At 71.5% G+C, this 57,671-nt stretch carries 44 protein-coding genes and 1 pseudogene; 24 read left to right on the top strand and 21 right to left on the bottom strand.

Annotated elements, in window-relative coordinates:
- From AB0B96_RS20780 to AB0B96_RS20830, 11 genes are all read right to left on the bottom strand, one after another.
- The coding region (locus AB0B96_RS20780) for a beta-ketoacyl synthase N-terminal-like domain-containing protein (RefSeq protein WP_362900852.1) at nt 1-3,526 on the bottom strand (3,526 nt) is incomplete at its 3' end.
- Between the two features lie 133 nt (nt 3,527-3,659).
- Nucleotides 3,660-4,424, bottom strand: coding sequence for an alpha/beta fold hydrolase (locus AB0B96_RS20785; protein WP_362900854.1), 765 nt, complete (start codon nt 4,422-4,424; stop codon nt 3,660-3,662).
- Nucleotides 4,421-5,503: an alpha/beta hydrolase gene (locus tag AB0B96_RS20790; protein WP_350946118.1), complete on the bottom strand. Its 1,083-nt coding sequence runs from the start codon at nt 5,501-5,503 to the stop codon at nt 4,421-4,423. The genes AB0B96_RS20785 and AB0B96_RS20790 overlap by 4 nt, the downstream gene beginning before the upstream one ends.
- Nucleotides 5,500-6,255: a 2-oxo acid dehydrogenase subunit E2 gene (locus AB0B96_RS20795; RefSeq protein ID WP_350946119.1), complete on the bottom strand. Its 756-nt coding sequence runs from the start codon at nt 6,253-6,255 to the stop codon at nt 5,500-5,502. The genes AB0B96_RS20790 and AB0B96_RS20795 overlap by 4 nt, the downstream gene beginning before the upstream one ends.
- Nucleotides 6,252-6,485 (bottom strand): acyl carrier protein, encoded by a 234-nt coding sequence (locus AB0B96_RS20800; RefSeq protein ID WP_350946120.1) that lies wholly within the window; start codon nt 6,483-6,485, stop codon nt 6,252-6,254. Before AB0B96_RS20800 ends, AB0B96_RS20795 begins: the two co-directional genes overlap by 4 nt.
- Nucleotides 6,482-7,516: a 3-oxoacyl-ACP synthase III family protein gene (locus AB0B96_RS20805; protein WP_362900857.1), complete on the bottom strand. Its 1,035-nt coding sequence runs from the start codon at nt 7,514-7,516 to the stop codon at nt 6,482-6,484. The genes AB0B96_RS20800 and AB0B96_RS20805 overlap by 4 nt, the downstream gene beginning before the upstream one ends.
- A 205-nt stretch (nt 7,517-7,721) precedes the next feature.
- Nucleotides 7,722-10,010 carry a heavy metal translocating P-type ATPase gene (locus AB0B96_RS20810; protein WP_362900859.1) on the bottom strand — a complete coding sequence of 763 codons (2,289 nt, stop codon included), beginning with the start codon at nt 10,008-10,010 and terminating at the stop codon, nt 7,722-7,724.
- A gap of 111 nt (nt 10,011-10,121) precedes the next feature.
- A complete protein-coding gene (locus tag AB0B96_RS20815) occupies nt 10,122-10,604 on the bottom strand; it encodes a CBS domain-containing protein (RefSeq protein WP_362900861.1) in 483 nt (160 codons plus the stop codon).
- Nucleotides 10,604-11,470, bottom strand: coding sequence for a universal stress protein (locus AB0B96_RS20820; RefSeq protein ID WP_362900863.1), 867 nt, complete (start codon nt 11,468-11,470; stop codon nt 10,604-10,606). Before AB0B96_RS20820 ends, AB0B96_RS20815 begins: the two co-directional genes overlap by 1 nt.
- 130 nt (nt 11,471-11,600) lie before the next feature.
- Nucleotides 11,601-12,401 (bottom strand): universal stress protein, encoded by an 801-nt coding sequence (locus AB0B96_RS20825; protein ID WP_362901189.1) that lies wholly within the window; start codon nt 12,399-12,401, stop codon nt 11,601-11,603.
- A gap of 34 nt (nt 12,402-12,435) precedes the next feature.
- Nucleotides 12,436-14,535, bottom strand: coding sequence for a glycosyl hydrolase family 65 protein (locus tag AB0B96_RS20830; RefSeq protein WP_362900865.1), 2,100 nt, complete (start codon nt 14,533-14,535; stop codon nt 12,436-12,438).
- A 382-nt stretch (nt 14,536-14,917) separates the two neighbouring features.
- On the opposite strand from AB0B96_RS20830, the gene AB0B96_RS20835 reads away from it, so the two are divergent.
- From AB0B96_RS20835 to AB0B96_RS20860, 6 genes are all read left to right on the top strand, one after another.
- Entirely contained in the window at nt 14,918-15,604 is a 687-nt protein-coding gene (locus AB0B96_RS20835; RefSeq protein WP_362900867.1) for a CBS domain-containing protein, read from the top strand.
- 136 nt (nt 15,605-15,740) lie between these two features.
- The gene (locus AB0B96_RS20840) at nt 15,741-16,802 is read left to right on the top strand and encodes a 4Fe-4S dicluster domain-containing protein (protein WP_362900869.1); all 1,062 of its coding nucleotides are present in this window, start codon (nt 15,741-15,743) and stop codon (nt 16,800-16,802) included.
- Nucleotides 16,790-17,608, top strand: coding sequence for an FAD/NAD(P)-binding protein (locus tag AB0B96_RS20845; RefSeq protein WP_362900871.1), 819 nt, complete (start codon nt 16,790-16,792; stop codon nt 17,606-17,608). Before AB0B96_RS20840 ends, AB0B96_RS20845 begins: the two co-directional genes overlap by 13 nt.
- Nucleotides 17,608-18,399, top strand: a complete 792-nt coding sequence (locus tag AB0B96_RS20850; RefSeq protein ID WP_362900873.1) for an oxidoreductase — start codon at nt 17,608-17,610, stop codon at nt 18,397-18,399. The genes AB0B96_RS20845 and AB0B96_RS20850 overlap by 1 nt, the downstream gene beginning before the upstream one ends.
- Nucleotides 18,389-19,675 carry a Ni/Fe hydrogenase subunit alpha gene (locus AB0B96_RS20855; protein WP_362900875.1) on the top strand — a complete coding sequence of 429 codons (1,287 nt, stop codon included), beginning with the start codon at nt 18,389-18,391 and terminating at the stop codon, nt 19,673-19,675. The genes AB0B96_RS20850 and AB0B96_RS20855 overlap by 11 nt, the downstream gene beginning before the upstream one ends.
- 25 nt (nt 19,676-19,700) lie before the next feature.
- The gene (locus tag AB0B96_RS20860; protein WP_362900877.1) at nt 19,701-20,228 is read left to right on the top strand and encodes a hydrogenase maturation protease; all 528 of its coding nucleotides are present in this window, start codon (nt 19,701-19,703) and stop codon (nt 20,226-20,228) included.
- A 6-nt stretch (nt 20,229-20,234) separates the two neighbouring features.
- Here AB0B96_RS20860 and mgtA read toward each other — a convergent pair whose 3' ends face one another.
- From mgtA to AB0B96_RS20875, 3 genes are all read right to left on the bottom strand, one after another.
- The gene (gene mgtA / locus AB0B96_RS20865) at nt 20,235-22,913 is read right to left on the bottom strand and encodes a magnesium-translocating P-type ATPase (RefSeq protein ID WP_362900879.1); all 2,679 of its coding nucleotides are present in this window, start codon (nt 22,911-22,913) and stop codon (nt 20,235-20,237) included.
- Nucleotides 22,914-23,709: 796 nt separating this feature from the next.
- On the bottom strand, nt 23,710-24,906 hold the full coding sequence (locus AB0B96_RS20870; RefSeq protein WP_362900881.1) for a hypothetical protein: 1,197 nt from the start codon (nt 24,904-24,906) through the stop codon (nt 23,710-23,712).
- 248 nt (nt 24,907-25,154) lie between these two features.
- On the bottom strand, nt 25,155-26,450 hold the full coding sequence (locus AB0B96_RS20875) for a hypothetical protein (protein WP_362900883.1): 1,296 nt from the start codon (nt 26,448-26,450) through the stop codon (nt 25,155-25,157).
- A 135-nt stretch (nt 26,451-26,585) separates the two neighbouring features.
- Here AB0B96_RS20875 and AB0B96_RS20880 point away from each other — a divergent pair, with 135 nt between their 5' ends.
- The 12 genes from AB0B96_RS20880 to AB0B96_RS20935 all read left to right on the top strand — a co-directional run bounded on the left by AB0B96_RS20880 (nt 26,586) and on the right by AB0B96_RS20935 (nt 40,102).
- The gene (locus AB0B96_RS20880; RefSeq protein ID WP_362900885.1) at nt 26,586-27,584 is read left to right on the top strand and encodes an ABC transporter substrate-binding protein; all 999 of its coding nucleotides are present in this window, start codon (nt 26,586-26,588) and stop codon (nt 27,582-27,584) included.
- Entirely contained in the window at nt 27,581-28,576 is a 996-nt protein-coding gene (locus AB0B96_RS20885; RefSeq protein WP_362900887.1) for an iron ABC transporter permease, read from the top strand. The genes AB0B96_RS20880 and AB0B96_RS20885 overlap by 4 nt, the downstream gene beginning before the upstream one ends.
- A complete protein-coding gene (locus AB0B96_RS20890; protein ID WP_362900889.1) occupies nt 28,573-29,658 on the top strand; it encodes an iron ABC transporter permease in 1,086 nt (361 codons plus the stop codon). Before AB0B96_RS20885 ends, AB0B96_RS20890 begins: the two co-directional genes overlap by 4 nt.
- A 42-nt stretch (nt 29,659-29,700) precedes the next feature.
- The gene (locus AB0B96_RS20895) at nt 29,701-30,588 is read left to right on the top strand and encodes an ABC transporter ATP-binding protein (protein ID WP_362900891.1); all 888 of its coding nucleotides are present in this window, start codon (nt 29,701-29,703) and stop codon (nt 30,586-30,588) included.
- Between the two features lie 43 nt (nt 30,589-30,631).
- The gene (amiA, locus tag AB0B96_RS20900) at nt 30,632-30,742 is read left to right on the top strand and encodes a streptamidine family RiPP (RefSeq protein WP_362900893.1); all 111 of its coding nucleotides are present in this window, start codon (nt 30,632-30,634) and stop codon (nt 30,740-30,742) included.
- Nucleotides 30,743-30,825: 83 nt separating this feature from the next.
- Nucleotides 30,826-31,674, top strand: coding sequence for a hypothetical protein (locus tag AB0B96_RS20905; RefSeq protein ID WP_362900895.1), 849 nt, complete (start codon nt 30,826-30,828; stop codon nt 31,672-31,674).
- Between the two features lie 14 nt (nt 31,675-31,688).
- Complete coding sequence (locus tag AB0B96_RS20910) at nt 31,689-33,245, top strand: CocE/NonD family hydrolase (protein ID WP_362900897.1); 1,557 nt, start codon at nt 31,689-31,691, stop codon at nt 33,243-33,245.
- A complete protein-coding gene (locus tag AB0B96_RS20915; protein ID WP_362900899.1) occupies nt 33,242-34,669 on the top strand; it encodes a YcaO-like family protein in 1,428 nt (475 codons plus the stop codon). Before AB0B96_RS20910 ends, AB0B96_RS20915 begins: the two co-directional genes overlap by 4 nt.
- Nucleotides 34,670-34,682: 13 nt before the next feature.
- Nucleotides 34,683-36,092, top strand: a complete 1,410-nt coding sequence (locus AB0B96_RS20920; protein ID WP_362900901.1) for a hypothetical protein — start codon at nt 34,683-34,685, stop codon at nt 36,090-36,092.
- The gene (locus AB0B96_RS20925) at nt 36,089-37,810 is read left to right on the top strand and encodes an ATP-binding cassette domain-containing protein (RefSeq protein ID WP_362900903.1); all 1,722 of its coding nucleotides are present in this window, start codon (nt 36,089-36,091) and stop codon (nt 37,808-37,810) included. The genes AB0B96_RS20920 and AB0B96_RS20925 overlap by 4 nt, the downstream gene beginning before the upstream one ends.
- Before the next feature lie 16 nt (nt 37,811-37,826).
- On the top strand, nt 37,827-39,554 hold the full coding sequence (locus AB0B96_RS20930; protein ID WP_362900905.1) for an ABC transporter ATP-binding protein: 1,728 nt from the start codon (nt 37,827-37,829) through the stop codon (nt 39,552-39,554).
- A 419-nt stretch (nt 39,555-39,973) separates the two neighbouring features.
- The gene (locus tag AB0B96_RS20935) at nt 39,974-40,102 is read left to right on the top strand and encodes a hypothetical protein (RefSeq protein WP_362900907.1); all 129 of its coding nucleotides are present in this window, start codon (nt 39,974-39,976) and stop codon (nt 40,100-40,102) included.
- On the opposite strand, the pseudogene AB0B96_RS20940 reads toward AB0B96_RS20935, so the two are convergent.
- From AB0B96_RS20940 to ftsH, 3 genes and pseudogenes are all read right to left on the bottom strand, one after another.
- Nucleotides 40,101-40,372: pseudogene (locus tag AB0B96_RS20940) on the bottom strand (transposase); the annotation flags it as partial. The gene AB0B96_RS20935 and the pseudogene AB0B96_RS20940 overlap by 2 nt on opposite strands.
- A 167-nt stretch (nt 40,373-40,539) precedes the next feature.
- Complete coding sequence (locus tag AB0B96_RS20945; protein ID WP_362900909.1) at nt 40,540-41,880, bottom strand: phosphoribosyltransferase family protein; 1,341 nt, start codon at nt 41,878-41,880, stop codon at nt 40,540-40,542.
- Between the two features lie 121 nt (nt 41,881-42,001).
- Nucleotides 42,002-43,909 carry an ATP-dependent zinc metalloprotease FtsH gene (ftsH, locus tag AB0B96_RS20950; RefSeq protein WP_362900911.1) on the bottom strand — a complete coding sequence of 636 codons (1,908 nt, stop codon included), beginning with the start codon at nt 43,907-43,909 and terminating at the stop codon, nt 42,002-42,004.
- A 441-nt stretch (nt 43,910-44,350) separates the two neighbouring features.
- Between ftsH and AB0B96_RS20955 the strand changes: the two genes are divergently transcribed.
- The 5 genes from AB0B96_RS20955 (at nt 44,351) to AB0B96_RS20975 (ending at nt 51,320) form a co-directional block, all read left to right on the top strand.
- Nucleotides 44,351-45,844: an AAA family ATPase gene (locus AB0B96_RS20955; protein WP_362900913.1), complete on the top strand. Its 1,494-nt coding sequence runs from the start codon at nt 44,351-44,353 to the stop codon at nt 45,842-45,844.
- A 188-nt stretch (nt 45,845-46,032) separates the two neighbouring features.
- Nucleotides 46,033-48,681, top strand: a complete 2,649-nt coding sequence (locus tag AB0B96_RS20960; RefSeq protein ID WP_362900915.1) for a GNAT family N-acetyltransferase — start codon at nt 46,033-46,035, stop codon at nt 48,679-48,681.
- Between the two features lie 257 nt (nt 48,682-48,938).
- The gene (locus AB0B96_RS20965; RefSeq protein ID WP_362900917.1) at nt 48,939-49,613 is read left to right on the top strand and encodes a pyridoxamine 5'-phosphate oxidase family protein; all 675 of its coding nucleotides are present in this window, start codon (nt 48,939-48,941) and stop codon (nt 49,611-49,613) included.
- Nucleotides 49,614-49,749: 136 nt separating this feature from the next.
- Complete coding sequence (locus AB0B96_RS20970) at nt 49,750-50,532, top strand: HAD-IA family hydrolase (RefSeq protein WP_362900919.1); 783 nt, start codon at nt 49,750-49,752, stop codon at nt 50,530-50,532.
- A gap of 119 nt (nt 50,533-50,651) precedes the next feature.
- Nucleotides 50,652-51,320: a CBS domain-containing protein gene (locus AB0B96_RS20975; protein WP_362900921.1), complete on the top strand. Its 669-nt coding sequence runs from the start codon at nt 50,652-50,654 to the stop codon at nt 51,318-51,320.
- Between the two features lie 26 nt (nt 51,321-51,346).
- Here the strand turns inward: AB0B96_RS20975 and AB0B96_RS20980 are convergent, their stop codons facing one another.
- The 3 genes from AB0B96_RS20980 to AB0B96_RS20990 all read right to left on the bottom strand — a co-directional run bounded on the left by AB0B96_RS20980 (nt 51,347) and on the right by AB0B96_RS20990 (nt 55,343).
- The gene (locus AB0B96_RS20980; protein WP_362900923.1) at nt 51,347-53,047 is read right to left on the bottom strand and encodes a GAF domain-containing protein; all 1,701 of its coding nucleotides are present in this window, start codon (nt 53,045-53,047) and stop codon (nt 51,347-51,349) included.
- 81 nt (nt 53,048-53,128) lie between these two features.
- Entirely contained in the window at nt 53,129-54,775 is a 1,647-nt protein-coding gene (locus AB0B96_RS20985; protein ID WP_362900925.1) for an IS200/IS605 family accessory protein TnpB-related protein, read from the bottom strand.
- On the bottom strand, nt 54,768-55,343 hold the full coding sequence (locus AB0B96_RS20990) for an IS607 family transposase (RefSeq protein WP_362900927.1): 576 nt from the start codon (nt 55,341-55,343) through the stop codon (nt 54,768-54,770). Before AB0B96_RS20990 ends, AB0B96_RS20985 begins: the two co-directional genes overlap by 8 nt.
- 305 nt (nt 55,344-55,648) lie before the next feature.
- On the opposite strand from AB0B96_RS20990, the gene AB0B96_RS20995 reads away from it, so the two are divergent.
- Nucleotides 55,649-56,356: a CBS domain-containing protein gene (locus tag AB0B96_RS20995; protein WP_362900929.1), complete on the top strand. Its 708-nt coding sequence runs from the start codon at nt 55,649-55,651 to the stop codon at nt 56,354-56,356.
- 106 nt (nt 56,357-56,462) lie between these two features.
- Here AB0B96_RS20995 and AB0B96_RS21000 read toward each other — a convergent pair whose 3' ends face one another.
- Nucleotides 56,463-57,350 (bottom strand): universal stress protein, encoded by an 888-nt coding sequence (locus tag AB0B96_RS21000; RefSeq protein WP_362900931.1) that lies wholly within the window; start codon nt 57,348-57,350, stop codon nt 56,463-56,465.
- Between the last annotated feature and the right edge of the window lie 321 nt (nt 57,351-57,671).

Here is a 57,671-nt window from a genome sequence, read left to right on the forward strand (position 1 = left end):
CCAACGCCACCAACGACGACGAACACGCCGTATCCACCGTCAACGCCGGCCCCCGCAACCCCAACACATACGCGATCCGACCCGACGCCACACTGATGCTGCCTCCGGTGAGGAGGTAGCCGTCGGACGCGCCGCCGCCCTCGTGGAGGCGGGGGGTGTAGTCCGACGCGGTCGCGCCGATGAACACGCCCGTGTCGCTCTCCTTCAACGACAGCGGATCGATGCCCGCCCGCTCCAACGCCTCCCACGCCACCTGCAACAACAGACGCTGCTGCGGATCGGTCGCCAACGCCTCCCTCGGACTCATCCCGAAAAACCCGGCGTCGAACTCACCGGCACCGCTCAGGAAACCGCCCTGCCGGGTATAGGAGGTGCCGGGACGCTCGGGGTCGGGGTCGTAGAGGGCCTCCAGATCCCAGCCGCGATCGGCGGGAAACTCCCCGATCGCGTCCGTCCCCGACGCCACCAGCTCCCACAAATCCTCTGGCGAGGCCACCCCACCGGGAAACCGGCACCCCATCCCCACGATCACCACCGGGTCGTCGTGGTGACCGGCGATGGGGGCCGGCGCGTCCGGGGCCGTATCGGCGGTCAGGTGCCTGACCAGGGCGGCGGTGGTGGGATAGCCGAACAGGGTGGCCGCGGGCAGGTCGACCTCGAGGGCGGCACCGACCCTGTCGCGCAGCTCGACCATGCCCAGCGAGTCCAGGCCCAGGTCCTTGAAGGTGGCCTCCTGGTCGACGCGGGCCGGATCCGAGAAGCCCAGCACCGCCGCCACCTCACCGAGGACGCGGCGCCCCACGTCGGCCTTCCCGGCGGAGAGAGCGGGAGCGGCGGGGGCGGGTCCCCTGCCGGAAACCGGGACCTCGGCGACAGCCGGTTCCCCGCCGGGAACGGCGTCCAGCCAGTGGTGCTCGCGCTGGAACGGATAGGTGGGCAGGGCGAGACGGGGGCCGCCGGGCGGGAAGACCGCGTCCCAGTCCATCGGTACACCGGCGGTGAACAGCCCGCCGACGGCGACCTCCACCTCGTCGTGCCTGCCGAGGACCGGCACGAATGCCGCTCTCCTGCCCTCCGCCTCCCGGCCGAGCCCGCTCAGGGTCGCCCCGGGTCCCGCCTCCACGAAGATCCCGGCACCCAGCTCGCGGAGCCGGGTGAGCCCGTCGGCGAACCGCACCGGTCGGCGGGCGTGCTCCACCCAGTACTCCGGATCGGTGCCCTCGACGAGCTCACCGGTCACGGTGGACACGAACGGGATGCGGGATCCGCCGAACGAGATCCCGGCGAGCACCTCCCGGAAGTCGTCGAGCACCGGGTCCATCAGCGGGGAGTGGAACGCGTGGCTCACCGGGAGCCTACGCGTGCGGTACCCCCGAGCGGTACCGAGCGCGGCGACCTCCTCCAGCGTGCGCGTCCCGCCCGCGACGACCACGGACTCCGGGCCGTTGACGGCGGCGATCACCGCGGTTCCGCCGACCAGGGCGAGCAGCTCCGCGGCGTCCGCCTCCCCCGCGCTCACGGCGAGCATGCCGCCGCCCGCGGGCAGCGACTCCATGAGCCGGCCTCTGGCGACGATCAGTTCCGCGGCGGAGGGCAGGTCGAGGATGCCCGAGACGTGTGCGGCGGCCACCTCCCCGATGGAGTGACCGGCCACGAAGGACGGCTCGACCCCCAGGGAGGCGAGCAGGCGGAAGGTCGCCACCTCGACCGCGAAGATCACGGGCTGGGTGAAGGCGGTCCGGTCGAGCAGCCGGGCCTCGGCACTGCCGGGCTCTGCCCAGACGACGTCCTTGATCGGGCGTGACAGCCGATCGTCCAGAGCGGCGGCCACCTCGTCGAACGCCGACCGCCAGACGCGAAAGTCCCGGTGTGCCCGGCGTCCCATGCCGAGCCGCTGGCTGCCCTGCCCGGGGAACAGCACCGCGACCGGCGCGCTCCCTGCCCGTCCCGTCACGACCCCGGCCGCGGGACGGCCGTCGGCCAGCGCCTCCAGCCCGGCCGGCGCGTCACCGGTGACGGCGGCGCGCCACTCGAACGCGGTCCGTGTGGTGGCGAGGCTCCGCGGCAGCCCCGGAGAGATCTCACCGTGTTCGGCGACGAGGTCTCGCAACCGCGCCGCCTGCTCCCTCAGCGCGGGCTCGGTCCTGGCGCTGAGCACCAGGGGAGTCCGCGGCGCGCGGACGTCCGGCTCCCGAGAAGGTCCCGGCACCGTGGAATGTCCGTGCGGCGTGGAATGTCCGTGCGGCTCGGGCGCCTCGGCCACCACGATGTGGCAGTTGGTCCCGCCCATGCCGAACGAGCTGACACCGGCGACGAGCCTCTCGTCCTCTCGGGGCCAGACGCCGCCCTGGTCGCGTACCGTCAGGCGCCAGGCGTCCAGATCGATGTCCGGGTTCGGCTCGGAGTAGTTGAGGCTCGCGGGCAGCCGGCGCTCGCTGACGCTGAGAACGGTCTTCAGCAGGCCGGCGATCCCGGCCGCGCCCTCCAGATGGCCGATGTTGGTCTTGACGGAGCCGACGTGCAGCACGGGGCCGCCGTCCCGGGCGAGGCCGAGGGCTCTGGCCTCCACCGGGTCCCCGACCCGCGTGCCGGTGCCGTGCAACTCGACGTACTGCACGTCGGACGGTGACACCCCGGCCGCCGCCCACGCCTTCCCGATCACCTCGGCCTGCGCCCGCGCGCTCGGCACGGTGAGCCCGTCGGTCGTGCCGTCGTTGTTGACGGCGCTCCCGAGCAGCACCGCGTAGACGCGGTCGCCGTCCTCGACCGCCGCGTCCAGCGGCTTGAGCAGCACCAGCCCGGCGCCCTCACCGCGAACGTAGCCGTTGGCCCGGCGGTCGAAGGTGTGGCAGCGCCCGTCAGGGGACAGCCCGCCGAAGCGCGCGACCGCGGCGGTGCCGGCGGGGTCCACGATGAGATTCACGCCACCGGCGAGCGCGAGCCGGCTCTCGCCGCGCCGCAGGCTCTCGACGGCCAGATGCACGGCGACCAGCGACGACGACTGGGCGGTGTCCACCGCGATGCTCGGCCCCCGCAGGCCGAGGGCGTAGGACACCCGGTTGGCGATGATGCCCCGGGTCGTTCCCGTGAGCGTGTGACGCCCGATCGCCGAGGCGCGTGACAGCGCGGCGTACTCGTCGGCGATGGAGCCGACGAACACGCCGGTCGCGCTGTGGCGGAGCGTGGCGGGGACCAGCCCGGCGTCCTCCAGCACCTCCCAGGCCAGCTCCAGTACGAGCCGTTGCTGCGGGTCCATCGCGGTGGCCTCGCGCGGTGAGACCCCGAAGAACTCGGGATCGAACCCGGCGATGTCGTCGAGGTAGCCGCCGTAGCGGAGGCCCGGATTGTCCTGGGCGAGCTCGGCCGGGACGGCGGAGAGGCCCCGATGAGCGGGGATCTCCCGAACGGCACCGCGCCCCTCGTCGAGCAACCGCCAGAAAGCGCGCGGGTCCGATGCCCCGGGGAGACGGCACGCTGCTCCGATCACCGCGATCGGCCGGGACACCCGCTGGTCGTTGCTGCTCAACTGCTGCCTCACTCTCGCTCGTGACGGCATGACGGCAGGGCCGTGCGAGGCCGTGGGTGCGGTGTCGTGCCGGTGTCGCACCGGTGTCGTGGCGGTGTCGTGGGTTTGATGTCGTGGTGGGAGGTACGCGAGCTCAGTCCCGGCCGGTGAGCGCCAGCCACACCGTCTCCGCCACGTCCCGCGACCGCGGGGTCAGGTAGAAGTGGTCCCCGGGAAAGGCCCTGAGCCGGAACCCGCCGGAGGTGTTCTCGCGCCACCGCTCCACCTCGACGACGGCCGCGAGCGGGTCACGGTCCCCGGTCAGCGCCACGATCGGGCAGCCGACCCGCGCGCCCGGTGCCGGAACGTACGCCCGCAGGGCGCGGTAGTCGCTGCGCAGCGCGGGAAGGACGAGGTCGCGCAGGGTCTCGTCCTCCAGCACCCGCCGGGAGGTCCCGCCGAGGCGCACGACCTCCTCAATCAGGGAGCGGTCGTCTCGCAGGATCCGCGGGTCGACACGGGTCAGGGCCGGGGCGCGCCCGCCGGAGACGAAGAGCAGGTCGGGTACGGCACCGAAGCCCTTTTCGCCGAGTAGCGCGGCCTCGAAGGCCACCAGGGCGCCCATGCTGTGCCCGAAGAAGGCGAGGGGCGCGGCCGGCCGCTCCTCGGCGATCACCGCGGCGATCCTGCGGGCGAGTTCCCGCAGGTCCTCGACGGCCGGTTCGCCGCGCCGGTCCAGGCGGCCCGGGTACTGGACGACGAGCACGCGCACCGCCGGTGAGAGCTCCTGGGCCAACTGGGTGAAGAAGGCGGCCGACCCACCGGCGTGGGGGAACACCACCACGCAGGGGGCGTCGGCGTCGGCCGGGGCGAACTGCCGCAGCCAGTCGCTCCTCGCCGCCGTTCCCGTCGCGGTCATCGGCCCGTCCCCGCGCGGGCCGCCTCAAGGGCGGCGCCGAGCGCCGCCGTGACCCGGGGGTCGGCGTCGGGCCGCATCTCCTGTATCGCGAGCAGGCTCCACGCCCGGGTCTCCGCCAGGTGCGACGGGGCGCCGTGCACGTCGGAGTGCTCGATCAGCCTCAGGTCGCGCACGGAGCGTTTGAGCCGCTCGGTGTCGCCAGGCGGGATTATCTCGTCCCTGGTCGCGGTCACGGTGGCGAACGGGACCTCCAGGTCGCGCAGGCTCTCGTCGTCGAGCGCCCAGTCCCGGATGCGCGCGAACACCGCCTGGGGCGGCACACCCACCAGATGCGCCAGGGTGTCCCTGGTGATCGTCGGCACCCGCGCCTGCCAGGCGGTGTCGGTGAAGAAGTCGTGGATCGGCGTCCCGTTGCCGACCAGGCCGCGGATCCGCCGATCGCGCAGCGCGGCGGTGAGCGCCAGATGACCGCCGAAGCTCAGCGCGAGCAGATATGTCTCGGACACCTTCGCCCGCCCGGCCAGGGCGTCCAGTATCGCGGTGAACAGCCGCCAGCCGTCCGGACCGTAGCGCAGGGGGTTCTCGCCGACGCCGGGGAGTTCGGCCACGACCCCGGCCATCCCGAAGGCCGCGATCTGCGGCAGCACCGGGGCCCACTGCTCCTTGGGGCTCACGATGCCGCCGGTCATCACCAGCAGCGGGCGCGGCTCCTCGGCGGACAGGCCCGTGGCCCACACCTTGACGGGCAGCCCATCGACCTCGACGGTGACCGCTTCGATCCCCGGCCACTCCCGCCGCCAGCGTTCGAACGCCTCGACGCAGCGCGCGAGCGCCCGCTTGCGGCCTGGGCCGTCGACGAACGGGAACCGTCCCAGGTTGTAGTACTGGCAGGCCGCCAGCGTCTCACCCGCGGCCTCCGCCTCCTCCCCCGCTCGGATCCACTCATACGGCCACGAGCCCGGCTCGTCACCGCTGTCGGAGCTGATCCGCTCCAGGGGGCTCGCGTAGTGGCCGGTGGGCAGGTTCTGGGAGATCGCGTGCGCCACCACGAACCGTTTGAGCTCGGCCAGGTCGTTCATTCGGCGTATCCCTCCAGCGCGTCCTTGATCTCGGTGAGTACGTCGGCGCCCTCCGCTCCGTCGATCACGCGGTGGTCGAACGCCATGGAGAGCCGCATGACCGGGGCGATCACGATCTCGCCGTCCCTGACGACCGGGCGGTCGGCGATCCGGCCGACCCCCAGGGTGATCGTGGTGCCGCCGACGGAGTGGAAACCGTCGACCGCCCGGTGGCCGAGCGAGGTGACGCTGAACGTCCCGGTGACGGCGGGGCGCCGCTCCAGCAGTCCCGCGGCCTCCCGGAACCGGTCGAGCGCCACCTGCCAGGGAAGCAGCCGCAGGGCCCGGATACCGGCGAACTCCTCTGCGGTGTCGGGATCGGCCTCGATCGCCCGGTCCAGGTGCGCCTGGACGTCGGCGAGGCTCGCGTTCTCCAGGCGGGGGATCACCGTCGCCAGCACGACCCTGCGGCCGTCCAGCGTCTTGTCGAGGGTGACTTTGGCGGCGACGGTGTCGTACGTGGCGACGACCGGGTCCAGGCGGCCCTGGATCGCCGTGTTCGCCTCGGGGTGCTTGCGCAGCACGCCCGCGGCCGCGTGCACGACGTAGGAGACCACCGAGCGGCGCTCCCCCGCTCGCCGCGCCCGCTCGCGTCCCGCGACGATCGCCGTCGCGTCGATCTCGGTGTCGAGGAAGACCGGCGAGAAGTCACGGATCTGGTCGAGGAAGAACAGGGTGTGGCGGCGCTGGTCGGCGAAAGGCTGCTCGGTCAACGGTTCACCACCTCGTAGATCGATTCGAGGTTCGCCGCCTCCAGGAAGTCCGGGAGCGACAACGGCTTTCCCAGGTGCTTCTCCAGCAGGACGAGCATCGCCAGGAGCCGTACCGAATCCCAGCCGGGAAGATCGTCGAAGGCCCGCCCCAGGTTCTCCGCACCGACGTCGAGCCCGATCTCGTCCTGGAGCAGGTCCACGAACTCCGCCCGCGAGATCCCGGCCGTCATCGGTCACGCTCCAGCGCGAGGCCCGCTCTGATCCACTTGCTCGACTCGATCGCCACCGCGACCGCGCGCGACGGTGTCGCCATCTCCGGCAGCAGGCGGTCGAGCTGGAAGAACAGCAGGGCGTTGCCGTTGTTGCCGGTCTCGCCGACGCAGGAGATCTCCTTGGCCGACGAGAAGTCAAGCCGCTTGGCGATCTTGTCGGTCATGGTGACGGACAGCTGGGGAGGCAGCAGATAGTCGACCTGGTCCCGCTCCCAGCCGAGGTCGTCCAGGAGTTCTTCGGCGACCTCCTCGGCCAGGACGGGCACGAGCTTCTCGATGGCCTTGTAGTCCTCACTCGCCGGCGCCTCGGCGGTGTCGCGGTCCGCCAGGCCGTACCACCGCAGGGTCTGGCCGGGGGCGCGGTCCAGGCCCGACAGCCTGGTGAGCACAGAGCGGACCACCGGCGCCCGGGGGTGGTCCTCGGTGCTGAGCACCGCGGCTCCGGCTCCGTCACCGAACAGCAGGTAGTTGACGACCTCGTCGGGCGGCAACGCGGCCAGGTCGGCCTTGAGGTCGTAGTGCTTGGCGATGACGTCCCCGCCGATCACCAGCGCGGTCCGGTACCGGCCGCTGCCCAGCAGCGCGGCCGCCACGTCGAAGGTCTGCACGGCCCCCGAGCAGCCCGACTGGAGCTGGAAGGTCGGCACGCCGTCGATACGCAGCCGGTCGGCGATCACGTTCACGGTGGTCGGCATCAGCGTGTCCGGGGTGGCGGTACCGAGCACCACCACGTCGATCTCCGCGGCGGAGATCCCCGCTCGGTCGAGGGCCTGAACCGCCGCGCGCTCGCCGAGATCGGCCAGGTCGTGGTGGCGCTCGCCCGATTTCAGGTCGATCGCGAGGTGCCGGGTCCGTGTGCCGATGAAGGTGTCGACCCACTGCCGCCAGAGGTCGTCCATCCCGAAGCGCTCGGCCAGTGCGGCGGTGTCGACGGGGGGCCCGGGAAGGGCCGTCCCCACGGACAGAACTCGTATCGGGCTTTCCCCCATGCTGCTCCTCCATCGAGCCGTGTCCGCGTCACGCGTGTCGTCGCCAGGCGGTCCGGTACTCCCGAGGTGGCGTCGCGGATCCCACGTCGGCCTTCCTCGTCGAAACGCTAATGACGCCTGCTAAAGCAGCACTAAGCGAGTGATGAACCGCCCCGCCGGACGGAGACGCCGGACGATGGACGCCTGCGCTCGGTCGCGATCGGCGTCACAGGGAGGCCAGGGAGAAGTAGGCCTCCTCCTCCTGGTCGAAGTGCAGCAGGAGGACCGCGTGCAGGCCGTACAGGCAGGCGCACAGGTCGTCGAGTTGCTCGGGGCGCACCCCGCCGTCCTCGGCGATGGCGAGGTGACGCCCCAGCCGGCGCACGAGCCGTTCGATCTCCGCGTGTGCCCTGCTCATGGTCATCGTGGCCTCGGGTCCGCCGAGAACGCGTCCCATCGCCGGGTAGAGCCGTCGTTCCTCGGCCCGTTCGTGTGGGAGCAGGCGTTCGGTGAGGAAGGTGTGGACCTCCCGCAGCCGGCCGAGGGCCTCCATCGGGGAGGTGCCGGCCAGCTCGTCGGCGGTCTCCCGGATCAGTTCCAGAGGCGGCCGCAGCGAGGAGTGCTCCATCTTGAAGCGGCGCAGCAGGGACTCGGTGCCTGCGTCGACCACCGTGCGGGTTCCCCGGGCGGGACGCAGTGCCCGCAGCGCGTTGAGGATCACCGCCACGTCGATGACCTCCTGGAGCAGGGCACCGGAGGCGGGTGGCAGCGCTCCGGCCGCCGCCACGGCCATGGCCAGCAACGAGAGGGCCATCCCCGCGCTCGCGCTCTGCACGGCGATGCGGCGGGAGCGACGGGCGACGTCCATGGCGTCGGCGAGCCGGTCCAGGCGGTCGGCGGTGAGCACCACGTCGGCCGCCTGGGTGGAGGCGGCCGAGCCGCGGGCGCCCATCGCGACCCCGATGTCGGCGGCGGCCAGGGCGGGGGCGTCGTTGACGCCGTCGCCCACCATCACGCTCACCGCCCTGGCCGTCTCCTGCCGTACGGCCCGCACCTTGGCCTCGGGGCTCTGCTCGGCCAGTACCCGGTCGACGCCGAGCACCGTGCCCACGCTCTCGGCGACCTCGGCCCGGTCCCCGGTGAGCATGATCACCCGCTCGATGCCGGCGGTGCGCAGCCGCCGCAGGGTCCGTGCCGCGTCCGCCCGTACGGCGTCGCGGAGCAGGATCACGCCCGCCGTCTCGCCGTCCACGGTCACCCAGACCGTGATGGCCCCGTCCAGTGCGGCCCGCGCCCGCTGGGCCCGCTCCCACCCCGGGGAGTCCGCGGCAGGGGATGCCGTCGCCTTGCCGACCGCTGTCCGGCGGCCCTCCACCACTCCTTCGGTACCGATTCCGGGCCGCTCCAGAACCTCGGTCGGCCTCGGAAGCTCGGCCCGGTGGGTGCGGGCGGCCTCGACGATCGCGGCGGCCAGGACGTGGGAGGACATCTGATCCACCGCCGCCGCCCAGCGCAGCACGTCGTCGGCGCGGACGCCGGGCGCGGCCACGACGTCGACGACCTGGGGGCGTCCCGCGGTGAGCGTTCCGGTCTTGTCCACGATGAGGGTGCGGGCCTGTCCCAGCCTTTCCAGCGCAGCCCCGCCCTTCACCACCACGCCGTGCCGCGCCGTACGCGACAGTCCTGAGGCGATGGCCGCCGGTGCGGCGAGCAGCAGCGGGCAGGGGGTGGCCACGACCAGTACGGCCACAGCCCGTACCGGCTGGCCGGACAGCAGCCAGGCGGCTCCCGCCAGCAGGAGCGTGAGGGGCAGGAACCAGGCGGCGAACCGGTCGGCGAGCCGTACGACGGGGGCGCTGTCGGCCTGCGCCTGCCGGGCCAGCCGCACCACCCCCGCGTAGGTGCTCTCGGCCGCGCTGCGGCTTGCCCACAGGTCGAAGGCGGGGCCGGCGTTCACGACGCCGCTGCGCGCGCTCTCCCCCGTGGCGCGCCTCACCGGGACCGACTCTCCCGTCAGAGCCGACTCGTCCAGCAGTGCCGCGTCCTTCGCGATCACGCCGTCGACGGGGACCGTCTCACCGTGCGGGATCAGCAGCAGGTCGCCGGGCCGCACCTGATCGACCTCCACGAGGGCGGCCACCCCGTCCCGGTAGCGCCGGGCCGATTGGGGCGCTCGTTCGTACAGCGCGGTCAGGTCCCGGCGGGCCCGGCGTGAGGCGTAGTCCTCCAGTGCCCTGCCGGTGGCGAGCATCACGCCGATCAGGGCTCCGGCGAGATACTCCCGCACGGCGAGCGCTCCGGCCAGGGCGAGTACGGCGATGGCGTCCACGCCCAGTCGGCCGCCACGCAGCGCCGCCACCACCCATCCCGCCGCGGGCACCAGGGCGACGCAGGTGACCGCCGCCCACAGCAGATCACCGGCGGCGCCCGCGCCGGCGAGGTGAAGTACGGCTCCGGCCAGGAGCCCGCACGCGGTCACCGCGAGGAAGACGACCATGCCAAGGCGTCTCGTCATCCGCGCCTCCCGCGGGTAGCCGTCCCGGCCCGGGGACGGAGGTCTGCTTCGGTCAGGGCTCCGGGACCGCGGACGGACGTCGGCGACGGGAGCCGATGCGCGGCGTCCAGCTCATCCCGCGGGGACCTGGGACGGCAGCACCGGGACCAGGCGGAACATCCCCGTCATCAGCTCCGGCGGCTCCGGTTGCTCGGTGACGCGGCCGGCCACGGCTCGCAGCACGTCGGTGGCGGTCATCATCCCCACCAGCCGGTGGTTTCTCCCCATGACCCCGATCGCGTCGACGCCGGCGTCGATCATCGCGGCGGCGGCGTCGGTCAGAGGCGTGTCGGGTGTGGTGTGCGGCCGGCGTCGGTCGGCCAGCAACGCGTGAACCGGCACGCGTGACTGTTCGATCGGGCCGCCGGACCAGTGGGCGGTGAGGTCCTCCCGGGTCAGGATCCCGCGCAGGCGGCCGTGCCCGTCGACGACCGGCAGGTGGTGGACCCCCGCTCGCTGCATGATCTCCCAGGCCATGAGCGGGGACTCCCCGAGGTCGACGGCGACCAGCGTCCGGCTCATCACCTGCGCCACCGTGAGGTTACCGGTGTCCATCACGCCTCCCCTCGGGCCTGGACGACGGCGACGGGGCAGCGGGCGTGGTGCAGGACTCCGTGACTGACCGAGCCCAGCAGGGCCGAACCGGCCCTGCCCAGTCCCCGGGAACCGACGACGACCAGGTCGGCGGTGGCCGAGGCCTCGCAGATGACGCCGACCGGATGCCCGCAGACGAGTGTCTGTTCGACCTCGACCCGAGGGTACTTCTCCCGCCAGGCGGTGAGCGTGTCCGTGCAGAGGTTCTGTTGGGCGGCGAGGATGTCCTCGACCAGCGGGGTGTAGACGAGGGCGCCCGGTCCCACCACGGGCATCTGCCAGGTGTGGATCGCCCGCAGCCCGGCGCCGCGGCGGGCGGCCTCCTCGAAGGCGTACTCCAGCGCCACCGCCGAGTGGTCGGAGCCGTCGAAGCCCACGACGATGCGGCCGTAGGTCCGCTCGGGGACGTCCCTGACGACCACGACGGGGGCGGCGGCATGCCCGGCCAGGGCCAGCGAGACCGATCCGAGCAGCAGCCCGGTGAATCCGCCCAGCCCTCGGCTGCCCAGCACGACCTGCTCGGCGTCCTCGGCCTCCCGCCGCAGGACCTCGATCACCGGGCCCGTCCCCAGCAGGGTGTCCACCTCCAGGTGCGGGGCGCGCTCCCGGGCGAGTGCGGCCGCGCGTTCCAGCGTCTGGAGGCCGTACTCGGCGACGGAGTCACGAAAACCCGGAGGGGTCTGCAGCGGGATGTCGCCGGGCCACGCCTCGCACGCATAAACGATCTTCAAGGCGCATCCGCGCCGGACCGCGTCGTCGGCGGCCCATTCGACCGCGACGTCCGAGGGAGATGAGCCGTCCACGCCCACCACTGTGTGCGCTGCCATGTCGACCTCCTTGGGTTCTGCTTCCATTCGACCGGCCGGCGGCGTTTTGCGCAGTGGGCCAAAGGCCCGTCCGTCAGGGACTTCCGACCCGCCGCGCGAAACGTCGCCGGCCCGTCGCTCGCGGGTCCGATCATCGGGCCGGCCGCTCTCGCGGCCCGCTTTCGCCGGACGAGGTCTCCTCGTGCCGGGCCACCGGGATCAGCATCACCGGGACGCGGGCGCCGGCCAGGGTTTCGCGTACGGTCCGCGCCCTTCCCTCGTCGAGGTGCTGTGACCATCCCAGCGCGATGAGATCCACGTGTTCGGCCGCCGCCACGCTCACCACCTGCTCTCCGGCGACTCCGCTGCGAAGCTCCAGGCGCACCCCGGGACACGCGCAGTGACGGGCCAGGAACTCCTGCTCCCACGCCTGCCTGGCGTGTGCGGCCTGATCCCAGAAGCGGGGAACGGTCACCTCGTCGAAGACGTGCAGGACCACCAGATCGACGCCGGTGCGGGTGAACAGCCGCGCGGTCTCGATGACGGCCGCCGCGGCCTCGAAGGATCCGTCCAGCGGCAGGAGCACCCGGGAGATGACGTGGTGAGGTGTCAGCGGCGTCCCTCGCGCCACCGGTGTCACCGGAGTCGTCGGAGGCACCACAGGCGCCGGTGAGGGAGGCAGCAGGACGACCGGCTTGGTGCAGCGGCGTACGACCCACCAGGACATGACCCCGGGCGGGGCGCCGTCGGCGAGGACGCCGAGAAGCGTGCTCGTCCGCTCCAGTTCGCGGAGCACCGTCGTCGCGGTCTCCCGTGCCCCGGAGCCGGGGGCGAGGTGGATCTCTCGAATGCCCGTGCGGAGAATTTCCGCCACCGCCCGGGCGACGCCGGTCACGGCCGCGGCCTCATCCTCGTCGCCGCCGTCGTCGACCACGGCCAGCACGTCCGCCATGTTCACTTTGTCCACTCCTCTCCCTTTTCCGGTGTCATCGGCCCAGCGGCAGGCGGGCGGAGCCGATCACCTCCCGTGGGTCGCCCGCGCCCAGCCGCACCCGCAGCGCCCCGTCGGTCCGCATGTCGACCGCCTCCGGGGTGATGTCCAGCCGCACCCGGCGGCCCAGGCACCGAAATCGCACGCCCAGGCTTCCCCACGACGCGGGAAGCCGGGGATCCAGGCACAGGATCCCTCCGCGTACCCTCGCTCCCGCGAAGCCGGTGAGCAGCGCCTGCCACACGCCCCCGAACGTGGCCATGTGCAGGCCGGTGGCCGTGGTCCCGGTGAGGTCGTCCAGATCCAGGACCAGCGCGGTGCGCAGCAGGCCGAGCGCCTCCTCCGGGCGGCCCGCTCTGGCCAGCAGGCAGGCGGTGATCGCCGGTGAGAGCGACGAGCCATGGGCGGTACGGGGACCGTAGAAGTCGAGGTTCGCCTCCAGCGAGCCCGCCTCGGCCTCCTCGGGCACCAGGTGGTGGAGCATGAGGACATCGGGCTGTTTGATGATCTGGGTGGCGGCGAGCCGTTCGTGACCGAGCAGCAGGTCGGCGGCGACCGGCGGGACGGCGATTCCCTCCATCGTGAGCGGCTCCAGCCGGAAATATCCAGCGAACTGCTCATATCTTCCCGAGGTGGGATCGTAGCCGTCCACCAGGCGGTCGGCGAGCGCGCGCCACCGGCGGCCCTCCTCGCAGCCCGGGGCGACGAGATCGGCCGCCTGCCGCAGGTTCCACCGGGCCATCACGTTGGTGAACGCGTTGTCCGTCACCGCCTCGTGGTACTCGTCCGGCCCGATCACCTCCCCGATGTGGGCCTGCCCCTCCCCGTCCACCCGGCAGCGCGACGCCCAGTAGCGGGCGGTCTCGATCACGAGAGGGCGCGCGGGTCCGGTCAGGAAAGCGCCGTCACCGCTCCAGCGCGAGTAGTGGGCGGCGGCCCAGGCGACGTCGGCGGTGATGTGCTCCTCCATCCGCCCGGTGAGGATGGCGAAGGGCTCGCCGCCCAGACACCCTCGGGCGGGGGTCACCTCCTCTCCGGTGGCGGCGGACTCCCAGGGAAAGCGCGCGCCGGAAAGGCCCAGGGCCGCGGCGCGGGCCCGCGCCGCGGCCAGGCGGCGGATCCGGTAGACGACCATCGCCCTGGCCGCGGCCGGATGAATGCTCACCAGGGCGGGCAGGACGAACACGTCGGCGTCCCAGAAGACATGACCGGCGTAGCCGCCACCGGACAGCCCTCGCGCGCCGACGGCCAGTTCCTCACCGCGCCCGGCGACGCTCCACAGGTGGAACAGCGCGAACCGGACAGCGAGCTGCGCCTGGGGATCATCGGGGATGCGGACGTCCACGGCCTCCCAGCGTGCCGCCCACGCCGCCCGCTGCTCGGCGAGCAGCCGGTCGAAGCCGAGCTCTCTGGCCGCCTCCAGCGCCGCGACGGCGTCGCGCGGCACCGGCCGGCGAGCGGGGTCGGCCGTGTAGGCGACGATCCGCTCCAGGGTGCGTACCTCGCCGTCGCGGCCCGTACGCTGCGTCGCCACGGCGGCCATACCCGCGTGGTCGGCGGTGACGCGCGACCAGGTGTGGCCGTCGAGCCGGCCCTCGGTGACCTGGCCCTCCGAGGGCGATCGCAGGGCGGGCCCCGCCCGCAGCCGCCCGGCGCCCGCCTCGGCGCGCATCGCCACCACCCCCGGCCGGCTCACGCACGCGAACCGCAGCGTCCGTACCGGACAGGTGTGGCCGATCTCCTCCCGGACCAGCACGCCGGCGCGCAGGTCGAGCACGCGCAGGTCCTCCTCGGGAGGCGGGCGCAGGACGAGCCCGGTCCACTGAGGACCCGGCAGCAGGTGCTGCCCCGATCCGGTCCCGGTGTAGATCCCCTCGGCGAGCACCAGCGGAACCGATCCGGGAGCGGACTCCTCCACCGATCCCCGGGTGGCGAAACCTCCGGCGCCGAGGGTGAAGAGCGTCTCGGTCACCCGGTGCCGCGACGGATCGGTGCCCGTCTCGCGGATCGTCCACGCAGGATCGTCGTCCACCCGGGGAACCCGCCCGTCGCGAGCCCCGTGCGGCATCTCGGTGGCGCACCGGTCGAACGCCACCGCCTCGAAGGTACGATCACGCCGTCGGCGGTCCGGGTCGTCCATCGGCCCCCATATCGCCTCGCGCCGGCGCCGGGAGCGGCGACGGCGGCCCCCACAGGCTCTCGCGCTCCCCTCCGTCGCGGCAGAGCCTTCCGCCCCGGCCGGAAAGGACTTTCGTCCCGGCAAGACTCGCCGTCGGCGGGTGTCCGATCCTCTCCCCGGGCTTCCTGGGGAGAGACCTCAGGTCTCAGGCCCCTGGCCAGGCGTCCCGCCGGTGACTCGGGCCGTCCGGCCACGCCGTGAAGGACTTTCGGCTCTGCTCACGAGCCCCAGGCACTCCATAACGTGGAAATTTAGAAATATGCGGGGGTTTGTCATGAAAATGACTGTTCAGGATGTCATGAGCACCGGAGTCATCACGGTGCGGGAGAACACCGCGTTCCGCGAGGTCGCCGAGATCCTCATCGCCACCGACGTCGGCGGGGTACCGGTGGTGGACGAGGACGACCGCGTACTCGGCGTCGTCTCCGAGGCCGACCTGCTGCGCAAGGAGGAGTTCAAACAGCGTTACCACTGCGAGCACTACCGGCCGCCGCTTCGCGCGTGGCTGCGTCACCGCATGAGCGGCGAGAGCGGCCTGCGGAGGAAGGCCGCGGGTGAGACCGCCGGCGAGCTGATGAGCCGCCCCGCCGTCGTCATCACCGCCGACTCCCCCGTGCTGCTCGCCGCTCGCGTGATGGACCTGCACGGGGTGAGACGACTGCCGGTCGTACGCGCCGACGGCAGGCTGGCCGGCATCGTCAGCCGCCGGGACCTGATCAAGGTCTTCGTCCGCAGCGACGACGAGATCGGGCGCCGCATCCGCGAGGACCTCGTCGTCCACGAGCTGGGCATGGATCCCACGGGCGTCGGGATCGAGGTCCGAGGCGGCCTCGTGCGGCTCTCCGGCCAGGTGGACGAGCACAGCCAGGCCGTCACCCTCGCGCAGAAGGCACGAAACCTCGACGGGGTCGTCAAGGTGACCGACGAGCTCACCTGGCGCCAGGACGACGTCGTACCCCTCTCGATCATCTGGGGCGGGGCCTGAGCCGCCGCGCCATCCGCCGATCGCGAGGTTCGCGAACCGGCGCCTCACCGTACGGCGATTCCCGCCAGGACGTGGAGCCCTCGTACGGCAGCATGACAACAGCGGGGACCGGGGGGAACGGCTCATGAGCACCGTTGTGACAGATTCGTTGGAAGCACTCATCGCCGAGCTGCGCTCGCGCGACTTCACCGTGGTCGGTCCCACGGCACGGGACGGAGCCATCCGGTTCGCCGAACTCTCCTGCGCCGCGCAGCTGCCCGCCGGGCGCGGCGACGAGCAGCGCCCCGGCCACTACCGGCTCACCGAGCGGGACGACGAGCTGGTGTTCGGCTTCGCCGCGAGCCCCGACTCGGCCAAACGCTACACCCAGCCGCCCCGGCAGAGACTGTCTCGGACGTACGGCGAGACGATGGAGGAGATCGAGGAACCGGCGCCCCGGATCGCCCTGCTGGGCGTACGCTCCTGCGACCTGGCCGCGATAGCGGTCCAGGACCGGGTCTTCCTCGGCGGCAGGCACCCCGATCCGGCCTACCGCAGGCGTCGTGAGGCGCTGTTCCTGGTCGCGGTGAACTGCGCGGTGCCCGGCGGCACCTGTTTCTGCGTCTCCATGGGCACCGGACCGAAGGCCACCGGCGGGTTCGACCTGGCGCTCACCGAGCTGAGCGGCCCGCACCGGTTCCTGGTCGAGACGGGAAGCGAGCAGGGCTCGCAGATCGCCGCGGCGCTCCCGCACCGGCCCTGCACCGACGACGACCTCGCCGCGGCGGCGGAGGTCTCACGGCTGGCCGCCACCCGGATGGGCCGTCAGGTGGACACCACGGACATCCAGCAGCGCCTGGCCGCGGCCCACGACTCACCGCGCTGGGCCGAGGTCGCCTCCCGCTGCCTGGCCTGCACCAACTGCACGATGGCCTGCCCCACCTGCTTCTGCACCACGGTCGAGGACTCCACCGACCTCACCGGCACCGTCGCGGAGCGGACGGAACTGTGGGACTCCTGCTTCACCCTGGACTTCTCCGAGGTCGGCGGATCCCCCGTACGCGCCTCGGGACCGGCCCGCTACCGGCAGTGGCTGACGCACAAGTTCTCCACCTGGTACGACCAGTTCGGCATGTCCGGTTGTGTGGGCTGCGGCAGGTGCATCACCTGGTGCCCGACCGGTATCGACGTCACCGAGGAGCTGGGATGCATCCTATGACGCCGGTGCCCTACCGCGTCCGGTCGCGCCGCCCGGACCGGGCCGACACGGTGACCTTGACGCTGAGGCCGGTCCAGGGCGACTGCCTGCCGTTCCTGCCCGGCCAGTTCACCATGCTGTACGCCCCCGGGGTCGGGGAGATACCGATCTCGATCAGCGGCCGCGCCCGCTCCGGCGGATACGTGCAGACGATCCGCGCGGTGGGCGCGGTCAGCGCGGCGCTGTGCCGGATGCGCCCCGGTGACGTCGTGGGGGTCCGCGGCCCGTACGGCACGTCGTGGGACCTGCCGGCGGCGGCCGGGCTGGACGTGGTCGTGGCGGCCGGCGGCCTCGGCCTCGCCCCGCTGAGACCGGTGATCCGCGAGCTGGCCGCCCACGGTTCCCGGTACGGGCGGGTCAGCCTGATCGTCGGCACCCGCACCCCCGCCACCCTGATGTATCCCGGTGAGCTGGCCCGCTGGCGGGACGAGCACGACATCGACGTCAAGATCATCGTGGATCATCCCGACCACGCCTGGAAGGGGCCGGTGGGACTGGTCACCCGGCTGATCGACCGGATCGTCTTCGAGCCTCGCCGCACCTTCGCCTTCGTGTGCGGCCCCGAACTCATGATGCGCGAGACCGCGGATCGGCTGGTACGGCGGGGGGTGCCCGCCGGGCGGGTGGCGTTGTCGGTGGAACGCGACATGAAGTGCGGGGTCGGCCGCTGCGGTCACTGCCAGCTCGGCCCGCTGCTCACCTGCCTGGACGGCCCCGTACTGAGCTACGAGCGGGCGGCCGGGCTGCTCGCGGTGCCGGAGCTGTGATGGCCGGGCCCGCGCCCCGGCGCCCGCGGCTGGCGGTGTGGAAGTTCGCCTCCTGCGACGGCTGCCAGCTCACCTTGCTGGACTGCGAGGACGAGCTGCTCTCGGTCGCCGCCGAGCTGGACATCGCCTATTTCCTGGAGGCCTCGAGCGCGATGGGGCGCGGACCGTACGACCTGTCGCTCGTCGAGGGGTCGATCACCACCCCGGACGATCTTCGCCGGATCCGGCACGTACGCCGCGTCTCCAAGCGCCTGGTGACGATCGGCGCCTGCGCGACGGCGGGAGGCATCCAGGCGCTGCGCGACTTCGCCGACGTCGAGGAGTTCCTCTCCGTCGTCTACGCCCGGCCCGACTACATCGCCACACTGGAGCGTTCCACCGCGATCTCCGCCCACGTGCCGGTGGACTTCGAACTGCGCGGCTGCCCCATCGACAAGCGGCAGCTGCTGGAGGTCATCTCGGCGTTCCTGGCCGAGCGCCGCCCCTTCGTGCCCGGCCACAGCGTCTGCGTCGAGTGCAAGGCCCGGGGCAACGTCTGCGTCCTGGTCGCCCACGGCACCCCCTGCCTGGGCCCGGTCACCCAGGCCGGGTGCGGAGCGCTCTGCCCTGCGTTCAACCGGGGCTGTTACGGCTGCTTCGGCCCGATGGAGAGCCCCAACGCCCGGGCGCTCAACGCGCGGCTGCGAGAGCTCGGTATGAGCACCCCCGAGCTGGTGCGCGTCTACCGGACGTTCAACGCCACCGAGGAACCGTTCCTCCAGGCAGCCGAGGAGGCCGTCGATGACGCATAGGTCGCTCAGGATCAGCGGGCTGGCCCGGGTGGAAGGCGAGGGCTCGCTGCTGGTGCGCGCCCGCGACGGCCGCGTCACCGACGTGGAGCTGAACATCTACGAGCCGCCCCGCTTCTTCGAGGCCCTGCTGCGCGGAAGGGCGCACACCGAACCTCCCGACATCACCGCCCGCATCTGCGGCATCTGCCCGGTGGCCTACCAGATGAGCGCCTGCCAGGCGATCGAGGCGGCCTGCGGGGCGGAGGTGGCCGGGCCGCTGCGGGACCTGCGGCTGCTGATGTACTACGGAGAGTGGATCGAGTCGCACACCCTGCACATCTACCTGCTGCACGCCCCCGACTTCCTCGGCTACGACAGCGGGGTGGCGATGGCGGCCGACCACCGCCACGCCGTGGAGCGAGGGCTCGCGCTGAAGAAGACCGGCAACGAACTGGTCGCCGCCCTCGGGGGCCGGGCCATCCATCCGGTCAACGTGCGGGTGGGCGGCTTCTACCGGGTGCCCGCCCGCGCCGAGCTCGCACCGCTCGCCGAACGGCTGCGCCGGGCCCGCGACGCGGCGCTGGAGACGGTGGGCTGGGTGGCCGGCTTCGACTTTCCCGACGTGGAACACGACTACCGCTTCCTGGCCCTGCGCCATCCGGCCGAGTACGCCATCCTGTCCGGCTCGGTCGCGGTGAGCGACGGCACCGAGTTCGCGGCGGCCGACTGGCCCGCCCACGTCGTGGAGGAGCAGGTGCCGCACTCCACCGCCCTGCACGCGCGGCTCGACGGGGACACCGGCTACCTGGTGGGCGCCCTGGCCCGATACGCCCTCAACGCCCACCTGCTCTCCCCCCTGGCCCGCTCGGCCGCCTCCGACGCCGGGCTCGGCCCCGTCTGCCGCAACCCTTTCCGCAGCATCGTGGTCCGCGCGGTGGAGGTCCTGCACGCCTGCGAGGAGGCACTGCGGATCATCGAGGACTACACCGAACCGGACGCGCCGGCCATCGCGGTCGAGCCACGTCCGGGGGTCGGGAACGGCGTCTCCGAGGCCCCGCGCGGCACGCTCTACCACCGCTACCGGATCGACGGCGCCGGGCTGATCACCGAGGCCGACATCGTGCCTCCGACCTCGCAGAACCAGGCCCGCATCGAGATGGATCTGCGTCATCTCATCGAGCCACGCCTCGGCCTGCCACAGCAGGAGTTGTCGGCGCTGTGTGAGCGCGCGGTACGCAACCACGACCCGTGCATCTCCTGCTCGACCCACTTCCTGCGCCTTCACCTGGACCGGTGAGGCCGGTCCGCACCCGGGAGGACCCATGCGCGACCGCGTCGCCGCCACCGCCGATGTCGTCATCGTCGGGATCGGCAACGAGTTCCGGGGAGACGACGCCGCGGGGCTGTTGACGGCCCGGCTGCTGCGCGGCACGCTCCCGGCGCGGGTCACCGTGCTGGAGAACGCGGGCGACCCCGCCGAACTGATCGAGGCGTGGACCGGCGCCCGGCTCGCGATCGTGATCGACACGGTGGTCTCCGGCGCGCCCCCGGGCACGACCGGCCGCCGTGCCCTCCTCGGCTCCGCGCCCCGCGCCCAAGGCGACCGCTGGACGCCGCCCGCCGTCCGGCACGGCAGTTCACACGCCCTGGGCATCGCCGACGCGCTCGCGCTCGGCCGTGTCCTCGGCCGCCTGCCTCGGGAGCTCGTGCTCCACACCGTCGAGGGCGCCGACTTCGGGCTCGGCGCCCCGGTGACGCCCGCCGTCGGGCTCGCCGTCGAACAGCTCGCCGAGACAGTGGCCAAGACGGTGGGCGAGCTCGTCCGCTCGGAGCCGGCACGGCCCCGTTGAACCGGATCACGGATGTTTCACGGACTCGGCGGACGCGACGGGCTCCGGGGTGCTGAACCGGCTCGCTCGGCGGTGGACGCGGTGACCGGGAGGGCGCGGGCGGGTGGGAGGTGCGGCGGGCACGGTGCGGTAGAACCACTGTTTGCCGAACTCGATGAGAACCAGATAGACGATCACCATGGCGGCCAGCGCGAGGAAGAACAGGGCGGGCAGGGGCTGGAAGCCGAGCGCGCCGGCGAACGGGGTGGACGGCAGCAGGGCACCGACACCGACGACGCCGAGGGCTGCCAGCAGCAGGGGCAGGCTGGGATGGCTGCGCAGGAACGGGACGCGGCGGGTACGGATGGCGAAGATCACCAAGGTCTGGGTGGCGAGGGACTCGACGAACCAGCCGCTGCGAAACAGCGGCGGCCCGGCGTGGAAGACCCCCAGCATGATGACGAAGGTCGCGACGTCGAACAGGGAACTGATCGGGCCGAAGAACAGCATGAAACGGCGGATCAGCCGGACGTTCCAGTGGGAGGGGCGGGCCAGCTGCTCAGGGTCGGCGTTGTCGGTGGGGATCGCGAGCTGGCTGCTGTCGTACAGGAGGTTGTTGAGCAGGATCTGCGAGGGCAGCATCGGCAGGAAGCCCAGCGTCAGCGAGGCGCCGGCGGCGCTGAACATGTTGCCGAAGTTGCTGGAGGTGCCCATCAGGACGTATTTCATGGTGTTGGCGAAGATCCGGCGCCCCTGCACGACGCCGTCGGCCAGGATGGCGAGCTCCTTTTCCAGCAGGATCACGTCGGCGGCGTCCTTGGCGACGTCGGTGGCCGAGTCGACCGAGATGCCCACGTCGGCGGCGTGCAGGGCGACGGCGTCGTTGACGCCGTCGCCGAGGAAGGCCACGTCCAGGCCGCTGCCGCGCTGCAGGCGCACGATGCGGGCCTTGTGTTCCGGGCTGACGCGGGCGAACACGGTGGTCTGGCCGATCAGCTCGGCCAGCCGGGGGTCGTCCGCGGCCTCGACGTCGGCTCCGGTGAGCACCCGCGCCGCGGGCAGGCCGAGGTCGGCGCAGAGTTTCGCGGCCACGGCGGGGTTGTCGCCGGTGAGGACCTTGACGGTGACGCCGAGTTCGGCCAGGCGGCGCAGCGCCTCGCGGGCGCCGTCCTTGGGCGGGTCGAGGAACACCAGCAGGCCGCGGAAGACCAGATCGCGCTCGTCGGCAGCCGTGATCGTGGCGGCGCCGGAGACCTCCGAGGCGGTCACGTCCGAAGTGGTCACGTCTCGGGTGGCGACGGCGACCACCCGGTTACCCGCGGCGAACTCGGCCTCCAGGGCCGCGGACGCCCGGGCGGGGACGTCGGCGCACCGGGCCAGGACGGCCTCCGGCGCGCCCTTGCTGATGATCAGGCGGTGGCCGTCGTCACGTTCGACCAGGACCGAGACCATCCGCCGCTCGTGGTCGAAGGGCAGCAGGGCGAGGCGCCGGTAGCGGCCCAGCCGCCCGTGCAGGGCGGCGGCTGGGGGTGAGTCCCACAGGGCGAGGTCCAGCGCGTTGCCGCCCACCGCCCGCTCCTGCCCGGCGCCCGGATCGACGGTGGCCTCGCCGCACAGCAGGCCGAGCTCCAGCGGTTCCTGCGCGGCCTGCCCGTTCGCGTCCAGGGCTCGTGTGAAGGTGATGCGGCCCTCGGTGAGGGTTCCCGTCTTGTCGGTGAAGAGCACCTCGACGTTGCCCAGGTCCTCGATGCACACCAGGCGCTTGACGAGCACCTTGTGCCGGGCGAGCCGCCGGCTGCCGGCGGCCAGACTGGTCGAGACGACGGCCGGGAGCAGTTGCGGGGAGATGCCCACCGCGATGGCCAGGGAGAACAGCAGCGCGTCGAAGATCGGCCGATGCAGGATCACGTTGACGATGAAGATCGTGGTGGTGAGCACGGCGGCGATGCGTACCAGCAGCAGCGAGAAGCGGCGCAGCCCGGTCTGGAACTCGGTCTCGGGGTGGCGTTCACCGAGTGCGAGCGCGATCCTGCCGAACTCGGCGCGGCCGCCGGTGGCCACCACGACGCCGACGCCCAGGCCCCCGTGCACGACGGTGCCCATCAGCGCGCCACAGGTCAGATCCGCCAGGGCCGTACCCGCGGCGACCGGCTCGGTCGCCTTGGCCACCGGCAGCGACTCCCCCGTCAGCGCCGACTCCTCGCACTCCAGGTCGCTCACCGACAGCAGTCGCAGGTCGGCCGGCACGATCTCGCCCAGCCGCAGTTCGACGACGTCGCCGGGAACCAGGGCGGTCACCGCCACCGTGCCGGGGCGGCCGTCGCGCCAGACCACGCAGCGATGCTCGATCTGGGAGTGCAGGGCCTCGGCGGCCCTCTCCGCGCGGTACTCGTTGACGAAGCCCAGCCCGACCGAGGCCGTGAGGATCACCCCGATGATCAGCGCGTCCTTCGGCTCGCCGAGAAAGGCGGAGGCGAGCGCGGTCACCGCCAGCAGGATCAGCAGCGGTGAGCGCAGCTGGCGGGCCAGCACCGCCGGCCACCGTGCCCGGTGCGAGCGCACGGCGTTGGGTCCCAGCGCCGCCAGCCGATCGCGCGCCCGCTCCGTCGTCAGTCCCTCGCGCCCGCTGCCCAGCCGGGCCAGCACCTCTTCGGCCGGCAGCGCCGCCGCGTCGGCGACGTCCAGCCGGGCCGTCGCAACCATCATCGGCTCCCTCCACCTCGCGCCCTGGTCCTGTTCAGATCCTGGGCGCTCGCGCCGCCGGCGCTACTACAACAACGTTTCGTTGTTGATTAAATGTCGTCGTTGCTACGGCGCACCAGCAGCCGGCGGCCGAACCCGGGCTCGACCTCCCATGGCAACGTGGCCGGCGCCCAGTCATACACCCCAGGTCCCTTGGCGCCGTCGCCAGCCGGAACACGCTTCCATGCTTAGCCGGGGCGTCGGCGACCAGGGTGTCGGCGCGCAGGTCGCCGCCCGGCCCCAGCCCGACGCTCTGGCTGCGCGGCACCGCTACCACGTACCCCATGCCGTGCCACTCGCAGAAGGTACGGAACCTGTAGTCACCGCCGCAGGCCTCATCGGCGATGATCCAGCCAGCAGGCACCCCGGCGACCAGGGCGCGCTCCAGCATGGCACGCGATGGCCGGTTTGATGGCGAAGGTGACCTCGTCCGGGGTGCTCGCGAGCAGGGATGGTGGGAGCAGTCTTGCCGGTCGTGAAGGCCACTCCCAGACTGGCGCCGACGGCGATACCGATGCCCATGGCCAGGTTGCCGAGTGCGACTCCCAGGGCGGCACCGACGGCGATGCCCATGAAGAGTCCTGTGGCGACCTGCTGCGGGATCTCACCACCGTATACCCCGAGCCGGCCACACTGGCTCGCCTTATCCGAGGGCGTCAACACCCGCGCGGTCCCGGACAAGGTGGGTCGCGAGACGGAACAGGCGGCCCCCGCCGAAGGGCTCGACGGCGGGCAGCGGGTTGCCCCGTGGCCTTTCTGATTACCGGCCGATCCTGTCAGGAATGTCCTGGCCAGGAACAACAACGGTGAGCGCGCCGCCACCGTTGAGCGAGGTCGGTGTGGTGATCGTGCCGACGACCCGGCCCAGGTCCGGAGAGATGACGGAGATCTTGCCGGTGCCGCCGCCGGTCACGTAGGCCAGCGCGCCGAACGGGTCGAGCGTGATGCGACGCATCTGGGCCTCCCACGGCGACTGTCCCACCGCTGGGCCACCCGGCAGGGAGGGTAGTCGCACCTGGGTGGTGACCTGGCCGGTCTTCACGTTGGTGAAGTACACCTGGTCGGCTGCGAGCTGGTGGAGGACGTATCCCGCGTACCGGTCGGACAAGGCGTGCCGGAACATGAAGCCGTTTCCGAGCGCCGCGCTCGTGGTCGCACCGGTCTCGGGCATCACACTGAGGGCGTCGTTCCGCCAGTTCTGCCAGTCGTCGCCGGGCCTGTCGGAGGTATAGGTGATCAGCTTCTCACGGGTCACGCGGACGTAGCTGGCGCGGCCCGGCGTCGGCCAGGCGACGGTCCGTACCCGCTGAAGCTCGCCGTCGACGACCCGTGCGGTTTCCAGGCCGGCGTCCGTGGCGCCCAGTACCAGCCCGTTCGCGTGGGAGGCTTCGCCGTGCCCGTTCGCCCCGGTGGGCAGCGTGCTCGTGGGCTCCAGATGTGCTCCGGGATTGGCGATGATGTCGGCGATCGGGTAGGTCTCCAGTTCGCCGTCGCCGCGGTGGACCACCGTGTCGCCGCTGACCATGATGCCGGGGTGCGCGCTGTCGACCTCGATCGTGGACGACCGGTAGTTCTGCAGATCGACGACGGTCAGCAGGCCGTGGGCCTCCTCCTCGTGCTCCTCCTCGCCTTCCTCGTGGTCGTGTTCCCCTGCCGCCGCCACCACGGCGTAGCGGCCGCTCTCGTCCACGGCGAGGTGGGTGGCCTCGCCTTCGGGCAACTCGGCCGTACCAACGATCCTGGGCATGCCGCGGGTCTGTAGTGCGACCAGTTCGTGGTTCGCCTCGTCGACGAACAGCAGCCGTCCGTCTCGCAGCGGTTGCATGCCGGAGTGGTCGGCGAACCTGCGGCCGCTGATGGTGGTCAGCTTCCTGTTCGACGGGATCGCGTAGACATGCACGCTTCCGGCGGCCGCGTCCGCGACTACCAGCCTGGCCTCGATACTCTGCTCGGCCATAACGGGTTGGACCTGCAAGGAAAGTGCCAGTAGGGCCGCGGTCGCGGCGACGACAGTGCGGTGACGCATGAGACCTCCGAAGAAGGAAACACTGCTCATTGAATACGAAAATCATTATCATTAACCCTTTTGTCCATCAAGGGTTAGAGGTGATCGACGGTTCTTCCGATCGGGTACGCCTCCCCGGTGCCCCGCATCCCGACCGGGTCGGTCACGCCGCTTGAGTGGAAGCCGTACGGCAGCAACGCTCAGCGACCGACGGCGTCCCCCGGCGAGCCGTCGTCGGTCGCGATCAGAGCCATGTGGCCGCCTTCGTCGAAGGAGGTGGGCAGGTGGAGCGTGTGCAGTTCCGCACCGGCCGACAGGTCGATCAGGTGGATCTGCCCGTGGCCACCGCGGGTGACCGCAACCAGGGGAGCGGTCGGAGAGGCGGCGACGGCGCGGCGTTGCACGCCGTCCCAGGGCGTGCCACCCTTGCGGGGAGCGCCGTCCATCGGCGGTAGCGGGACGCGGGCGAGGACGGCGGGGTCGTCGGCGCCGACCACGATCAGCTCGTCCCCGTCCGGGTGTATGCGGGTGAAGACGACCCGATCGGCACAGAAGGCCAGCCGGAAGACCAGACCTGGACCGAGGGGCACCCGGCCGGTGGTCTCGTCGTCCAGGCGGTGCCACCACGCGTCGTTGGTCCACAGCGGCCACTCCCCCGGCTCCTCCGGTCCGCCGCGCACATTGCTCCACAGGGTCCGGCGTGCCGGATCCAGCCGCAGGTAATAACCCCGACCGCCGTGATGTCCAGGAACGTCCCAGGGCAATGGAGGCTCGGCGACCAGGCCGGCGTCGCTGAGGCGGGCGCGGTGCACACCACCGCCAGTCGCGGCAAACACCTGTCCGGTCGCCGGATCCGCGGCGTCTCCGTGTCCGTCGTCGGGCAGAGGGAGCCGGATGAGGGGTTCGACCTTGGGGCAGCCCGGAAGCGCGTCGAGGAGGTGGGAGAGCCGGTGGGCGTGTAACGCCCCGGGCATGCGATGCCGCAGCAGGACGAACAGGTCATCGGCAGCGGCAGGCTCTTGCGCGTTCGCCGGGGCGGCGCGGCCGGGGATTACCGTGACGCCCGGTTCACCGATGCGGGTCCGCACCCGTACCGCCCAGGGCCGGACGGCCTCCCCCGGGCCGCCGCCCGTCCGCGGGTCCAGGTCGACGATGGTGAGGAGGTCGCTCCACGGTTCCCAGGAGCGGCCGCAGCCGCTCGTCACCACTACGAAGCGACCACCGGGATCGGCGGCCATGTGTTCGGCGGGAACAGCTACCGGCGCGCTGGCCACCACCGTCGGATCGCCGGTTCCGGCGGCGAAGGGGGCGAGGACGACCAGCTCGCCGGCGAGATCGTCGACGAAGGCGACCCTTGCGTCCGCCAGGTGCAGGAATCCGGCGTGCTCGGCCGGATGGCGTCCGTGGAGCCGGGTCAGGACGCGGCCGGTGCGCGGCTCGATGACGTAGACGGCGCCGGCGACGTGGTCGGCCGCGACGAGTCGCAGGGATGTCACGGAATGCTCCAAGGGGGTCGAGTATGCAGAAGTAATGAAAACCATTATCATGTCGGGACATCGTGTGGAGGGGCACCCCTTGCCCGAACGGCCTCTCGACCGATTCGTCCCGTTCCCCCTCGCGAGAGAGAACCCATGAGCATGCCCCGCACCTACCGTCGCCTGTCACGGCGCGCCGTCGCGCTCGCCACCGCCGCCGTGCTGCTGGTCGGCTGCGGTGGAAACGCGAACAGCGGTCCCGCCTCCGGGGCCGGCACGGGAAGCGCCTTTGGCGACGCCGCGCAGCTTCCACCGGTTCAGCCGGTCGCCGACGCCACGAGCATCACAGATGTGCGGGGGAAGAAGGTCTCCGTGAAGCGCGTCCCGGAACGGGTCGTCTGCCTGTTGGCCCTGTGCGACGACATACTCACCGAGCTCGGCCTGGTACCGGCGGCTACCAACTCCGCGCTCCTCGCCCATCCGCAGTTCCTCGGCAAGGAGAAGGCACAGCAGATCCCCGTCATCCCGGGCGGTTTCATCAGCCCCGAGGTGGAGGCGATCCTGTCCCACAAGCCGGACCTGGTGATCGGCCTGGAGGACACGCACGGAAAACTGGCTCCCGCGCTGCAAGGCGCCACCACGTTCTGGGCCATGCAGCCGACGACGTGGCAGGACAGCGTCGCCTACCTGCGCGACCTGGCCGCGCTCACCCACCGCGGAGACGAGGCGGTCGCCGCCGAGCAACGCCTGCGAGACAAGCTGGCCCGAGCCGAGAAAGCCAAGAGCGACAAGACAGCACTGATCGTCTTCGGCAGCGACGAGAACTTCGGCGTGGCCACGCCGGGCGGAGACGTGGCGGCCGGGATGTTCCCGCGGATCTGTGACTATCCATGGGAAAACCGCGGCATCGAGGGCACCTACAGCCTGGAGGAGATCCTGGCACGCGAGGTCGACGTGCTCTTCGTGGAGACCATCGCGTTCGGCGCGCCAGAAGAGAAGCTGTCGGAGAAGATGGCCGACAACCCCCTGTGGTCGCAGATCCCGGCGGTCAAGAACGGCAAGGTGATCGAGGTCGACCCGGAGGTATGGGCCAAGGGCCGTGGCACCCGATCCCTCGGCGTGGTCTTGGACGAAGCCACGGCCCACCTGCGATGACGCGGACGGCCGTCCTGGCGACCGGGCTGCTGGCCGCCGCCGCGCTGTGCGCGCTCTGCCTCGGCACGCCCACCATCTCGCCGTCCCGGCTGGCCGGCGTGCTGAGCGGTGGGGTGGCGGACGGGTTGGTGGCACTGGTGGTGAGAGAGGTCAGACTGCCCCGGCTGCTGCTGGCGCTGGTCGCCGGCGGCTGCCTGGGGGCGGCCGGCCTCGTGATGCAAGAGGCACTGCGCAACCCGCTGGCCGTTCCCGAGATGCTCGGGGTGTCCTCGGGGGCGGCACTGGGCGTCGCCGCTCCGCTGGTGCTCGCGCTGTCCCTGCCCGGCTGGTCCTATCCGCTACTCGCGCTGGCGGGAGCCGGACTTGGCGGGGTCGCGACGCTGGTCGCCGCCGGCTTCGGCCGGAGCCCTTCGGCGGTGCTGCTGACCGGAGCCGCCGTGGCGGCTGCGCTCCAGTCCGCGCTGCTGGTGCTGATGGTGATGGCCGACCAGCTCGATCTTCAGGTGATCTTCCGCTACCTGCTGGGGAGCCTGTCCGGCCGTACCTGGGAAGCGTGGCACGGAATCTGGCCGTGGCTGCTGCTGGCCATTCCGCTCGTGGTGCTGTGCGCCCCGATGCTGTCGGTGCTGCGGCTCGGCGACGAGGACGCCGGCGCCCTGGGGCTGCGGGTCCGGCATGCCCGACTGGGGGCGCTGGCCGTCTCCGTGTTGCTCATCGCCCCCGTGGTGGCGGTGTGCGGCCCGGTCGCGTGGGTGGGTTTCCTCGCCCCGCATCTGGCGCGGCGGCTGCGTCCGGACGCCGACGTGGTGAGGTGGCTGCCCTGGGCGGTGGTGTGGGGCGCGGTGATCACGGTGTGGGCGGACCAAGCCGCGCGTCTGGTCTTCATGCCGGTGGAGACTCCTGTCGGAGCCTGGACGGCCCTGGTCGGGGTGCCCGCAGGAGTGGCACTGCTGCGCGGCATCCGTACTGAGCAGAGGGCGGGTGCCGGATGACGCTCGTGAAGCGGTCCTCGCGCACCGCCCTCACCACGCCCGGCGCGACACCCTCCTGCCGAGGACGGCGGCGCCGATCCGCGCTGATCCTCGGGGTGCTGCTGCTCGCCGTGCCCCTGGCGGCCATGGCGGATCTGGCGGCGGGACGCGCGCTGACGGTGGTCGAACTGTGGCAGGCGCTGACAGGCGGCACGGTCGACCCGATCGCCGACCACCTGGTCTGGCAGGTCCGGCTGCCCAGGGTGCTGGTCGCGCTCGGAGCCGGGACCAGTCTCGGCCTCGCCGGGCTGATCCTGCAGGCGGCGTTGCGTAACCCGCTGGCGGCGCCGGAGGTCACCGGGGTCACCCCCGGCGCGGTGCTCGGCGCGGTCGCGGCGACGGGACTGGGTCTGGCCGACTGGACGTCACCGGCCGCGGTCATGATCGCCGCGGTCGTCGGTGGCTGCGGCGGCGCGGGCCTGCTGTGGCTGCTGACCGGCCGGGCGCGATCCGATCCCGCCGCCACGGCGGTGCAAGGCGTTCTCGTCTCGGCTGTCTTGGGCGGGCTGACGGCGGTGCTCCTGCTGGTGGTGCCGAGTGAACTGGGCAGCTTCGTGCAGTGGATGGTCGGGACCACGGAAGCCCGGACGTGGCAGCACTGGGTGCTGCTGTGGCCGTGGGCGCTGGGCTGGGGCCTCGTCGCCTGCCTGACCTCGGGCCCGCTGACGCTGCTGCGTTGCGGCGAGCAGGTGGCGGAGGCGGCCGGTCTGGCTCCGGCGCGGGCGCGCGGCTTCGCGCTCCTGTGTGCGGTGGCCCTCACCGCGGGCGCGGTGGCCTCGGTGGGAGCGCTCGGGTTCGTCGGACTGGTCGTGCCGCACGCGGCGCTTGCCCTGCTTGGAGCCGATCTGCGGCTCACGCTGCCGGGCGCGGCACTCACCGGCGCCGTCGCCGTCGCCGGTGCCGACGCGGCCGCCCAGTGGCTGTCCAGGGTGGTCACCGCCTGGGGAGCCGATCACGTCAACGTCCCGGTCGGCGCGGTGACCACCTGCGTGGGCGCGATGGTGCTGCTGTTCGTCGCCCGACGGCATGCCGTCGATCCGTGATCTCACGCCGGGATGTCCCCATGCGAACAAGGAGTGCAGACCGTGTCCGAACTGATCGACGATTCCGGCACCGCGACGACGACCCCGGCAGCAAATACGGAAGCGGATCCGGGCGCCGCCGTGCTGGACATCGATCGGGTGACCTTCGGTTATCCCGGCCGGCGCGTGCTCGACCAGGTCAGCCTGCGGGTCGGAGCCGGCGAGTTCGTCACCCTGGTCGGCCTCAACGGCTGCGGCAAGAGCACCCTGTTGCGACTCGCGGCGGGAGTGCTGCGTCCCGAGTCGGGACGGGTGTGGGTGGACGGCGCCGACATGGCACGGACTCCTCGCCGCGCCGCCGCCCGTAAGGTCGCCCTGCTGCACCAGTCAGCCCCCGCCGTACCGGGACTGACGGTACGGCAGTTAGTCCGGCAGGGCCGGTACGCCGTGCGGGGCCCGCTGGGGATGCTCCGCGTCGGCGACGACGCGGCGACCGTTCGCGCGATGCGGGACGTCGGTGTGCAGGAGTGGGCGGACCGGCCGGTGGAGACGCTGTCCGGCGGTGAGCGGCAGCGAGTACGGTTCGCCCTGGCCCTGGCCCAGGACACGCCCGTCCTCCTGCTGGACGAGCCGACCACCTATCTCGATCTGCGGCACCAGCTTGAAGTACTGCAACTGGTGGCCCGGTTGCGCGAGGAGCGGCGGTTGACCGTGCTGATGGTCCTGCACGACCTGGATCTCGCCGCCCGCTTCGCGGAGCGCTTGGTGGCGCTGCGGGACGGACACGTGGCGGCGGACGGGCCGCCGGACCGGGTGGTCACCTCTGAGCTGCTGCGGGATGTCTTCGGTATCGAAGGCAGGGTGGGCCGTGATCCCGAGCGCGGATGGCCAGTCTGTTATCCCGACCGATCCATCCCTGTTGATATTGATAATGGTTTTCACTATCATTAGTACTGATATCGACAGATATCGCAGTCAACAGTCAGGAGGAACCATGGAGCAGCAGGTCTTCACCCCGATCTCCGAACAGTCCCACCTCCCACACCTGTCCGCGACCCACTCCAACGCCCTCGTCGAGAACCCCTTCGACGACGACCAGGAGTAAACAGCACCGGCGGGCCCGTCCGGAGATGCTTTCGGGCGGGCCCGTCCCTGTCCCCAAGCAGCCCCGGCGCATGAGGAGGAAACGTGTCAAGGCCCCAACTCGCCCCCGGCGTCGAGATCGTCATCACCAGCGGGCAGCCACCTGCGGTCCGGGCTCCCGACGGAGAGTTCCTGCGCCTCAACGCCTCTCCCGAGGCCACGGCGGAGCTGCTGCGACTGCTCGGCCCGGCCACCGCGGCGACCGGCGGCAGCTCGGACCGGCCCGCGAGGCAGGAGGTCGAACGACTGCTGGGCGCCTTCACCGACGCCGGCTATCTCGACGCGCCGCCGTCGTGGCCTGCAGACCGCGCCGACGTCCTCGTACTTGGCGACGAACGGCTGACATCCCCGCTCACCGAGTTCCTGTCGGCAGAGGGGGCTCGGCCCCGTCCCGCTACCCCACGAGACGTCACGGCACTCGCCGGAGCATCGGCATCCGCCACATCCGACGTCGTCGCAGTGGTCTGGTGCCTTGACCGTCCCGCTCCTCCGGGACTGTGGGAGGACGCCGACCGGCTACCCGCGCAGGGCATCGCCTGGGCTCGCTGCCATCGTGAAGGCTGGCAAGCCTGGATCGAACCGATCGCCGCCGCCCCGGGCGACGTGCTCGCCGCCCACGTGGCCGCGCGCCGCCTTGCCGCCACCCCGGCCCATCACGAACTGGCCGCCTACTGGGCAGGCGACTCCGTCGGCGGCCCGCACCCGGTCACCGGAACCGCGGCTGCGGCCACCGTCGCCGCTCTCGTCGCCACCGACCTCGCCAGATGGGCCCGAGGAGAGCGCCTGCCCGATCGACGGCGCCTGCGCAAGGTCGACCTGCGGGATCTGCAGGCCACCGAGCACTGCGTGCTGCCCGTCCCACGCGTCGCCCCGATCGGGCCACGCCGCACATGACTCCCTCTTCCGGCATGGCGGTCGCCACCGGCGACGACGCGACCCTGGCAGCAGACTTCTGCCTGCCGGATGGGCCCGGACCGTTTTCCTGCGTCCTGATCCGCACCCCGTACGACCGGCGCTCGCACGCCGCGGAGCTGCGCTCCTGGGCACGACGGGGTTTCGTCGCGGTGGCCCAGGACGTACGCGGTCGACACGGTTCCGGCGGCGAGTGGCACCCCTACCTCAACGAAGCCGAGGACGGCGCGGCCACCGTGCGGGCACTGCGCCGGCAGCCATGGAGCAACGGCGTGATCGTCGCCTGTGGCGCCTCCTACGCCGCCCACTGCGTACTGGCCATTGCACTGCACGCCGACCCCGCGGTCCGGCCCGACGCCGCGATCGTCGCCGTACCGGCGCTCGGTCTGGCGGAGACCGCGCGCGAGGCGGGCGGTGCCGAACGGCTGCTGGCGAGAGCGGGGTGGTGGGCCGCCCACGGTGACCGTCCGGACAGCGACCCGTCCGAGCTGGACCGGGCCCTGGCCACCGACCCCGCCCTGCTCGACCACCTGCCGGTGCTGGATCTGCCCCGGCGGCTCGGACGCCCGCTCCCCTCCTGGAAACGGCTCTGGGACGCGCGGCGCTCGGGCGACCCCGCCGGAACCGTCGGCAGTGGTACGGGAGCGGGCGACAACGGAGCGCGGGCCGAGTCGGGAACGATGCCACTGCTCGCCGTGGGCGGCGGTCACGACCCGTTCGTCACCGAAACGATGGCGCTGTGGCGGGCTTGGGGCCGCCGAGGCTTGGGGGCCGCCCGGCTGCTCCTCGGTCCCTGGGGTCACACTCTCACCGCTTCCCCCGGCCGGATCTCTGGCCAGGGCCACCGGCTGGCACTGGGACCGCTGTACGTGAGGTTCGCGCAGGCCGCACTGGACGGCACGCTGACCGGGCGCCGCGGCGCCGTCGCCCTGGAGGGCACCGGCCAATGGCTGTCCGCCCAAGAGCTGGACCACACGTCCACCCGCGTGTGCATGGACGGCGGGGGGACGGGTCTGCGAGTACTGCGGGGGACGGAGTTCGTCGCGGATCCGGAACGTCCGGTGCGGTCGGACCGCCTCGACGTCCCCACGTGCGGGCCTCCTGACCGGTTCCTGGCCGCTGGCGAGCCGCTGCCCGGCATGCTCGACCTGGCCGGGGAGGCCGAGGTCCGGATCCTGGCCACGGCGGACACCTTCACCGCCGACTGGGCCGCTCGCCTGGTCCTCATCAGTCCCGAGGGCACCGCCGAGCCACTGGCCACCGGGATCACGCGCAGACAGGCACCGGTCGGGGCCCGGGCCGTGGTCGAGATCCCGCTCGGCCCGCTGTTCCGCCGGCTGCCGGCGGGAGCCCGGCTGCGGCTGGAGGTGGCGGGCCACCACTTCCCCGCCCATGTCCGCAACCCCCACACCGGACGCGACCCGCTGCGCACGACCGTCCTGCAGCCCTCCCGGCGCACCATCGTCCCGGGCGGCAGCCACCTGCTGCTGCCCGTCCTCGCCCAGGCCGCCATCATCCGATCCGTCGACCCAGCCGAGGAGATCACCAGGTGACCGCACCCACCGAGACCACCACCGCTCCCGTGCACCGCACCGGCGCCACGCCCGCGCATCCTCTTCCGGTGGACGCGCTGGTCGACCCGGTCTGCGGGCTGATCCGGTCGGTGGCTCCCGTCGCGTACCCCCCGGAGACCCCGGCCCGCTACGTGGCGATGACCGCCGATGTCAGCGACGCCCGCAGGTTCGGAGCATGGCCGGCCGACCGTGTCGCCCTGGGCACCACCTTCGGCGATCCAGAAGGAGCCCGCATCGCCGCTATCGCCGAGGCGGTGGAGCGATACTGCGGCAACCGGCTCCCGCCCCCCGGCGAACCGGACGCTCCGCTGCGGGCCACCGCGGCCGACCTCTCCGGGCGGAACCATCTCGCCCCGGCCGAACTACCCGCCTACGCCGACTGGCAGTACGACCGGCCAGGCTTTCCGTACCGGCGGTTCACCGAGGCCACCGAGGCGCTGTGGGCGCTGGGCACCGAGCAGTCACCCGACGGCGGCGAACGTGACTGCCTGGCCCCCGTAGCGCTGACCCATCTCAACTGGCGGCAGGGCGAGCTGACAGCCCTGCCTCGCACCCACCACCTGAACTACGCGGGTATCGCGACCGGCGCCGGTCTCGCCGACGCCGTCGAACGCGCGCTGCTGGAAACCGTCGAACGCGACGCCCTGGAACTGTGGTGGCACCTGGACGGCCCCACCCGAGGTATCGACGTGGACAGCATCCCCGGACTACCGGCCGACCTCGCGGGGTCGCCGCTGCGCACCTGGGTGGTGGAGATGCCGAACGAGTTCGCCCCCGCCATGGCCGCCCTGGTGTACGACGCCGATCGCGAGCTGTATGCGGCCGGGTTCGCCTGCCGGTACGACCCGGCCGAGGCCGCCCGGAAGGCCGTCCTGGAGGCGGTGCACACGTGGGTCTTCACTCAGGGCCTCACCCACGCCGGCGGATGGGTGTTCCAGGCCATCGACGCCGGGATGCTCGCGAAGGGCCTGTATCTGGACCACCGGGCGGATCGCCGTTACCTCGACGACGCCGGGGAGAACTTCGCCCGCGTGCGCGACCTGGGCGCCCACGTCCAGGTCTGGCTGGACGACCGACTGGCCCCGCTGGCGCGGCGTTTCACCCACCCTGTACGGACGGTGCCGATCGACCAGGTCGTCGCGGGTTCGCCGGAGCGGCTCCGCGCATGTCTCGCCGCCGGCGGCCACCGCGTCGTCACCTTCGACCTGACCACGCCCGATGTGGCCGAGACGCCGCTGCGCGTGGCCCGTGTCCTGGTCACCGGCCTGGTTCCCAACGCCCCCGCCGCGTTCGCCTACTACGGCTGCCCGCGTTTCTCGCAAGCGGCACTCGCCCGGGAGTGGCGTGCCACCGCTCCGACCGGCCCCGGCGACTTCACCCTCGCCCCGCCCCCACACATGTGAGGGGTGGTCGAACATGAACGCCACCTCCACCGACCGGCTGGTCGCCGAGGCGATCGCCGAGGCTCGTTCCACCCGGCCGGTCGGCCCGCACACCCCCGCGGGCCCCACCAGAGGGCGCTGGACCGGTGAGCCGACCGATGCCGGGGCCGGCGTGGGCGACATTCACCTGGGGCGCCTGCTGATGTACTCCTTGGCAGCCGGACCGGCCGGACTCCGGGCAGAGCCGCTCAAGCCCGGCGGCGACCACGACGGCGTGACCGCGGCGCGGCTGCGACCCGTGGCTTCCGCAGGCGGGCTGCACCCGGTCAACGTCCATCTGCTGGTCGGCAAGGGGTGTTCGTTGCCGCCAGGGCGCTACGCCTACGACCCGCTGAAACATCGGGCTCGCCGGCGCGGCCCCGCCCCGGCGGCACCGCATGGGATCGTCTTCGTGCTCACGGTCACCGTCCAGCGAACCGTCTCCTATTACGGCCACCGAGCTTGGCCGCTGCTGCTCCTGGACACCGGACACGCAGTGGCCGCCCTCGCCATGGCCGCCCTCGCCCACGGGCACCGTGCCCGGTTGACGTTGAACGCCGACATGACCCTGTTGGCTGCGGCCGCCGGGCTGCCCGCGCCCGACCGGTGGCACGCCGCCTGGGTGGACACCACACCGGAACATCCGCTGGCCGCCGTCCACATCGCAGTCCGCGCATCAGACGGTGAGTCCGGCCACGCCGCCCCGTGCCCGCTCACCGCCTGGGCCGCCGAGCCGCCGGGGACGCCGCCGGCAGCCGGCCCCGCACCGAGCCCGGCCGGACATCGGGCCGGAGCCGTGCTGGCCGCCCTGTGCCGCACCACCTCCCCGACCACATGGCGGGCCGCCGAACGCCCCTTTCCCTGCGAGAACCCGTCATTGAGACAGGCCATCGCCGACCGCCGCAGCGCGCCACCGCCCCTGACCGGACAACCGGATTCCGGCGCCCTCGCCGCCGTGCTGTCCACGGCCGGCCGCGCCCGCGCGTACGACCTGTCCTGGTGTGCTGCCGTCGGCACGCCCCCGGGCCTGGTGACCGCCAACGCCTCGGAGCCCGGAGCGCTCCGCCCCATCGCCAGTGGAGAGGCGCGGCCCACGCTGGCCGGGTGGGCTGCCGGGCAAGGCTGGCTCGCGCACGCCGGAGCCGTACTCCTGGCGGTGGGCGCACCGGATTCGGCTTCCACCGAGCAGATACGCGTGGAGCATCTGACCGCGGGTTACGCCACCGCCTGCGCCGAACTCACCGCGACCGCCGCCGGTCTGCGCACCCGGCCGATCGGCTCCTGGCAGGCCGCCGACCTGGGAGCCGCACTCGGCGGCCCGGGCGGGCAGCGACGGGTCGTCCACGGTCTCGCGCTGGCTTCCCCCCGCCCGCCGTCCCCTCACTCCCGGAGCGATCGCCGATGATGCTGCACCCGGAGCTGCTGCGCGCCGCCCGTACCGCGCCGGCGGCGCTGTCGCGAGCCACCGCGTTGCTCGCCGCGGTCACCGCCGCTCACATCACCCAGGCGGCGCTGCTCGCCGCCACCCTCGCCGACATCGCCCGTGGCCGCACCGACCGGCTACCCGTACTGCTCGCCTTGGTAGGCGCCGTGCTGTTGCTGCGCGCGGGCCTGATCAGATGGCAGCGGCTGGCCGCCGCCGACGCCGGCGCGCGGATCCGATTGGAACTGCGTGACGAACTGCTCGTCCAGCTCGGGCGTCTCGGCCCGGCCCACAGCACCGCCGCCCGCGCCGGGGCGCTGCGCGCGACCGTGGTCGACGGCGTCGAAGGGGTCAACACCTACCTGTCGCGCTACCTGCCGCAGTTCGCCGTGGTGTGCCTGGTCACGCCCGCGCTTCTGACCTGGATCGCCACCATCCACGCGTGGGCCGCCGCCGTCCTTGCCGCCGCTGTGGCCGCGGCACTCCTCATCCCCCGGCTGTGGGACCGCGCGCTGGCCAAGCGCGGCAAGGAGCACTGGGACAGCTACGAGGACGTGGCAGCCGACTATCTGGAAGCGCTGCAACAGATGCCCACCCTGCGCGCCACCGGAGCCGTTCACCGTAGGCGTCAGGCATTGGAGGACCGGTCGCGCCGGCTGCACCGGGCCATCGTCGCCAAGCTCCGGGTCTCTCTGGTCGACACCGCCCTGACTGACCTCGCCATCCAGGCGGGCACGCTCGGCGCGGTCCTGCTGGCCTGCTTCGCGGCGGCCACCGGCCGCGCCACCGGCGCCGAGTCCTATCTGCTGCTCATGCTCGCCTCCGAGTGCTTCCGGCCGTTGCGCGACCTGTCCAGGGAATGGCACGCCGGATACGTGGGTCTCTCCGCCGCCGACGGCATCGCCGCACTGCGCACCGCCCGGCCCGCCGTACCCGATACCGGTACGCTCGCGCCGTCGTGGCCCAGCGCGCCGACGCTGGCGTTCGCCGACGTCCGTTTCGCCTATCCGGGCGCCGGCCGTCCCGCCCTCGCCGGGGTGGGGTTCGACTGCCCGGCAGGCCGTACGACCGCACTGGTAGGCCCGTCGGGCGCGGGCAAGTCCACGCTGCTGGCGCTCCTGCAACGCCATCACGACCCCGGTGCGGGGGCGGTGACGCTCGGCGGGATCGACATCCGCGACCTGTCCCTGGCCGCGCTACGCCGTACCGTGGCCGTGGTCTCCCAGGAGACCTATCTCTTCGCCGCCTCCATCGCCGACAATCTGCGCCTGGCGGATCCCGACGCCACCGACGGGCAGCTCATCGCCGCCTGCAGGGACGCGGGCATCCACGACGAGATCACCGCGCTCCCCGACGGGTACGCGACCGTACTGGGAGAACGCGGCGCGACCCTCTCCGGCGGGCAGCGGCAGCGCCTGGCCCTCGCCCGCGCCCTGCTCTGCGACGCCCCCGTCCTGGTACTGGACGAGGCCACCAGCGCGGTGGACGAACACCGCGAACATCAGATCACCCAGGCGTTACGCCGCGCCGCGCACGGCCGGACCTGCCTGATCATCGCCCACCGGCTGGCCGCCGTCCGGGACGCCGACCGGATCGTGGTCCTCGACCATGGTCGGGTCGACGCCGTCGGCGACCACCGGACGCTGGCCGTCGCGGGTGGCACCTACGCCGCCCTGGCGACCGCGGACCTGCACAACTGACCCGCCGAGGAGTGCCATGAATTGCCGACCGCCCACCCGGCGCGTCCTGCGCGGCCTGCTCCCCGCGCTACGGCCGCACCGCCGGATGGTCGCCCGTACCATCATCTCCTGCCTGGTCGACCAGGTCGCCCTCGTCGTCCTGGTCACCTGGCTGGCCCACACCGCCGGACGGGCCGTCATCGAGCACGCCGCGCCTGGTCCCGGCACCGTCTGCGGTCTCGGCGGGCTGGTGCTGCTCCGGGCCGTGGCGACCTGGCGGCAGATGGACCTGTCGCACGACCTGGCCTACCGGGTGCTCGCCGAGCTGCGGGTACGCATCTACGACGGTCTGGCGCGCAGCGCCCCCGCTCGCATCGCCGGTCGCCGTAGCGGCGACCTGGCGGCGACCGCGATGAACGACATCGAGACGCTCGAGTTCTTCTACGCCCACACCATCGCTCAACTGCTCGCCTCCGGAGCGGTCTTCGTCTCCGGTACGGCGGTGCTCGGCCTGGTCGATCCCTGGCTGGCACTCGCCGTCCTGCCCGCAGCCGCCGCGCTGATGGCACATCCCCTGCTCGGCGACCGGGGCCGCACCCTCCGAGGGGAACGCGTCCGCACCGCCACGGCGCGGCTCTCGGCCGATGCCGTCGACACCGTGGACGGCATCCGGGAACTCCTCGCCCACAACGCCCTGGACCGCCGACGCCGGCAACTCGCCGACGCCGGCCGCCGACTGGCGTCGGCACAGCGCGCCGAGGCGCGCCACGACGGCGCCTTCCTCTCCGTTCAGGACATCCTCGTGGTGGCGGCCCTGATCGGTGTGGTCACCGCCCTCGGGACCGCGGGCGGCGGTCCGCATGGGGCGTGGGCTCCCGCCGCGCTGGCTCTGGCCGTCTCGGTCCTGGCACCGGTGGCCGCCGGCGCCGACGCCCTGCGCCAGGCAGGCAGCCTGCGCGCCGCCGCCGCGCGGGTGAGAGCCGCGATCGACGCCCCGCCGACCGCCCCGCCCGCGGCCCGCCCGGCTGCACTTCCCGACGGTCCGGTCGGCGTACGGCTGCGCGACCTCCACTTCTCCTACGGCGACGCCCCCGTGCTGCGCGGGGTGGATCTCACCATTTCCCCGCACCACACCGTCGCCCTGGTCGGAGCGTCCGGAGCGGGGAAGACCACCATCGCCCACCTCCTGGCCCGCTTCTGGGACCCCACGGAAGGCACCGTGGAGCTCACCACCGCCGAGGGCCCCGTCGACCTGCGCGACCTCACCGACGATGACCTGCGCAGCGCGGTCGCGCTGGTCGGCCAGGACGCCTCCCTCTTCCACGGCACCCTCCGGGACAACCTCCTCCTGGCCGCACCCGACGCAGATGGCGCCCTGCTGGACCGCGTCATCGGGCAATGCGGCATCGACCGGATCGCCGCCACCCTGCCCAAGGGCCTGGACAGCGTCGTGGGAGAACGCGGCGCCACGCTTTCCGGCGGTCAACGAGCCCGTGTCGCGCTCGCCCGTGCCCTGCTGACCAATCCCAGAGTGCTGATCCTCGACGAAGCGACCGCCCACGTGGACACTGTCGGCGATGCCGAGCTCGCTCGACTGCTCGCCGGATGTGACATCACCACGATCGTCATCGCACACCGTCCTGCCACCATCCGCCGCGCCCCCCAGATCGCCGTCCTCGACAACGGCCAGGTGGTGGAAGAAGGCACGTGGGACACCCTCACGTCAGACGCCGGCAGCCCCCTGAGCCGACTCCTGAAACCCTGAACTCCGGGCTGAGCGGGAACGACCGAGGTCCTTCCAGCGGCCGGCGACCGTCGTATGTGACGGCCCCTCGAGATCGCGGTCGGCGCCGAGCACCGCCTGATCCACGAGTTGCCCCGCTTGAACGCCGCGACGGTGCGCACCGACCCGTACGGCCCCGTGCTGGCCCACGCGCCCCACCCCCTCCACGTCCGACCTCCACCTCCGGTCGGCGTGCGAGCCTGGCGACCCGAGGAAAGGAAACGGGTGTGCACCCGGAGCCGGACGATCACAACCGGCGTTCAGCGGCTCCGGGTAAGAAGCGGTGGCTCACTCGCTCAACGCTCAAGCAGGCAGCGCCTCACCGTCACCTGTCGACGTCTGAACGTCGACGTGCTTGATGCTCGGCGTGCGACCTGGCCCTGGACACCGCCGACGCGGTTGTGACCCGCGACGACCTGACCACCGTCCCGGCCGTCATCGCCTTGGCCCGCCGGGCCCGCCGCCTCGTCCTGGCCAACCTCTGCATCGCCGCGACGTTCATCGTCGTCCTGGTCGCCTGGGACCTGTGAGGAACCCGGTCTCATCGACGATCACCCCCCCCCGTTGGTGTCACCGAGGTACTCCACCACATACGCTCGCAGGTCGTCGCGGACCGCGTCGGCGTCCCAGGCCGAGGAGTTCAACAGCCGCTGCATTCCCTGCGGGCCGTCATCGCCTGCCGCCTCGGCCAATTGCCAGCCGTTCCTACGTTCAACCGGCGCCAGGAGGCCGAGCAGGCAAGCCCGCGCCCGTTGACGCGGCTCGGCCCGCCCGAAGCGGCCCGCCACCCGCGCGAACATCTCCGCCAAGCCCGCCCTCCACGCCTGAAGGTCCTCAGCGGTCACCGCACTCGGCATACCGCCAAATTAACCAATCGTTGTAGTACTAGAGGTCAAGGTCCCTCAGACATCCGGGCCGGACACGCCGAGCGGCACGGCTCGCCCCGGCGAGCCGGCTGTGACGGCTCTCAGCTCACCGGTGGCCCGAAGTGGCGGGCGAACCACTCCTGCGCGAGAGCCGCGACGCTCTCCAGCGTTCCTGGCTCTTCGAACAGGTGACCGGCGCCGGGGACGATCCGGAGCAGGTTCTCGCAACGCAGCCGTTCCTGTGCCGCCCTGTTGAGGTCGATCACCGCCTTGTCGCGGCCTCCCACGATCAGCAGGGTCGCCGCCCGCACCGCCGGAAGTCGCGGACCGGCCAGATCGGGCCGCCCACCCCGGGAGACGACGGCGGCGACCTCGCAGCCCGGCTCCGCCGCCGCCCACAGCGCGGCCGCGGCTCCGGTGCTCGCCCCGAAATAACCGATCGGGACGCCCGCCACCTCAGGCCGATCCCCCAGCCAGCCGGTGACCCGGACGAGTCTTTCCGCCAGCAACCCGATGTCGAACACGTTGCCCCGGTCGAACTCCTCCTCGGGGGTGAGCAGGTCGAACAGCAGCGTCGCCAGACCCGCCCGGTTGAACGTCGAGGCCACGTACCGGTTGCGCGGGCTGTGGCGGCTGCTGCCGCTGCCGTGCACGAACACGACCACCCCCGCGCAGCTCTCGGGAACGACGAGTCTGCCGGGCAGCCGGACCCGGCCGGCGTCCACCCAGACCTCCTCGGCGGGACCGGGAGGATCGTCTCCCCGCGCGTGCTCCTCACCCCTGCCGCCCCAGGCTTCGGCCCGCCGCAGCAATTCGATCACCTCCTCGTCGCTGCCCTGGGTGAAATCGAGGTACCAGGCACCGATCGCGTAGAAGGCGTGCGGTGTTCGCAGGCAGACCACCTCGTCGGCGACCTCACGCAGGCTCTCGATCGTTCCCGGCGCTCCGACCGGAACAGCCAGCACCACTCGGGAGGCCCCGCGCGCCCGAGCCACCTGGCAGGCGGCACGAGCCGTTCCGCCGGTGGCGACACCGTCGTCCACCACGATCACCGTACGGCCCGTCAGATCCACCGGGGCGCGCTCACCGCGCAGGTGGCGCCCGCGGCGCAGGAGCTCCTCGCGCTCCCGCTCCTCCACCGCGGCCATCTCCTCCTCGGTCAGGTTCGCGCGCCACACGATGTCGCGATCGACGACGCGTACCCCGCCCTCCCCGAGGGCACCGAACCCGACCTCCGGCTGGAACGGCACCCCGAGCTTGCGGACGATGATCACATCCAGTGGAGCGCCGAGGGCTTTGGCCACCTCGAACGCCACCGGCACTCCCCCTCTGGGCAACCCCATGACGACTGTGTTCCCGGCGTTCCCGGCGTTCCCGGCCTCGACGAGCCCGCGCAGTCGCTCGGCCAGCCGCATCCCCGCCTCATGGCGATCGACGAACACCCCGTCCACCTCGCAATCTGCGACACCACGCCCCCGTTCACCGGCGTCGATGGAAAAATCACGTCGGCGGTAGGGCTGAAGGTCCCGATTCACCTCCCCGTATGCGGGAAACGTCCCCCTCTCAGACAGTGACGTCGTCGGCGGCGTTCAGGTCCGGATGCGCCTGCCGCTCGTCGCGCAGCACGCCGCCGACGACGTCACCGTCGACCGTCTCCTTCTCGACCAGGATCGTGGCGAGCCTGTCCAGGGCGCCACGGTGCACTCTCAGCAGGTCGACCGCGCGTTTCTCGGCCTCGCGGATCAGGCGGGCGACCTCCTCGTCGATGACCTGCTGCGTCCGCTCCGAGTACGGCCTGCGCTGGAGCTCCTCACCGTCCTCGCCGAGGAACTGAGGGCCCGCGGGAGAGTAGCCGACCGGACCGAGCGCGGGTGACAGGCCGAAGTCGCGCACCATGCGGGTGGCGATCTGCGTGGCGGCCGCGAGATCGTTGGCGGCGCCGGTGGAGCCCTCACCGAAGACGACCAGTTCCGCGGCCCGGCCGCCCAGCCGCACGGTGAGCAGGTCGGTGAGGTAGGTCTCGCTGTAGAGATGCCGTTCGGCCTCGGGCAGTTGCTCGGTGACGCCGAGTGTCAGGCCGGCGGGCAGGATGGTCACCTTCGCGACCGGGTCGGCCTGCTCGCACAGCGTGGCGAGCAGGGCGTGCCCGGACTCGTGCACGGCCACCGAGTGGCGTTCCTGGGGAAGCAGCGCGTTGGTCGTCTCCCGCCGTCCCAGCAGCACCCGCTCGCGTGCCGCGTCGAGGTCCCTGGCGTTGATGGTCGTGCGGCCGGCCCTGACCGCGTTGATCGCGGCCTCGTTGACGAGGTTGGCCAGGTCGGCGCCGGAGAATCCCGGAGTGGCACGGGCGATCACGCCGAGGTCGACGTCCGGGGCCAGATGCTTGCCGGCCGCGTGAACGGCCAGTATCGCCGCGCGTTCGACCTGGTTGGGCAGCGGGACGGTGACCTGCCGGTCGAAACGGCCGGGACGCAGCAGAGCGGGGTCAAGGGTCTCCGGCCGGTTCGTCGCGGCCAGGACGACGATCCCGCTGCTCTGGTCGAAGCCGTCCATCTCCGCCAGCAGCTGGTTGAGCGTCTGCTCGCGTTCGTCGTTGCCGGCGATCGCCCTGCCACGCCGACCGCCGATGGCGTCGATCTCGTCGATGAAGACGATCGAGGGGGCGCGTTTACGCGCCTCGTCGAAGAGGTCGCGGACTCGTGAGGCGCCCACGCCGACGAACATCTCCACGAACGCCGAGCCGGTGACCGACAGGAACGGCACGGCCGCCTCTCCGGCCACCGCCCGGGCGATGAGCGTCTTGCCCGTTCCCGGAGGACCGACCATGATCACTCCCCGGGGTGGTTTCGCGCCCGCGGCCGCGTACCGATCGGGGGCGCGCAGGAATTCCACCATCTCGCTGATCTCCTGCTTGACGCCGTCGTAGCCGGCGATGTCGCCGAACCGGGTCGCCGGCCGCTGGGCCTCGATGATCTTCGCCTTCGACCGGCCGAAACCTCCCATCCCACCGGCCATGGACTGCTGCGCCTTTCTTCCCATCCAGCCGAACAGGGCGATGAGCAGCACCAGCGGCAGAAAGCCGACCAGGAGCGAGATCAGGGAGTTCTCCGCCCGCGTCGCGGTGATCTGGACGTGATTGGAGCGAAGCTGGTCCTCCAGCCGGGTGGCGTTGAGCGCGGTGGGGATCTGGCTGGTGAAGGTGGCGCCGTTGTTCAGCGTGCCCGACACCGCGCCCTGATCGTCGATCGTCACCGCCTTGACCTGTCCCGTGCTCACCTTGGCGACGAAATCGCTGTAGGGGTACGACGCGCTCGACGGCCCGGTGAACAGCAGGGGCACCAGCAGCCACAGCGCGACGATCAGCATGCCGATCGTCGGCAGCCAGCGCCGCCAGCCGGTGGGTGGCGGAGACGACGAAGGGGGCGTCGGCGGCGGCTCGTTCGGCGGCCCGGGCTTCGCCTTACCGGTCATGTGCCGACTGTGCCGGCCATGCGGCCGGATTCGCGTGATCACCACCTGGCCTCCCAGATATGCCCCTCACCTGCCAGTTTTCAGCCACCCGGCAGGGATCGTGCAGGGTCTAAAGACCCGAAATCAGGACATAAATCCTTTTTGGGTAGGCCGCGAGCAAGGCGAGCGGCAGACACATCCGTCCCGCCCACACCGTGTTTCCCCACGCCCCCTCGCACCTCTGCCCCCTCTGTGCACTTTGGTGCTCTTTGATGGCCTTTGCTGCCTCCCTGTGCCGCCCTGACCGATCGTCGGCGGCCGCGTCACAGGTCGCGACCAGGGGAAGGACTGGGAGATGGGGAGTCCGCCCACCCGCCCGAGATCACCTCAACGGCGGATCCGGCCGTTCAACCGGGGTTTCGGTCATCCGAGGGGTGGAGCTGAGCGTGGAAGGCGTTGCCGATGGGATCGTGGGCGCAGATCAAGGAGACGCACATCGCCGTCGTGCTCCTGCTCGGAGATCGTGTTTTCAAGCTCAAGAAGCCGGTGGACCTCGGCTTCCTGGACTTCACCACCCGTGAGGCCCGGCGGGCCGCCTGCCTGCGGGAGGTGGAACTCAACCGCCGGCTCGCCCCGGACGTCTACGAGGGGGTCGCCGACGTACTGGGCCCGGACGGAGAGGTCTGCGATCATCTCGTCGTGATGCGGCGCATGCCCGAGGAACGCCGTCTCGCCGTCATGGTCCGCCTGGGCCAACCGGTAGAGGAGCCCCTGCGAAGCATCGCGCGGATGATCGCGAGCATGCACGCCCGATCCCCCCACAGCCCGCGCATCGACCGGAGCGGGGAGAGACAGGCACTGCGGTCCCGCTGGAACGCGAGCTTCGACCAGATCCGCGCGCTTCCCGACGCGGTTCTCGACCCCGAGACCGTCACGGAGATCGAACGGCTCACGCTGCGTTTCCTCGACGGCCGCGACCCCCTGCTCACCGCCCGAGTCGAGGAGGGCCGCATCGTGGACGGCCACGGCGACCTGCTCGCGGAAGACATCTTCTGCCTGCACGACGGGCCGAGGATCCTGGACTGCCTGGAGTTCGACGAACGGCTCCGCTTTCTCGACGGCCTTGACGACGTGGCCTTCCTCGCCATGGACCTGGAGCGGCTCGGGGCACCTCGCCTGGCCGAGACCTTCCTGCACCACTACATCGAGTTCACCGCCGATCCCGCCCCGCCCTCGCTCTGGCACCACTACGTCGCCTACCGAGCCTTCGTCCGCGCCAAGGTCGCCTGCCTGCGGCAACGGCAGGAGGACTCCGGCCCGGCGCGAGAGGCCCGGCAACTCGCCGAGCTCACACTTCGCCACCTGCGAGCGGGGGCGATCTCCCTGGTCCTCGTCGGCGGAGGTCCGGGAACCGGCAAGTCGACCCTGGCCGCCGCCCTCGCCGACCGCCTCGGACACACGCTGCTGAACAGCGACCGCGTTCGCAAGGAACTCGCCGGCATCGCGCCGGAACAACCGGCGGCGGCCCCCTTCGGCGAGGGCATCTACGATCGCCGGCGCACCGAGCGCACCTATGACGAGTTGCTGTTTCGAGCCGAGAAGCTGCTCCAGCGGGGCGAGCCGGTCATCCTCGACGCCTCCTGGATCGACGCCGAGCACCGGACGGCGGCCGAGCACCTCGCCCGGCGCACCTTCAGCGACCTCGTGGCGCTACGCTGCACCGCCCCTCCACGGATCACCGCCGAGCGGCTCGCCCGGCGAACCGGCGGGGTGTCCGACGCCGATCAGGCGATCGCCGCGACCATGGCGACGAGGACGGCGCCCTGGCCGGAGGCGACCGAGATCGACACCGGCACGACCGTGGAACAGGCACTTGAACGGGCCCTGACAGCGATCCATCCTCCCTCGGCCGTCGTCGCCCGGCGGTTCCGGCGCCCCCAGATGGAACCCGGCTGAGGACGCCGTAAAAGAGCCGTAGAAGAAGGGACCCGAATGATCGGTACCCGTCACCGGGCACCGTCCCGGAGCCCGGTGACGGTGATTTCGACAGTGATTTCGCCGGTGACTCCGCGGGTGACCTTCGGCCGGGCGATGGGGCCGAAGGACCCCTGACAGGCGGCGGAGCACCGGGAAAGGCTTGCTTCATGTCGATCCTGGACGAATGTGACGCACTCCTTCGAACCGGGGAGATCGCCCACATCAGACCGCTGCGCGACACGGACCGCACGGCCCTGCACGCCCTGGTGGACCACACCTCGGAGAAGTCGGCCTACCTGCGGTTCTTCGCCGGAGGTCGCGCCACGGCCCACCTGTACATGGACCGGCTGACCGGCCCCGGCTACCGCGGGCACGCCCAGGTCGCCCTCCTTTCCGGGCGGCTCGTCGCGGTCGCGGAGTACATCCCCGACGAGAGACGGCACAGCGCCGACGTGGCCGTCCTCATCGACGACCACGTCCACGGCCGTGGTCTGGGTACCCTTCTGCTGGAACGCCTCGCGCTCGACGCCGCGGCCCGGGGGGTGGGCGAACTGGTGGCCGACGTGCTCACCGGAAACGGGACGATGCTGAAGGTTCTCTCCGACCTCGGTCTCACCACGACACGCGAGTTCACCGGCGACGAGATACGCGTCCGGATCGACCTGCGCCCCACGGACGCGCTCACGGCCGCGATCGAGCGGCGCGACCACGAGGCGGAGCGCGCCTCGCTGAGGCGAGTGCTGTCTCCCCGCTCGATCGCCGTCGTGGGAGCGAGCCGCGAGCCGGACCGGGTGGGGCATCGGCTGCTGGGAAACCTGCTCGACGGCGGATTTCCCGGCCCGGTCTACCCGGTGAATCCGAAGGCGACTCACATCCTCGGCCTCCCCGCCCATCCCGACCTGTCCTCGATCGGCGAGCCGGTCGACCTGGTCGTCGTGGCCACGCCCGCGAACGCGGTCCTGGACGTCGCACGCCAGTGCGCCGGCCACGGCGTGGCCGGGCTCGTCGTGGTCAGCGCCGGCTTCGCGGAGACCGGCCCGCAGGGAGCGGAGCGCCAGGCCGAACTGCTGCGCATCTGCCGTACCGGAGGGATGCGGCTGATCGGCCCCAACTGCCTCGGAATCGTGAGCACCGGCGCCGCCCTCAACGCCAGTTTCCTGCCCCATCCTCCGCTGCCGGGCGCCGTCGCGCTGATGTCGCAGTCCGGAGCGGTGGCCGCCGGGCTCGTCGCCCGGGCCACCACGCTCGACATCGGGATCTCCTCCTTCGTCTCGGTCGGCAACAAGGCCGACGTCAGCGGCAACGACCTGCTGGAGTACTGGGAGGACGACCCCCAGACCACGGTCATCGCCCTGTACCTGGAGTCCTTCGGCAACCCGCGGAAGTTCGGCAGGATCGCCCGCCGGGTGGGACGGCACAAGCCGATCGTCGCGATCAAGAGCGGCCGCAGCACCTCGGGGGACCGGGCCGTACGCTCGCACACCGCCGCCGCCGCGACCCCGGACGTCGCCGTCGACGCCCTGTTGCGCGCCGCCGGAGTCATTCGCGTCGACGGCATGCAGGAGTTGCTGGACACCGCACGGCTGCTGGCCACCCAGCCGCTGCCCGCCGGAGACCGGGTGGCGATCGTCGGCAACTCCGGCGGGCCACAGGCGCTCGCCGCCGACGCCTGTGAACGTCACGGCCTTCTCGTCCCGGAACTGTCGCCCGGCACCCAGCGACGGATGCGCTCCGGGTTGCGCCCGGCCGCCGCCGTCGCCAACCCGGTCGACCTGACGGCCGACGGGCAGGCCGAGGAGCTGGAGTTCGCCGCCTTGGCCGCGCTGGAAGACCCGGAGGTCGACACCGTGCTGATCGTCTACACCCCGCCGTTCGGTTCGGGTACCGAACGCACCTGTGAGGCGATCGCACGGGTAGCGAGTTCGGCGAACAAGACCGTCGTCGCCTGCGTGGTCGGCCGTGACGGGACGACCGGCCCGGTGCCCGTGTACGCCTTTCCCGAGCAGGCCGTGCAGGCGGTGAGCCGGGCCGTGGCCTACGCGCGGTGGCGCTCACGTCCGGTCCTGCCCTTCGTCCCTCCTGCGGGGACGGATATCCAGGCGGCACAGGGACTCGTCGAGGAAGACCTGTCGCACCATCCTCAGGGCCGCTGGCTCGACCCGGTGACGGCCGCCCGGCTTCTCGGCTGCTACGGGGTCGCCGTGGCGGAGTTCATCAGGGCGGACTCTCCGCAAGAGGCCGCCCTCGCCGCCGCCCACCTCGGATTCCCCGTCGCGCTGAAGGCGACGGGACCGGTGCACAAGAGCGACGTCGGCGGCGTCCGGCTCGGGCTGCGCACCTCGGCGGAGGTTCGCGGCGCCTACCGGGCGATGAAGGACACGGTCGGCCGGGAGATGACCGGCGCGATCGTCCAGCCGATGGCCCCCGACGGCGTGGAGATCATCGTCGGCGCGGTCCGCCACCCCTCCTTCGGTCCTCTGGTCATGGTCGGCTTGGGAGGCGTGAGCGCCGAACTGCTCACCGACCGCGCCTTCCGCAGTCCCCCGCTGAGCGGCCAGGACGCCGCGGAAATGATCCGGGAGCTGCACTGCGCCCCCCTTCTGTTCGGCTACCGGGGGCGTCCGGTGGCCGACACCGTCACCTTGGAGGATCACATCGTCAGGGTGGCGAAACTCGCAGAAGATCTTCCCCAGATCGCCGAGCTGGACCTGAACCCGATCGTCGTCGGTCCCGCCGACGCCGTCGTGGTGGACGTGCGGATCCGGCTGGCCCCGGCCTCACCCGTCCCCTCCCCTCTGCGCCGCCGGCTCCGCTGAGAACCGGCACGCGATCAGCAGACGACCGGCACACTACCGGCAAGGTCACCTGGCCGTGGCGCACGGGACTTTCGGCCCTGTTACCGCCCCTGCCCGCGCCATAGCGTTCCCAGTGAAGAGATTCCCCGAAGGCCGGCCGCCAGAGCCCGGCGTCGCATCCGACGTGGCCGTCCTACGGGGGGAGGTTCGAAAAACACCGCGACGGCATGAAAAGCCCGTCTCCGCGGACGACACCCACCTTGAAAGGGGAAAACCCCATGGCTGAACGCCTCGCCGCTCCCGGTGACCTCGGCCGCCGGATCACCCGACGACGTGAAAGCCTCGGCCTCGACCGGGAAGAACTGGCGAAGCGCGCCGACATCAACCCCTCCTACCTCGCCTACGTGGAGCAGAGGGCGGCCGCCCCCGCCATCGAGACCATCGAGCGCCTGGCCTCCGCCCTGGACACCAGCACCGCCGAACTCCTGGGAGGGACCGTCGACCAGCCCCCCGGGCAGGGACGAGCCGCACTTCACCCTGAGCTGAAGCGCCTGGACGCGAAGGAGTGCCTGCGGCTCATCTCCCCCGGCGGGGTCGGCCGGCTGGCCTTCGACGACCTCGGCGGCCCGATGATCCTGCCGGTCAACTACGTCCTGCACGAAGGCTGCGTGATCTTCCGTACCGCCTTCGGCGGCCCGCTCGACGAGAGCCTGAGGACCGGCGTGAAGGGGGTCGAGTTCAAAGTCGCCTTCGAGGTCGATCGGATCGACGACGCCAACCGCGAGGGCTGGAGCGTCCTCATCCGAGGCGGTGTCCATCATGTCTCCACCGCCGAGGAGCAGGCGGCCGTGATGACCCTGGGCGTCCACCCCTGGGCCGGCGGCGACCGCGAGCTCTACGTCAAGATCACTCCTTCCGAGATCACCGGCCGCCGTATCCTGCACGGCCCGTGATCCACACCGGTGTGGCCGCCCGGACGGTCGTCCGCGCTTCCGGGGGAAGATCACCGGCCTGCGGAAGCGGCAGGGCCGATCAGTCCTGACGGCGAGATCGGGCAGCCGTCGTGCCCGGCAAGGAAGGAAGCGCTCCATGACGCCTCCCGCAGTGGTGGACCTCGAAGAGATCGCCGCGATGATCTTCGACACCGACGGGGTCGTCACCGACACGGCCACCGTGCACGCCGCCGCGTGGAAACAGGTCTTCGACGCCTTCCTGGGCGAGCACGCCAGACGGTCCGGCGAGCCGTTCCGGCCGTTCGACGCCGACGAGGACTATCTGTCCCACGTCGACGGCAAATCCCGGCTGGACGGGGTGAACGACTTTCTGCACTCCCGAAACATCACCATCGATCCCGACACGGCGGCGGATCTCGCCGCCTCAAAGGACGCCTTCTTCCTGGCCGAACTCGACACCCACGGCGTGGCCCCCTTCCGCTCGACCCTTGCACTCGTTCGCGAACTGCGACGCAGAAAAGTACTCACCGCAGCCGTCTCCGCGAGCCGCAACTGCGCACGGGTGCTCGACGCCGCGCACGCCACCGGCCTGTTCGACGTCCTGGTCGACGGCGTGACCGCCGCCCGGCTCGGACTCGCGAGCAAACCCGATCCTGCACTGTTCCTGTACGCGGCCCGGCGACTGGGGGTGGCCCCGAGCCGGGCAGCCGTCGTGGAGGACTCCCTGGCCGGTGTGCGAGCCGGCAGGCGAGGCCGCTTCAAACTCGTCATCGGCGTCGATCGGCACACCCGAGGACACGCCCTGCGCGCCGCCGGAGCCGACCTGGTCGTCACCGACCTGGCCGAACTACGACTGAAACCGCCCCCTGATCGCTCAAGCGCCCCGCACCCCCTTAGAGCCGACGGTCCCGGCTCATAGAGTCCTTGGACCCTGGAAAACGCCGCGAGTACGGCCGATGCTGCCCGTATGGACGAGTCACGGCCGGTGAGCGCGGAAGTGACCAGGCCGGCCCATGTCACCACCTGTTCGGAGGCGAGATGCACCACCTCACCGTCAAGGACGTGATGACCCGGAAGGTGATCTCGGTCGGTGAGAACACCGGTTTCAAGGACATCGCGCAAACGCTTCTCACCCACACGGTGAGCGCCCTGCCGGTGGTGGACGACGACGGCCGCGTGGTGGGGATCGTCTCCGAAGCCGATCTGCTCCGCAGCAAGGAACCCCAGGACACACTCTCCGGCGAGCCCACTCCGCCCAAACGGCAGACCTACGCGAACCGCACCGGAGGCGAGGTCGCCAGAGAACTGATGCGCGTCCCCGCGATCACGATCTCGAAGGACGCCCCGGTGGCGGACGCCGGCCGGCTCATGAGGGAGAACGACGTCAAACGGCTCCCGGTGATCGACGGACAAGGCCGCCTGGCGGGCATCGTCAGCCGATGCGACCTGCTGAGGGCGTTCATCCGCTCCGACCACGACATCGAACGCGAGGTCCGCCTGGACGTCCTGACACGCTCATTGTGGATGGACACCTCCCTCGTCCGGGTCATCGTCAAGGACGGCGTGGTGACACTGAGCGGACGAATGACCCTGCGCGGGGACACCAGGATCGCCCTGGACATGACCCGCCAGATCGACGGAGTCATCGACGTGATCGACGAACTCACCTGGGACCGGGACAACACCCGCACCGGGGAACGGCTGTGAAACCCGCCCTCACGACCCGCCCGCACCTAACCTAATGGAACGCTCCACACCAGCCGGGTGCCACCCTCCGGCGAGCAGCCGACGACGAAGGACCCGCCCAGCCGCTCGGCCCGCTCCCGCAGATCACGCAGCCCATCGTGCCCGCCGTCCGCGGACACGGCGACCCCGTTGTCGACCACGGTCAGGACGAGCCGCTCCTGACCGGCGTCCACCGATATGTCGACCTTCGAGGCCTCGGCATGACGCACCACATCGGACAACGCCTCACGCAACGCGGCCAGCAGGTCCTCGGCCACCGGCTCCGGCACCGCAACGTCCAGCCTCCCCCCCATCTCCAGGCCCGGCATGAAACCCAGTTGACCGCGCACCCCCTCCACCAGGGCCACGATCCCCGCACGCAACCCGGAAGCGCCCTCCTGAGGGAAGGCACGCAAGGCGAAAATGGTGGAACGGATCTGCCGAATCGTGCCGTCGAGCTCGTCGATGGAGCCGCGCAGCCGCGACGAGATCTCCGGCCGCTCGATCAACGGCACCGTGCTCATCAAGGTCAGGGCCACGGCGAACAACCGCTGGATCACCACATCGTGCAGGTCCTTGGCGATCCGGTCGCGATCCTCCAGCAGACTCAGCCGCTCGGCGTCCATCCGGCTCTCGGCCAGCTTCAGGGCGATCGCGGCCTGCCCCGCGAAAGAGTGCAGGGTGCGCAGCTCATCCCTGCTGAACGGGAGGCGCCCCGAACGCTTACCCAGCGACAACACCCCCCGCACACCTCCCGACGCTCCGATCGGCACCGCGGCCACCGGGCCGAGCGAGATGTATTCGGCGATCACGATCGGGATCTTCACCTCACCCGGATCGGTCACCATGAGCGGCTCACCCGTGACGAAAGCACGACCGGCCAGAGAATCGGCGACCAACGCCTCGGCATGGGCCACCTGCTCACAGGCCTCCCCCTCGGCGATCAACGTACGCAGAACCCGACCACTCTCATCAGGCAGCAGAACGGCCACGACATCGGCCCCCGCCATCTCCCGCGCCCGCCGCGCGATCAGTCCGAGCACCTCGCGCGGCTCCGCCCCCGACAGCAGACTGGTGGTCACCTCCGCCGACGCCTGCAACCACATCTCCCGGCGCCGCGTCTCCTCATACAGACGAGCGTTCTCGATCGCCACCCCCGCGGCGGTCGCCAACGCCGTCACGATCGCCTCGTCCTCCTCGTCGAACTCCCCCCCACCACGCTTCTCGGTCAGATAAAGATTGCCGAACACCTCCTCACGGACCCGCACCGGCACCCCCAGAAACGACCCCATCGGCGGATGACCGGGCGGAAACCCACAGGAGGCGGGGTGGTCGGAGATGTGGGCCAGCCGCAGGATCTGCGGCTCCTTGATCAGCAACCCGAGCAGGCCCAGCCCGTGCGGCCAGTGCTCGATCCGCGCGATCTCCTCCTCACTCAACCCCACCGGAACGAACTGGACGAGCGTGCTGTGCTCACCGGCCACCCCCAACGCCCCATAGGTGGCGTCCACCAGCGCGGTGGCGGCCTCCACGATCCTGCGCAGCACCGTCTCCAGATCCAGATCGCCACCCACCGCGACCACCGCCTCGAGCAGCGCGTGCACCCGGTCACGGGTCGCCAGCACCGCCTCCAGCCGCACCCGCAACTCCGACAGCAGCTCGTCCAGCCGCATGTGCGTGATCAACGCACCCGGCTCGATCTTCGCCATACCCCAAGTTTCGCACCCGGGCACCCGGACACCCCCCGCCAAGGAGGCCGTATCCACTCTTCCGGCCATCGTTTACCGTTCCTAAACAGTGTCCAGGAGTGAGCTTTGTACCCACGTCCCGGAACTGCGCGCATCCCGAACGGTTTTGGGTGCGCTGGTCCCCCGCGTTCGCTGAGTGCCCGTCCGGCCACGCGCATCGTGTGCACGCTCCGTGACGGGTGGGCGGGTTCCCTCACGCCCCCGTGCGCCTGGTCCGGCCTGGACGGTCCGATGCCCACGACGATCGCTCTGGTCGTCATGGGGCGGTGCCGTCCGTCGCCGGATCGGGTGCCCGAGGGCGCGTCGCCCGATCGCGATGCTCGCGGCATCATGACGGGTCATTGTGCGGATCTTGCTGGTGAGGGGCTTGCGCCAGTGCTCGTCGCCCCACATCGAGGTGTATGCCGGGTCTACGGCGACGATGGCGAGGCCGTGCTCCGCAGCCATCGACACCAGCCGGGCGCGGAGTTTGCCGGTGGGCATGCCGGAGATCAACTGCCGAAACCGCTTCCTGCGGCCGTGCTTCTCGCGGGTCTTGTCCTGCGCGAAGTCCAGGTTCTCGATGCCGATTGCGGCCACGCCGACCCGCTTGGCCCAGTGCACCAGGCCGGTGATGGCGTGCCGGACCTGCGCGTCACGATGATCGGCGGTGCCGGACAGGTCGTAGAAGAACCGCTTGGGTTCGCCCACCGGGTTGCCGCAGGCATCAAGCCGGTAGGCGGCGAAGTGGTCGGCGTTGGTGTCCACGCCGACCATGCCACGGGCGCGTGCCGCCTCCAGCGGCACGGTCTTGACCACCGGGCGACTCCAGGAGGCTGTCAGGTACCAGCGTCCGCGTGCCACGTCGAGGTGCATGCGGTACGCCACAGCCCGGTTCGCCTCGATGCGGTCGCGCCACTCGGCGCCGCGATGCCGGAAGGCCACCGTGGAGGCGAGGGCGTAGCGGCCGTGCTTGCTGTTGGCCAGGTGAGCGAGCGGAGCAGGCAGCTTGATGGACACCTCGCCGTCGGAGGTGACGCGGATGGTCTCGTTGCCCAGCCGCTTGCCCGACTCGCCGTCAGCGGCGAGGAACCAGCGCTCGGCTTCCCACCGGTCACGCCACTGCTGTTCGGTGAGCTGTGCGGCTGGAAGGTTGTGCCGGTTGTTGAGGAGCTTGCGGCCGCCGCGCACGACGTGCACGACACCGTCCTCACGCTCGGCGCGAGCGACCTTGAGACGATGCTCCAGGGTTGCCAGGCGCCGGGACTTGTGGAACCACTCGCCCTTGGAGCGGTAGCCGCCCGGCGCCCGCTTGGTGCCCTTCTCGCCGATCGGCTGCGACAGCCGGTGCATCAGCGTCCGCACATTGGCCTCAAGGTTGTGGATGTGCACGGCTTGGCAGCGCCGCGAGAGTGCCCACTGATCGTGGGTGGCCTTCGTGATCGACCCGGCCCAGCGAGAAGACGACCGTGCGGTCAGAGCCTGCTTACGGGCCGCCCACGTGTCGTTGTTGTGTTCCAGGCCATCGCGACAGCGCGCCTTGAGGTCCTGCGATGCCAGCCGTCCCAGGTGCTCGCCGATCAGGCGCAACACCGTGTCGTCCTGCGCGGTGAGACCTTTGAGACGGTCGCGTATCGCGACGCCGGACGGGCCCAGGGCAACGAACGGGTCGTCGATCGGCCGGAGTTGCTTCTTGCTCGTCTCAGCCACGCTCGGCCGCTTCAAGGGCCTTGCGGGCGCGGTTCTTCGCCGACCGGCGCCCATACAGGCGGGCGCAGAACGAGGTCAGTACCTCCACCATGTCGCGCACCAGGTCGTCGTCGACCTCGGCGTCATCCAGCGCCACCAGGCGGCGCCCGGTGGCCGACAGTGCGGCCTCGACCAGTTCGACGTTCATCCGGCCGAGTCGGTCCTTGTGTTCCACGACCACCGTGGTCACAGCGGGGTCGGCCAGCAGTCGACGGGCCTTGGTTCGCCCGCCGTTCATCCCGGAGGCGATCTCCGACTCGATCCGCACCACGCGGTGCCCGCACTTCGCGGCCCACTGCGACAGTCGTGCGGTCTGCCGCTCCAGGTCGGCTTTCTGATCGTGTGAGGAGACCCGGGCATACAGGCCCACGCCACCGGTCGCGGAGGGTGAGGTGTTCGCGTCGATGTTGACCAGGATCGTGCGTGGCCCCACCCGTTCCGCAGGGACCGGCAACGTACCCTCACGGAACCAGCGGTACGCAGTACGCGGGGCGATCCCCTGCGCCCGCGCCCATTCCGTCAGGTTCATGCGTGAGATCATACATCACTCGTAATACCTAAAGGACACTCATGGACACTCATTCGAGAGCAGCTCTCACCCCCCCCCCGATGACGAACACCTGACCGACGAGACACGACCTCGCCGACCGGCTCGGGGAGCCCTGCCACCCGGTGGCCGAAAGACCTCCACATCGAGGACCTGTGGCCTCTGCCGGGACGCCCCCGCCGGCAGTGAGATGGAGATCCGGGAACCCGGCGGGCAGCGGCGAGCCACCCTCGATCCGTGCGGGGCCGCCACACCACGAAGGACCCGCGTCCAGAAGGAGGTCGCCGATGTACGCCACGGTCAAAGACGTCATGACCACGAAGGTGACGTCGGTCAGGGGCGACGCCCCGTTCAAGGACGTCGCCGAGGCGCTCATCACCCACACGGTGAGCGCGCTCCCCGTCGTCGACGACGAAGGACACGTCATCGGCATCGTCTCCGAAGAGGACCTCCTCCACAAGGAAGGCTTCAAAGAGCGCTACTACCGCGAGGACTACCATCCACCGCTACGCATCCGGCTACTGCACCGCCTGGGCCAGAAGGGCGGTGACGGCCGCGTCAAAGCCCGTGGCGACACCGCCGCCGACCTGATGACCGCCCCCGCGATCACGGTCCAGCAGCACGCCTCCGTCGTGTCCGCCATACGCCTCATGATCGAACACGGCGTCAAAAGACTGCCGGTGGTGGATGCCGACGGATCGCTCCAGGGCATCGTCAGCCGCCACGACCTGCTCAAGATCTTCGTCCGCGGTGACGCCGACATCGCCCGCGAGGTGGAGGAGAACATTCTCGGACACTCCCTGTGGGCCGCCCCCAACACCGCCACCGCCACCGTCGCACACGGCGTCGTCACCCTGAGCGGCCACATGCACCGGCGCGAGGACGCCCGGCTCGCGGTACGGATAACCCAGCGGGTGAACGGAGTCGTCGACGTGATCGACAACCTGAAGTGGGACGTCGACGACGTCCCAGCCCGGACAAGACACCGAAGGTAAAGAATTCACCTCCCCCGGGTTCTTCAGCCCCTCGACCGTGATCCAGGCGGCTTCGAAGACCCGAGGCCCTTCACCCCATCGGCCCCGCCGAATGCCCGAAGAGACCTCAGAGGTCACCGGAGGTGTCGAAGCCCGCCCGAGCGGGCTCACTCCGCGGCGGACTCTCCCAGCCCGCGGGAACGACCGCCACGGGGCAGAAGCCGTGCTGAAGAACCGACCTGGAGGTCGAGCCGAGCCTGCCGTGATCACGTGCCCCGCCGACCACCACCAGACTCGCCTCCCTGGACACGTCCTCCAGCAGGTCCTTCGCGGACGTCGCGGCGAAACAGGCACGGACCGACACCCCGGGGTAGGCGATCCGCCATGGCCCCAGCCGCTCCAGCATGCCGTCCTCCGCCGCGTGCATCGCGACCCGCGTGTCGTGCACCAACGGCTGCAGGCGCCCGGCATGCACCGCCGTCAGCTTCAACCGCCTGAGGGCGGCCTCACGAAAAGCGAACTCGATCACCCCGTCAGGGGTGTCGCCGCTCATCCCCAGAACCACGGCACCGCGCTCCCTCGGCACCGGGATCGGCCCGGGCCCGCGCACCACGATCACCGGACACCCCGCATGAGCCGCCACATACCCGGCGACCGACCCCAGAATGGTCCTGGCCAGGGTGCCCATGCCCCGAGAACCCACGACGATCATCGCCGCGCGCTCCGACAGCTCGACCAGCCGTTCGGCGGCCGCGCCCTCATACAGATCCGTCGCGACATCGGTCAGCGTGCTACACGCGCGAGCGCAGTCGGCCCCGTGATACAGCACATGCTCGGCGGCGTTGCGCAGATGAAGCCTGGCATCCTCATCGGCCTCCCCATACGGCCACCGCCACGTGTGAACCACCTTCAGCGGCAACCCCCCGAGCTCGGCCTCGTCCATCGCCCACTCCAGGGCCTGCATGGAGAAGTCAGAGCCGTCATAGCCGACGACAACCTCACGAATATCGCTCATCGCCCTCACCTCCCTCTCCATGCTCACCAGGACACCCGCCGAAGAGCAGGGCGGAAGGTCCCACCGTGGTGGGACCTTCCGCCCTGCTCACCGCACGGCACCCACCCGCGAAACCCGGGCGACGAGCCATGATCCTCCACCCCACCGTCACCTGGCCGGACGACGAGGCGGCCCCGAGGAAACCCTGGGGACCTTCGTCCCTACCCGGCGAACGACGGAGCCACGAAGAATGAGACAAGCCAGCGGCACACGCGAGAACCCGCCGGATCTCGGGCCCGGCCACCGGGATCAGAGCATCGGCCCCTGAACGCACCGAGGGCG

Source organism: Streptosporangium sp. NPDC049046 (assembly GCF_040649155.1).
Taxonomy (GTDB): domain Bacteria; phylum Actinomycetota; class Actinomycetes; order Streptosporangiales; family Streptosporangiaceae; genus Streptosporangium.

What these genes read in the sequence shown, in the direction of transcription:
- AB0B96_RS20785 (WP_362900854.1), bottom strand. Translation starts at nt 4,424, where the DNA reads ATGACCGCGACGGGAACGGCGGCGAGGAGCGACTGGCTGCGGCAGTTC.
- mgtA (WP_362900879.1), bottom strand. Translation starts at nt 22,913, where the DNA reads ATGATGGTTGCGACGGCCCGGCTGGACGTCGCCGACGCGGCGGCGCTG.
- AB0B96_RS20930 (WP_362900905.1), top strand. Translation starts at nt 37,827, where the DNA reads ATGAATTGCCGACCGCCCACCCGGCGCGTCCTGCGCGGCCTGCTCCCC.
- AB0B96_RS20805 (WP_362900857.1), bottom strand. Translation starts at nt 7,516, where the DNA reads ATGGGGGAAAGCCCGATACGAGTTCTGTCCGTGGGGACGGCCCTTCCC.
- AB0B96_RS20960 (WP_362900915.1), top strand. Translation starts at nt 46,033, where the DNA reads ATGTCGATCCTGGACGAATGTGACGCACTCCTTCGAACCGGGGAGATC.
- AB0B96_RS20790 (WP_350946118.1), bottom strand. Translation starts at nt 5,503, where the DNA reads ATGAACGACCTGGCCGAGCTCAAACGGTTCGTGGTGGCGCACGCGATC.
- AB0B96_RS20880 (WP_362900885.1), top strand. Translation starts at nt 26,586, where the DNA reads ATGAGCATGCCCCGCACCTACCGTCGCCTGTCACGGCGCGCCGTCGCG.
- AB0B96_RS20810 (WP_362900859.1), bottom strand. Translation starts at nt 10,010, where the DNA reads ATGACGAGACGCCTTGGCATGGTCGTCTTCCTCGCGGTGACCGCGTGC.
- AB0B96_RS20835 (WP_362900867.1), top strand. Translation starts at nt 14,918, where the DNA reads ATGAGCACCGGAGTCATCACGGTGCGGGAGAACACCGCGTTCCGCGAG.
- AB0B96_RS20970 (WP_362900919.1), top strand. Translation starts at nt 49,750, where the DNA reads ATGACGCCTCCCGCAGTGGTGGACCTCGAAGAGATCGCCGCGATGATC.
- AB0B96_RS20885 (WP_362900887.1), top strand. Translation starts at nt 27,581, where the DNA reads ATGACGCGGACGGCCGTCCTGGCGACCGGGCTGCTGGCCGCCGCCGCG.
- AB0B96_RS20850 (WP_362900873.1), top strand. Translation starts at nt 17,608, where the DNA reads ATGGCCGGGCCCGCGCCCCGGCGCCCGCGGCTGGCGGTGTGGAAGTTC.
- AB0B96_RS20815 (WP_362900861.1), bottom strand. Translation starts at nt 10,604, where the DNA reads ATGGACACCGGTAACCTCACGGTGGCGCAGGTGATGAGCCGGACGCTG.
- AB0B96_RS20955 (WP_362900913.1), top strand. Translation starts at nt 44,351, where the DNA reads ATGGGATCGTGGGCGCAGATCAAGGAGACGCACATCGCCGTCGTGCTC.
- AB0B96_RS20825 (WP_362901189.1), bottom strand. Translation starts at nt 12,401, where the DNA reads ATGGCGGACGTGCTGGCCGTGGTCGACGACGGCGGCGACGAGGATGAG.
- AB0B96_RS20845 (WP_362900871.1), top strand. Translation starts at nt 16,790, where the DNA reads ATGCATCCTATGACGCCGGTGCCCTACCGCGTCCGGTCGCGCCGCCCG.
- AB0B96_RS20870 (WP_362900881.1), bottom strand. Translation starts at nt 24,906, where the DNA reads ATGGCCGAGCAGAGTATCGAGGCCAGGCTGGTAGTCGCGGACGCGGCC.
- AB0B96_RS20965 (WP_362900917.1), top strand. Translation starts at nt 48,939, where the DNA reads ATGGCTGAACGCCTCGCCGCTCCCGGTGACCTCGGCCGCCGGATCACC.
- AB0B96_RS20855 (WP_362900875.1), top strand. Translation starts at nt 18,389, where the DNA reads ATGACGCATAGGTCGCTCAGGATCAGCGGGCTGGCCCGGGTGGAAGGC.
- AB0B96_RS20920 (WP_362900901.1), top strand. Translation starts at nt 34,683, where the DNA reads ATGAACGCCACCTCCACCGACCGGCTGGTCGCCGAGGCGATCGCCGAG.
- AB0B96_RS20910 (WP_362900897.1), top strand. Translation starts at nt 31,689, where the DNA reads ATGGCGGTCGCCACCGGCGACGACGCGACCCTGGCAGCAGACTTCTGC.
- amiA (WP_362900893.1), top strand. Translation starts at nt 30,632, where the DNA reads ATGGAGCAGCAGGTCTTCACCCCGATCTCCGAACAGTCCCACCTCCCA.
- AB0B96_RS20990 (WP_362900927.1), bottom strand. Translation starts at nt 55,343, where the DNA reads ATGAACCTGACGGAATGGGCGCGGGCGCAGGGGATCGCCCCGCGTACT.
- AB0B96_RS20800 (WP_350946120.1), bottom strand. Translation starts at nt 6,485, where the DNA reads ATGACGGCCGGGATCTCGCGGGCGGAGTTCGTGGACCTGCTCCAGGAC.
- AB0B96_RS20860 (WP_362900877.1), top strand. Translation starts at nt 19,701, where the DNA reads ATGCGCGACCGCGTCGCCGCCACCGCCGATGTCGTCATCGTCGGGATC.
- AB0B96_RS20995 (WP_362900929.1), top strand. Translation starts at nt 55,649, where the DNA reads ATGTACGCCACGGTCAAAGACGTCATGACCACGAAGGTGACGTCGGTC.
- AB0B96_RS20890 (WP_362900889.1), top strand. Translation starts at nt 28,573, where the DNA reads ATGACGCTCGTGAAGCGGTCCTCGCGCACCGCCCTCACCACGCCCGGC.
- AB0B96_RS20980 (WP_362900923.1), bottom strand. Translation starts at nt 53,047, where the DNA reads ATGGCGAAGATCGAGCCGGGTGCGTTGATCACGCACATGCGGCTGGAC.
- AB0B96_RS20820 (WP_362900863.1), bottom strand. Translation starts at nt 11,470, where the DNA reads ATGGCAGCGCACACAGTGGTGGGCGTGGACGGCTCATCTCCCTCGGAC.
- AB0B96_RS20975 (WP_362900921.1), top strand. Translation starts at nt 50,652, where the DNA reads ATGCACCACCTCACCGTCAAGGACGTGATGACCCGGAAGGTGATCTCG.
- AB0B96_RS20925 (WP_362900903.1), top strand. Translation starts at nt 36,089, where the DNA reads ATGATGCTGCACCCGGAGCTGCTGCGCGCCGCCCGTACCGCGCCGGCG.
- ftsH (WP_362900911.1), bottom strand. Translation starts at nt 43,909, where the DNA reads ATGACCGGTAAGGCGAAGCCCGGGCCGCCGAACGAGCCGCCGCCGACG.
- AB0B96_RS21000 (WP_362900931.1), bottom strand. Translation starts at nt 57,350, where the DNA reads ATGAGCGATATTCGTGAGGTTGTCGTCGGCTATGACGGCTCTGACTTC.